Genomic DNA, 54,088 nt, shown 5'->3' with positions numbered 1-54,088 from the left:
CGGCTTCCTGCGCGCTGCCCCCGCCGACCCCGCCCCGCGCATGGCCGAGGTGATCACCGCCCGCCTCGCCGACCCGAACCTGCTGCCCGCGGAGGCACACAGGCTCAGGCGCCTCGCCCGCCGCACCCCGGGCGGCGACTGACCCGCAGACCCCGGGGCGGACACCCGCCCCACACCCCGAAACCCCGATGCCGCCCACCCGCCGGCCACACCCCACGCACGCCCGAAGCAGTCACCCCGCGCCTCGCCGACCCCAACCCGCTGCCCGCGGAGGCACACAGGCTCAGCCGCCTCGCCCACCGCACACCGGACGGCAATTGACCCGCACACCACGGTGCGGACACCCGCCCCACACCCCGAAACCCCGATGCCACCCACCCGCCGACCACACCCCACGCACGCCCGAAGCAGTCACCCCGCGCCTCGCCGACCCCAACCCGCTGCCCGCGGAGGCACACAGGCTCAGCCGCCTCGCCCACCGCACACCGGACGGCAATTGACCCGCACACCACGGTGCGGGCACCCGCCCCACACCCCGAAGCCCCGATGCCGGCCACACCACCCCCGGGCGGCAATTGACTCGCGTACCCGTGGGGCGGGCTCCTAGCCTGGCGCGATGGCGTACCAGGTGATCGTGCTCAACGGCGGCTCCAGTTCGGGCAAGTCGGGCATCGCGCGCTGCCTTCAGGCGGTGCTGCTGCCGGAGGCGTGGCTGACGTTCGGCACCGACACCCTCGTCGAGGGGATGCCCGCCGGGCTGCGGGACTCCGGGCCGGGCGCGGGCATCCGCTTCGGCGCGGACGGCGGCGTGTCGGTCGGCGAGGCATTCCGGGCCCTGGACGACGCCTGGGCGGTCGGCATCGCCGCCATGGCGCGGGCCGGGGCCCGGGTGATCGTCGACGAGGTGTTCCTCGGCGGCCCCGCCTCGCAGGACCGCTGGCGGCGGGCCCTGGACGGCCTGGAGGTGCTGTGGGTCGGCGTCCGCTGCGGGCCCGAGGTGGCGGCGGGCCGGGAGACCGCGCGGGGCGACCGGGTGGCGGGCATGGCGGCGGCGCAGGCGGAGGCGGTCCACCGGGGAGTCGGCTACGACCTCGAAGTGGACACGACACACACCGAGTCGATGGAGTGCGCGCGGATCATCGCCGCGCGTGTGTCGCCCATGTGACGGCTGCGACGGTGACCGCGACGGAACAGCCCGTCCTGTGCTTTCATGGCGGCATGCGCACGAACATCTGGAACCTGGGCCCCCTGTGGCCGGGACGCCGTGCGCACCACTTCGACCAGAGCTGTCGCCGGGGCTGACCTCCGTAGCCCCGACCACTCCATGACCTGCCCCCCGCCCAGGCGGGGCACGTCGTGTTCCCGCTCTGGAGCCCTTCCCATGGCCCTGCACGACCGGGCGAGCGGTCCCACCCCGCTCGTCCTCCCGCAACTGCGCGCGCTCGTTCTCGGCTACGCCGCCGCCGTCGAGGCCGGCGTCCACCTCCCCGTCCACCTGCCCGACCGCCGCTGGTACACCAGGCTGCACCAGGACCCGTACGTGGACGTCTGGCTGATCACCTGGCCCCGCGACACCTCCACCGAACTCCACGACCACGCGGGCTCGCTCGGTGCCCTGAGCGTCGTCGACGGCACCCTCACCGAGCACCGCTGGCTCCACGACGACCGGGGCCGCGGCCGCATCGCGACCCGCGAACTCGCCGCGGGCGGCGGCGCGGGCTTCCCCCTCGGGCACGTCCACGACGTCGTCAACGCCTCCGCCGCGCCCGCGGTGAGCGTGCACGCGTACTCGCCGCCCCTCACGGCGATGTCGTACTACGCGGTCGACGACGCGCGCTCCGTGCGGCGCACGCGTACCGTGCTGACGGACGAGCCGGAGCCCTCCGCGGTGCCCCGCGCCGTCCCCCTGTCACGTGCCCTGACCGTGACCGCGTCCGTGTCCTCGACCGCTCCGGAGGCCGTCCGATGAACCCGTCCACCACCGTCAGTTCCGGCATCGACCGGATGCTCGACCGCGCCCGGGCCCGGCTGCGGCGGGTCGGCCCCGAGGACGCGGCGGCGGAGATCGCCGCGGGTGAGGCGCTGCTGGTCGACATCCGCCCGGCCGCGCAGCGGGCCCGGGAGGGCGAGTTCCCGGACGCCCTGGTCATCGAGCGCAACGTCCTCGAATGGCGGCTGGACCCGCTGAGCGACGCCCGGATCCCGGAGGCCACCGGCCCCGGCGTGCGCTGGATCGTGGCGTGCTCCGAGGGCTACACCTCCAGCCTGGCCGCGGCCTCGCTGCTGGACGTCGGCCTGACCCGGGCCACCGACCTGGAGGGCGGTTTCCAGGCGTGGCTGCGGGCCGGGCTGCCGGTCAGGGACGGGGTGCCGGAAGGAAACCGCTGACCTCGGCGAGGAAGTCCGCCGGGCGTTCCCCGTGGACCAGGTGCCCCGCCTCCACCGTCACCAGCCGCGCCCCCGGCACGCGGGCGGCGATGGCCGCGATCCCGTCCTGGGGGACATGGCTGCCCGATCCGCCGGCCAGGACGAGGGTGGGGCAGTCGATCGTCGCCAGCAGTTCCCACCAGCCCGGGTCGGGGGCGTTGCGCCAGCGGTTGACGGCCGCGATGACCCGCCAGTCGCAGGTCTCGTCCCCTTCCGGGCCGGAGGGCACGGCCCGCGGCGGCACCTCCGGGTCCGGCGGCACGGGCTCCTCCAGCACGAGGGCGGTCAGCCGGGACGACCGCTCCGCCGCCACCAGGTAGGCGACGACCGCGCCCATCGAGTGCCCCGCCAGCACCACCGGCTCGGGGCCGAGGGCGTCCAGGAAGGCGAGGACGTCGTCGCGCATGGCCTCGAAGGCGTACTCGCCCGGCCGGTCGCTCGCGCCGTGGCCGCGCAGGTCGGGGGCGTACACCCGGTGGGTCGCGGCCAGGGCGGGCGCGACGGGCTGCCAGTCGGCGCCGTCCGAGCCGCGTCCGTGGAGGAGCACGAGCGGCGGCGCGTCCGGCTCGCCCCAGGTGCGGTAGGCCATCCGGATGCCGTTCACGTGCAGGGTGTGGAGATCGCTCACCCGGGCGACGCTACCCGCCGGCGGCGGACCGCACCCGTCCGGGCGACACCGTTCCGCTCAGGGCGGAGGCGGTCCGCGCGGGTTTCAGTGCGGGACGACGGCGACGGGGCAGGCCGCGTGGTGCAGCACAGCGTGCGCAACGGGGCCGAGGTACGGACCGACGCCCCCGGGCCGGTTCCGGCACCGTCCGACGACCAGCAGCGAGGCACCGGCCGCCGCGTCGACCAGGGGCTGCGCGGCGTTGCCCGCGGCGACCTCCTCCGTGATCTCCACGCCGGGCGCCTTCTCCCGCCACGGCGCGAGGGCGGCCTGCACCGCGTGCCGCTCCGCCGCGCAGATCTCCGCGCCGCAAGTGGGGTCCATGGCCGCGGGGACGTATCCGTACGTCGGGGGGTACGACCAGGCGTGGACGACCCGCAGCTGCGCCCCGCGCCGCCGCGCGTCCTCGAGCCCGAAGGCGATCACCTCGTCGGCGCCCTTCCGCAGGCTGAAGCCGAGCACCACGGGCCGCCGGTCGTCCCCGTTCTCCTCCTCCTGGCCGGTGCGGACGACCACGACGGGGCCCTCCGCGCGGGCCAGCGTCGCCTGCCCGACGGAACCGAGGAGGAAGCCGCCGAGCCCGCTCAGCCGCTGCGAGCCGAGGGCCAGCAGATCGCTGCGTCCCGCCTCCGCGACCAGCAGTTCGGCCGGCGGGGCGTCGGCCACGTCGGTCGTCACGGGCAGGTCCGGATGGCGCTCGGCGAGCTCCTGTACGGCGTCGCGCACCAGCGCGTCGCCGTACGGGTGCCCCCCGGCGTGCACCAGGCGCAGCTGCACCGATCGCCGCAGCGCCTCCCCCGCCGCCCAGTGCATGGCGGCGCGGCTTTCCGGCGAGCCGTCCAGGCCCACGGTGACGGGTCGGGTCATCGGATGTGCCTCCCTCGCCTCCACAGTAGGCGCCGCCGCCCCGCCCGGCGCCCCGGCGGGGCCGGGCGGTCCCGCCGTTCACACGGGCCGTGCGCGGCCCTCCCAGTACGGGTCGCGGAGCCGGCGCTTGTAGAGCTTGCCGTTGGGGTCGCGGGGCATCTCGGCGACGAAGTCCACCGACCGCGGGCGCTTGTAGCCCGCCAGGCGCTCCTCGCAGTGCGCCAGGACGGAGGCGGCCAGTTCCGTCCCCGGCTCGTGGCCGGGGGCGGGCTCGACGACGGCCTTGACCTGCTCGCCCCAGTCGTCGTGGGGGATGCCGAAGGCGGCGGCGTCGGCGACCGCGGGGTGGCTGAGCAGGGCGGCCTCGATCTCGGCGGGGTAGACGTTGACCCCGCCGGAGATGATCATGTCGATCTTGCGGTCGCGGAGGTAGAGGTAGCCGTCCTCGTCCAGGTAGCCCAGGTCCCCGACGGTGAAGAAGTCGCCGATGCGGCTCGCCCGGGTCTTGGCCTCGTCCTTGTGGTAGCGGAAGCCGGGGGTGTTCATCCTGATGTACACGGTGCCGAGTTCGCCGGGCGGCAGCCGGTTGCCGTCGTCGTCGTGGACGGCGATCTCGCTGATCGGCCACGCCTTGCCGACCGTGCCGGGCCGCTTCAGCCACTCGGCGGCGGAGGCGAAGGTGCCGCCGCCCTCGCTGGCCGCGTAGTACTCCTCGACGCACGGCCCCCACCACTCCAGCATGGCCCGCTTGATGTGCTCGGGGCAGGGCGCGGCGCCGTGGATGGCGTGCCGCATCGAGGAGACGTCGTGGCGGCTCCTGACCTCCTGGGGGAGGGCCAGCAGCCGGTGGAACTGCGTGGGCACCATGTGGGTGTGCGTGCAGCGGTGGACGTCGATCAGCCGCAGCATCTCCTCGGGCGTCCACTTGTCCATCAGGACGACCGGGTGGCCGATGTGCAGGGCGGCGCCGGCGAACTGCAGCACGGCCGTGTGGTAGAGCGGCGAGCAGACGAGGTGGACGTTCCCGTCGAAGGGGCGGATGCCGAAGATGCCGAGGAAGCCGCCGAGGTACGTCTCCTCGGGGGGCCTGCCGGACAGGGCGCGCCGGATGCCGCGGGGGCGGCCGGTGGTGCCGGAGGTGTAGTTCATGACCCAGCCGGTGGTGCGCTCGTCCGGCGGGGTGCCGGGCATGCCGGCCGACAGCTCCGCGTAGCGGCGGAAGCCCTCGATGCCCGTGGCGCCGACGGCGTAGCGGGCTTCGCCGGGCAGTCCCGCCTCGTCGGCGGCGGCGCGTGCCTGGTCGGCGAAGCGCTCGTGGGCGACGAGCACCTTGGCACCGGAGTCGGCGACGATCCAGGCGATCTCGGGCCCCACCAGGTGGTGGTTGACCGGGACGAGGTAGAACCCGGCCTGGAAGGCGGCGAGGTACGCCGTGAAGAACTCGGCGCCGTTCGGCAGCACGACCGCGAAGGCGTCGCCGGTTCGCAGGCCCGCGGCGCGCAGTCCGTGGACGAGGCGGTTGCACTCCTCGTGCAGCCGCCGGGCGCTCCACCGTTCGCCGTCGGGAGCGGTGAGCACGATGCGTTCCGGGTCGGCGTCGGCCTGGCCCCAGAATCCGTTGGGGGCGCCCGCGGTGGTCGATGTCATGGCTGCCGCCTCCTCAGGTGCGTCCGGCGATGCGGTTCATGCGGGTCAGGGCCCGTTCGAAGCCACGGGTGAGGTCGTCGAAGACCGCCTGGACGCTGCGGACTTCACGCATCTGGCCGACGATCTGGCCGACCGGGGTGCCGAGCAGCGGCTCCACCTCGTACTTCTGGATGCGGGTGATCGCGTCGGCGACCAGCAGGCCCTGCAGCGGCATGGGCAGCGTTCCGGGGCCGTCCGGGGCCTCCCAGGCGTCGGTCCACTCGGTACGCAGCTGGCGGGCCGGTTTGCCGGTCAGGGCGCGCGAGCGCACGGTGTCGCCGGAGCCGGCCGCGAGGAGCTTGCGGACCAGGGCGGAGGAGGGGAGTTCGGCCTCCGTGGTGGTCAGCCACACCGAGCCGAGCCACACGCCCTGGGCGCCCAGCGCCAGCCCGGCGGCGACCTGTTCACCGGTGCCGATGCCCCCGGCGGCCAGCACGGGCAGCGGGTCGACGGCACGGACGACCTCGGGCACGAGCACCATGCCGCCGATCTCGCCGGTGTGCCCGCCGGCCTCGTAGCCCTGCGCCACCACGATGTCGATGCCCGCCTCCTGGTGGTGGCGCGCGTGCCGGGCGCTGCCGGCGAGGGCGGCGACGGGGACGCCCAGCTCGTGGGCGCGCTGCACGACGTCCGCGGGCGGGGAGCCCAGGGCGTTGGCGAGCAGGCCGATCGGGAACTCGAAGGCGACGTCGAGCTGGGAGCGGGCCACCTGCTCCATCCAGCCCGTGATGCGCCAGCCCGTGGGATCGCCCGGCTCCAGCTCGGGCACCCCGTACTTGGCCAGCACGTCCCGGACGTAGTGCCGGTGTCCCTCGGGGATCATCGCCTCGACGTCCGCCTCGGTGACGCCCTCGACCTTCTTGGCGGGCATGACGACGTCCAGCCCGTAGGGCCGGCCGTCCGTGTGCGCCTCCATCCACTCCAGGCTCCGGGCCAGCTCGTCGGGCGCGGTGTAGCGCACCGCGCCGAGGACGCCCATGCCCCCGGCCCGGCTGATCGCGGCCGCGACGGCGGGGAACGGCGTGAAGCCGAAGATGGCGTGCTCGATGCCCAGCCTCTTGCTCAGCTCCGTCTCCATGGGGGCAGGATGCCCGAGCGGGCCGGCCGGGGGAAGAGATTTTCTGATGCAGCGTCAGATTTTAGCCACGCGTGTCCCTGAAAGCCACGCGGCCGGGCCCCGCGGGCCCCGCGCAGTCCGGCCCGCACGGATCGAGCAGGCCCTGCTGCCCGGCGAGGGCGGCGCCCGGCCCGAAGTACCCGGCGTCCAGGGCGAATTCCCAGCGTGTCCCGCTGCCGGCGGCGGGCGCCGCCCGCTCACGGGGCGGCGCCGCGGGCCGCAGTCCCGTCAGTACCTGCCGGAAGCCGCGGCCGCCGCACCACATCTGCACCACCGTGCGCGTGGTCAGCGCCGCGGCAGCGGCGGGAAGGAACCACTCGGGGCCGAGGAGGGAGCCGAAGTACCCGGCAGAGGGCCCTTCTTGCCCTTCCCAGGTGTGCGGCTCGTCGAGGGTCACGGCGAAGGCGAGGTTCCCGGTGATCTCGACGAGCGCGCTCAGGGAATGCGCCGGGGCGACCGCTGCCGCCGGGTGCAGGACGTGCCCGGCGACGGCGGACAGGACGGCGGTCGGCAGCCGCGGGTCGCCCTGCCCGTACCGGAAGTACATCCCCGGCCGGGCGCGCACCCCGGCGTCGAACTCCAGGAGGGTGATGCGCGCCGTGTCGTACGGGTTCCCGCTCATGGCCGCAGGCTACCCGCGGGGCCGCCCCGCCCCGGGTCAGGCGCCGGAGCGGCCGAAGTAGTGGCCCGCCGCCAGGTCCGGGAGCAGGGCGGGGTGCTCCGGGCGCCATCCCAGGAGTTCCGTGGTGCGCGCGCTCGACGTCGGGTTGTCGAGCGTCACGAAGCCGGACAGGAAACCGAAGTGCTCCTGCGCCGCCTCGCGCGGCACGCTCTTCACCGGGACGTCCAGGCCGCGGCCGATCGCCTCGGCGATCTCCCGGAAGGGGACGCCCTCGTCGGCGGCCCCGTGCAGTCGCGAGCCCGCCGGCGCCGCCTCCAGCGCCAGCCGGAACAGGCGCGCCGCGTCCAGGGTGTGGACGGCGGGCCAGCGGGTGGCGCCGTCCTCCACGTACGCCGAGACGCCCTGCTCCCGCGCGAAGCCGATCAGCTGCGGGACGAACCCGTGCAGGTCGCTGGGGCCGTGCACGGACGGGGCGAGCCGCACGACCGACGAGCGGACCCCACGCGCGGCGAGCGCGACCGCCGCGTTCTCCGCCTCGCCGCGCGGCACCGGGGGCGAGGCGGGGGCGATCGCGTCGTCCTCCGTCCCGAGGCGTCCCGGTGCGGCGAGCGCGAGCATCAGCGTGCCGGACGTGATCACGAAGGGGCGGCCGGTGCCCTCGAGCGCCTCCCCCATCGCCTCGACGGCCCGCAGGTCGGTGGCGAGCGCGCCCGCGTAGTCGGAGAAGTCGTGGCCGAAGGCCAGGTGGATGACGCCGTCGGCCGCCGCGGCCCCGCGGCGCAGGCCGTCGGTGTCCTCCAGGCTGCCGCGGTGGACCCCGGCGCCCGCAGCCGACAAGGCGGCGGCGGAACGGTCCGAGCGGGCGAGGCCGACGACCTCGTGCCCGGCGCCGAGGAGTTCGGCGACGACGGCGGTCCCGATGTGACCGGTGGCGCCGGTGACGAATACACGCATGCTGCGATCCTTCGATGAGGTGGTGTGGTGCCGCCCCTCGCGCGCTGCCGGCGGCGCGGTGCGGGGCGGCTTCCATCGTGCGGGCCGGGAGCTCCCGCGGTCCAAGGCCCGTTCTGCACGGCGCAATGCGTTCCGGGCATCACCGCAGGTCGCAAGGGTCGGAGCAGGCTAGGCTGGAGTCATGTCCGAGTCGTCCTCCGCCGCGCCGCCGGACCTCGACCTGCGGCTCGTGCGCTACTTCACGGCCGTCGCCGAGCACCGGCACTTCGGCCGCGCCGCCGAGGCGCTGCACGTCACGCAGCCGTCCCTGAGCCGGCAGGTCCGGCGCCTGGAGCAGCAGCTCGGCGCGCGCCTGCTGGACCGCACCCCGCGGGGCACCGTCCTCACCGAGGCCGGGGAGGTGTTCCTGCCCCGGGCCAGGGCGCTGCTGCGCTCGGCCGCGAGCGCGGCGGCCGAGACCCGTGCCGCCGCCCGGCCCAGCCGGATCACCGTGGGCTACACCGCGGGCCTCATCGTCACCCCCGCGGTGCGGGAGCTGCGCCGCCGGCATCCGGACGCCGACGTGCGCACCCAGCACGTGCCCTGGAACGAGGCGAGCGCGGCGCTGCTGGACCACCGGGTGGACGCGCTGGTGACCCGGCTGCCGTTCCCCACCGGCGGGCTGCAGGTGACCGTGCTGTACGACGAACCCCGGGTGCTGGTGGTGCCGTTGGACCACCGCCTGGCGGGCAAGGAGTCCGTCACCCTCGACGACATCGCCGGCGAACCCCTGCCGCGGGTCCGGGAGTCCGACCCGTCGTGGAGCGCGTTCTGGCTCATCGATCCCCGGCCGGACGGCAGCCGGGCACCGGACGGCCCCGTGATCGACGCCGTCGAGGACAAGTTCGAGGTGGTCGCCGCCGGGGAGGCCGTGGCCATCTCGGCGGGCGTCCGCGGCAGCCTGCGCCCCGACCTCACCGCGATCCCCCTCGAGGGTGTCGAGCCCAGCCACGTCGTGCTGGCGACCCGCGCCGACGACGGCAACCGGCTCGTGGCGGCGTTCCGCAAGGCGGCCCGGGCACAGCTCACCGGTCGTCCCTGAACCGGGTCAGTCGCGCAGGCCCAGCTGCTCGCGGCACAGGGCCCGGTCCTGCCGGCTGGCGACCGTGTCCGGATGGTCCGGGCCGAGGACGCGCTCACGGGCCTCCCCCACGGACTCGTGGAGGGCCAGGGCCTCGCGCCAGTCGCCGAGCCAGCCGAGGGCGACGGCGGCCTCGCGGCGGCTGACGAGTGTGTCCGGGTGCTCCGCGCCGAGGACCCGGGTGCGGACCGCCGTGACGTCGCGGGCCTCGGCGAGGGCGTCCCGCCAGCGGCCCAGGCGCCCGAGGTTGACCCCGAGGCCGTGCCGGGCGCGGAGGGTGTCGGGGTGGGCCGGCCCCGAGACGCGGGTGCGGAGGGCCACGAGGTCGGTGTAGAGCTCGTGGGCCTCGGCGCCGAGGCCCATCCGCCCCAGGCAGATGCCCAGTTCATGGCGGGTGGCGAGGGTCTCCGGGTGGTCGGCGCCCAGCAGTCCGGACCGGATCGCGGCGACGTGGGCATAGGTGGCACGCGCCTCCGGCCAGCGGCCGAGCAGCCCGAGCAGATGGCCGACCTCGCAGCGGGTGGTGAGCGTGTCGGGATGGGAGGGGCCCAGAACGCGGGTGCGGGAGTCCGCGACCTGGGCTGCCGAGGCGTACGCCTCCTGCGTACGGCCGAGCCGCCCGAGCGTGACGGCGAGGTTGTGCCGGCAGTGCAGGGTGTCGGGGTGGTCGGTGCCCTGCCGCAGTTCCCGGGCGGCGAGCACCGCGGCGTACCCCTGGCGGGCCTCCTCGTGACGGCCGAGGCGCCCGAGCACATAGGCGGCCTCCTGGCCGGCGGCGAGCGTGCCGGGGTGATCGGGCCCCAGCGCGCGCGCCCGGGCCGCCGCCACGTCGTCGTACATGCGCAGCGCCTCGGCGTGCCGGCCGCCGCGGCTGAGGCACAGGGCGAGTTCGTAGCGGCTGGTCAGCGTGTCGGGGTGGGCGGCGCCGAGCAGCCGCTCGCGCTCCTCGGCGACGGCGCGGTGCGTCCGCTCGGCCTCGGACCAGCGGCCCAGCCGGGCGAGACCGACGGCCGCGGTGTGCCGGCTCGCCAGGACCCCGGTGCCGTGCGCGCTGGGCGCCCCCGACTGCAGTTCCAGACGGCGCGCCCAGGACGGCAGCCCGGACGCGGGGCGGGTGCCGCCGTGCCCGCCGTGCCCGCCGTGCCCGCCGTGCCCGCCGTCGCGGAGCGTCTTGAGCCGGCCCGCCACGTCCGCCGCGCTCTGCGGGCGCTCCTCCGGGCTCTTGGCGAGCAGGTCGAGGACGAGCTGCTCCAGTTCGCCCGGCAGGTCGGGCCGGTGTTCGCGCGGCGGGCGGGGCGGGGTGTCGCGGTGGCCGACCAGGACGGCCCAGGTGTCGTCGAGGTCGAAGGGCGGCGCTCCGGTGGCGATCTCGTAGAGCACGCAGCCCAGCGAGTAGAGGTCGCTGCGGTGGTCGATCCCGTCCTCGCCGCCGATCTGTTCCGGCGACATGTAGTGGGGGCTGCCCATGGCGACCCCGGTGCCGGTCAGCCGCGAGGTGAAGCCGATGTCGTGACCGAGGCGGGCGATGCCGAAGTCGCAGATCTTGACGTCCCCGTCGGCGAGCCGCATGACGTTCGCCGGCTTCAGGTCGCGGTGCACGATGCCCCGGGCGTGGGTGTACGCGAGGGCCGCCGCGATCTGCGCGGCGATGTCGGTGACGTCGGGCAGGGGCAGCGGGCGGCCCTCGTTGTCACCGAGCAGCTGCTTCAGGTTGCGGCCGTCCAGCAGTTCCATGACGAGGAAGAGCACGCCGTCGCTCTCGCCGAAGTCGTGGACGACGGTGACGCCCCGGTGCTGGAGCGCCGCCGCGACCCGTGCCTCCCTGCGGAACCGCTCCCGCAGCACCCGGTGCACGGACGGGTCGAGCGAAGGGCTCGTCGGCTTCAGGCACTTGACCGCGACCTCCCGGCCCAGCGACTCGTCCAGCGCCTTCCACACCTCGCCCATGCCGCCGCGCCCGATCCGCTCCCGCAGCCGGTAGCGCTCGCGCAGCAGTGTTCCCCCGTCGTACTGAGCTGCCGTCATGGTGTACGCCGCCCCCGGTCGTCCGCCTCTCCCCGCACCCCAGTATGGACGCGGGGGACGCGCTTGGGGACCCGCCGTTACCCCGGGGAACGCTCCTGTTCGCGCAGCCGGTGGGCGGACGGGTGGGTGCCGGGGCCGAGACGTCCGACCGCCTTGAGGATGTGCCCGGGCGGCAGTTGCCAGCGCACGTAGGAGGGGATCGTGCGCAGCAGCAGCCCCGTACCGCGCAGCCGCCGCCCGGTGACGGGGACGGCCGGGGCGGGCCGCCCGTACAGCTCGTGGGCGAAGGGCGGCAGCGCGGCGTAGGCCAGTGCGGTGGCGCGGCCCCACACGGCGAGCCGCAGCGGCAGCAGCGCCCGGGGCACGGGCGGCCCCTGCAGGAAGGCGAAGACCTCCAGCGCCTCGGGGGTGGCGGCCAGTTCGGGCCGCACCTTCTCGAAGTACGCGGCGAGCGACCCGGTGTCGTCGGGTACCTCGGCCGGGTCCAGGCCCACCAGCCGTGCGGCCTCGCACTGTTCGGCGACGTAGGCGTCGGCCTGCGCGTCGGAGAGGGGGAAGCCGGAGCGCCGCGCCACCTCCAGGTAGGAGTCGATCTCCGCGCAGTGCACCCACAGCAGCAGTGCGGGATCGTCGACGGGGAAGCGCTCCCCGGTGTCCGGATCGGTCGCGGACAGCCTGCGGTGGATGCCGCGCACCTTGGCCCCGGCCCGCTCGGCCTGCAGCGTGGTGCCGTAGGTGATCGTGCCGACGAAGTCCGCGGTGCGCAGCAGCCGGCCCCACGCGTCCCGGCGGAAGTCCGAGTTCTGCGTGACGCCGCGCACCGCGCGCGGGTGCAGCGCCTGCAGGTACAGCGCCCGTACACCGGCGATCCACATCATGGGGTCGCCGTGCATCTGCCAGGTGACCGAGGCGGGCCCGAAGAGCCCGGGGTCGGCGTCGCGCATCGCAGCCTCCTGTCGCCGTGCGACCACGGCCGGCCCCACCCGTGACCGGGACGGCGACGCACGGCCTGGTGCCCGCAGCGCCGAGCATAGGGCCGCGCGGGGCGCCGGGTCTGCCCCGCGCGGCCTTCCCGAGCGGGCGCGTCAGCGGGCGGGCGCGGCGTCCGCCCGCGGGCGGGGACGCCGTCGCTCGATCAGCGCGAGGCTCACCGCGCCGAGGACCATCAGGACCGCACCCGTGACGATCTGGTTGAGGGGCGCGAGCCCGGCTCCCGGATCGCCGAAGTAGCCGAAGACGAACGGCGAGACGATCAGGCAGGCACCGCTCACGATGGTGATGACGTCGCTGCCCGGCCCGCGGGTCCGGGCGACGCGCGCGATCGCGTTGAGCAGGATGATGGTCGCGAAGACGAGGTCGACGTTGCGTACGTTGTTCCCGATGTGCGTGTTGGGGTACGCCAGCGCCCAGCCGCCGGCGAACAGCCACCCGCCGATCAGCAGCAGGGGCGCCGTGAACAGCGAGTCGCGGATGTCGGCCGGTGGGGTCTGGGCGTGGCCCGCCGTCTGGATCCGGGTGCCGGGACGCTGGGTCAGGGACATGGAGTCCTCCCGCGGTGGGAGCCGCGTCGCCCGGGCGCGGCGCACTCCTCGCGGCGCCTGTCGGCGGGGAGCACACCCGCGTCCGCTCCGGGCGACAGGCCGGAGTGTGGACCTCTTCATTTTAGGTGGGTTGCGCGGAACGTCCTGTTCGGAGGCTTTCCGGTACCGGGTACCGCTCAGGCCCAGATCGCCTGGGCCAGCGCGGCACCGGTGAACGCCGCGCCGATGCCGGCGACCACGCTCGCGACGACGTTGGCGACGGCGAAGAACCGCGCCCCGGTCTCGGCCAGCCGCAGGGTCTCGTACGAGAAGGTCGAGTAGGTGGTGAGCGCCCCGCAGAAACCCGTGCCGACCAGGAGCTGGACCGAGTGGGAGGCCGCGCCGTAGGTGACCGCGCCGGCCAGCAGCCCCAGGACGAGGCAGCCGACCACGTTGACGGTGAAGGTGCCCCACGGGAACACGGTGTCGTGCCGGGCCTGGACGGCACGGTCGGTGAGGTACCGCAGCGGCGCACCGACCACGGCCCCGGCGATGACGAGCATCCAGTTCACCCGTGGTTCCCCCGTCCGACGTAGCGGATGACCTCGACCTCGTCGAGGGTGACCAGCCCCTCGGTGACCAGTTCGTCGAGTTGCGGCAGGAACGCGCGGATGCGCTCCTCGTGGTCGACGATGACGACGGCCACCGGAAGGTTGTCGCTCAGCGAGAGCAGCCGGCTGGTGTGGATCAGCGAGGAGGCGCCGAAGCCCTCGACCCCGTGGAAGACGCTGGCCCCGGCCAGGCCGGCTTCGTGCGCGCGGCGGGTGATCTCGGAGCACAGCGGCTTGTGGTGCCAGGTGTCGTTGTCGCCGATCAGGATCGTCAGCCGCAGCGCGGTGCCGTTCAGGCGTGTCATGTCTGCCTCCATCCGATCAGGCGGCGGGCCGTGTGCGCCGCGCCCCACACCGCCGCCAGGGCGATCAGCGGGGTCGCGGCGAGGTAGGCGAGTCCCGCCTCGGCGTGACCGCCCTCGACCAGGCCGTGGATGTCGACGGCGTACGTGGAGAAGGTGGTGAAGCCGCCGAGCACGCCGGTGCCGAAGAACGGGCGGACGAGCCGGTGCGCGGACCACATCTCGGTGATGACGACCATGAACACGCCGATCACGGCGCAGCCGAGCGCGTTGACGCCGAGGGTGGTCCACGGGAAGGCGCCCGGCGCGGTGGGCCACAGCAGGCCCGCGCCGTAGCGCGCGCACGCCCCCAGGGCACCGCCGACCGCGACCACGCCGACGGCGGGCGCCTGCTCCCGTATCCGCGCGGATCGCGGCAGGGGCGGCGGGGGCTCGGCGTCGGGCGATGCGGGCTCGGTCATCGGGGGGAGGGGGGCCGGCGAGGTCATGCGTCTCCTACTCGTGGGGCGCCCCTGCGCAGGGCGCGTTCCGTCACAAGTAGGGACCGTTGGCGGCATCCTCACCGCGGTTCGGGTACGGCGGGCCCCACCGCCGCGCGGCGGTCACGAGGGACCACCGCTGGTTCCACGATACTCCGGAGTTCCGGGCCCAGTGATCCGGCCCAGTGATCCGGCCCCGTGATCCGGCCCCGTGATCCGGCCCCGTGATCCGGCCCGGGTGGCACCCTGGGACTTCGACCCGGGCGAGGGAGGGGACGTGCCGATGATGACCGGACGGGACGTGGTGGAGATCCTGGGCCTGCTGCGCGGGGCCGGCGCCGAGGTCTGGGTCGGCGGGGGCTGGGGGATCGACGCCCTGCTGGGCAGGCAGACCCGGGACCACCGGGACCTGGACCTCATGCACCGCCACGAGCAGGAGGAGGCCGTCGTCGCGGCGCTGGCGGCGGCCGGTTTCGCCGAGTCGCTCGACGGGCGGCCGGTGCGCTTCGTCGTCACCGACGCCCGGGGCCGCGAGATCGACCTGCACCCCCTGACCTTCGCCGCCGACGGGAGCGCCGAGCAGGCGTCGCCGGAGCCGGGGCGCCCCTTCGGCTACCCGGCCGCGTGCTTCGTCACCGGCGAGGTGGAGCGGACCGCCGTCCCCTGCCTGTCGGCCGAGCAGCAGGTCTCCTTCCACCAGGGGTACGAGCCGGCCGAACGGGACCGCCACGACATGCGCCGGCTCCGCGAGGCCTTCGGGATCGCCACCCACTTCTGATCAGCCGTCGAGGGGCGTCAGAAGGATCCAGACGTGCCCGAAGGGGTCGCGGAGCATCGACTGCCGTGCGCCGTAGGGCATGTCGGCCGGGGCCGTGAGCAGTTCGGCGCCGGCGGCCACGGCCCGGCCGGTCAGCGCGTCCACGTCCGGCACGTAGACGTGCAGGACGACGGAGGGCCCGGCCGCGGCGGGCGGACGCCCCGGGGCCTCGGCGTCACCGAGCATGAGGGTGGAGCGGTGGATCGTGATCTCGGCGTGCACGATCCGCCCGTCGTCGCCTTCGAGCCGGAAGGACTCCGTCGCTCCGAACGCGGCGGCGCAGAACCTGATCGCCTCGGCGGCCCCGTCGACCAACGCGTGCGGGATGACGGCGTACTTGTACTGCTCGGGGATCTCCATGCGCCGCACGCCAGGCCGTGTCCGGGGGCCGGGCATCGAGCGGAGGTCCCGTCGTGCGTTACGCCGGTGGACGTAGGACCTGCGGGGGCCGCCCGCTCACCGGCGGACGCGCGGCATGCCCAGACCGATCCAGGAGATGATCTCGCGCTGGATCTCGTTGTTGCCGCCGCCGAAGGTGAAGATGACGGCGCTGCGGTAGCCGCGTTCCAGCTCGCCGTGGAGGACGGCGCCCGCGGAGCCCTCCTTCATGGGGCCGACGGCGGCGGTGATCTCCATCAGCCAGGCGTACGCGTCACGACGGGCCTCGGAGCCGTAGACCTTGACGGCCGAGGCGTCGTGCGGGGTCAGGCTGCCGCGGTGGAGGGCGTCGACCATCTGCCAGTTGAGCAGTTTCATGGCGTCCAGCCGGACGTGGACGCGGGCGAGGCGGCCGCGGACCCAGGCGAGGTCGATGACGCGGCGGCCGTCGGCCAGTTTGGTGTCGGCGGCCCAGCGGCGCACGTCGTGGAAGGCGCGGATCGCCATCGTGCCGTGGGCGGCGAGGGTGACGCGTTCGTGGTTGAGCTGGGTGGTGATCAGCCGCCAGCCCTGGTTCTCCTCTCCGACGCGGCGGTCGACGGGGACGCGGATGTCCTCGTAGTAGCTCGCGGTGGTGTCGTGGGAGGCGAGGGTGTTGATGATCGTGCAGGAGTAGCCGGGCGCGGTGGTCGGCACCAGGAGGATCGAGATGCCCTTGTGGGGCGGCGCGCCGGGGTCGGTGCGGACGGCGAGCCAGACCCAGTCGGCGGTGTCGCCGTTGGTGGTCCAGATCTTCTGGCCGTTGACGACATACGCATCGCCCTCGCGTACGGCGCGGGTGCGCAGTGCGGCCAGGTCGGTGCCCGCGTCGGGCTCGGAGTAGCCGATGGCGAAGTCGATCTCCCCGGAGAGGATGCGCGGCAGGAAGTACGCCTTCTGCTCCTCGGTGCCGAACTGCATGATCGTGGGCCCGACGGTGTTGAGCGCCATCAGCGGCAGCGGGACGCCCGCCTGGGCTGCCTCGTCGAAGAAGATGAACTGTTCCATCGGGGTCATGCCGCGGCCGCCGTACTCCTCGGGCCAGCCGACGCCGAGCCATCCGTCGCGGCCGAGCCGTCGGACGGTCTCGCGGTAGAAGCGCTTGGCGGCGGTCCGGTCGAAGTGCCGGGCGTAGGCGTTGTCGGGCACCAGTCCGGCGAAGTACGACCTGAGTTCGGCGCGCAGCCGCTGCTGCTCCGGTGTGTGGTCCAGGTGCACGGCCCCTCCCGAGGTCCGGTCGCGTCCCTGAGCGACGACGGCGCCAGAGTAGAACGCGTTGCAGAAATCCGGAAGGGCCGTGACCGGTCTCAGCGTTGGGGAACGAAGCGCACCGGCAGCCCCGGGGCGGCCTGCGCGGCCGCGGCCAGGCCTCGTTCGGGGACCACGCCGACGACCGGGTAGCCGCCGGTGGTGGGCGAATCGGCGAGGAAGACCACCGGCCGGCCGTCGGGCGGCACTTGGACGGCTCCCACGACCATGCCCTCGCTCGGCAGCTCCCGGTGGACGGCCCGTTCCAGCACGGGCCCCGTGGTGCGCAGCGCGATGCGGTTGCTGCGCTCCGACACGTGGAAGCGGCCGGCCGCCAGGGTGCGGACGGCGGCCGCGGTGAACCAGTCGTCGCGCGGCCCGAGCCGCAGCGGCAGCACCAGTTCCCGCGGCGGACCGGCGTGCGGGGCCAGGTCGGCGTGGACGGGGAGCCCGGTCCCCGCGCCCAGCGGCAGCACGTCGCCGTCCCTGAGCGGCGCGGGCCCCAGCCCGGACAGCAGGTCGGTGGAACGGCTGCCGAGCACCGCGGGCACGTCGACGCCGCCGCCGACCGCCAGGTAGCTGCGCACACCCCGCGTGGCGGGCCCCACCTCGATCACGGCCCCGGCCGGCAGCCGCACGGCGGCGCCCCAGGGGGCGGGGCGGCCGTCGAGCAGGACCGGTGCGGGTGCCCCGGTGACCGCGACGACGGCCGCGCGGACGACCCGCACGGCCACCCCGGTCAGCGTGGTCTCCAGGGTCGCGGCCCGGTCGGCGTTGCCCACCAGGCGGTTGGCCAGCCGGTGCGCCGGCCGGTCCAGGGCCCCGGAGCGGGCGACGCCGAGCGCGGCGTGACCGTACCGCCCGAGGTCCTGGACGGTGGTCAGCGCACCGGCCCTGACGATCCGCAGCTCGCCCCCGCTCACGCTCCCGCCCCCTCGGGCGCGGGGACGAAGCGCACTCGGGTACCGGGCGCGAGCAGCGCGGCAGGCTCGCGGGCCAGGTCCCACAGGCGGACGGAAGTGGTCCCGATCAGCTGCCAGCCGCCCGGTGAACTCCTCGGGTAGATGCCGGTGTAGGGGCCCGCGACGGCCACCGAGCCGGCGGGCACCGAGGTGCGCGGCTCGGCCCGGCGCGGCACGCCGTACCGCTCGCCGAGCCCGGTCATGTAGGCGAAGCCCGGGGCGAACCCGCAGAAGGCCACGCGGTGTTCGGTGCCGCTGTGCACCCCGGCCACGTCCTGCGGCCGCACGCCCCACCGCTCGGCCACCACCGCGAGGTCGGGCCCGTCGTAGCGGACCGGTATCTCCACGAGCGGCCCGCCGGCCGCCGCCCGCGCCGTGACGGACCAGCCGCGCAACTCCGCGCGGAGCGCGGCCGCGTCCGGCACCCCGTACAGCAGCACGGTCCGCTCGCCGGGGACGATCTCGCGCACCGGCCCGAGACCGCCCTCGCCGCGGCGGCGCAGGAGTTCGGCGTGCCAGGACCGCGCCTCGTCGGGGGTGGCCAGATCGATCAGGAGGGCGTCCTCCCCGACGTCAAGGACCCTCATGCGAACGCCTCCAGCCGCACGCCCGCGTCCTCGAGCGCGGCCCGCACGCGCAGGGCCGTGGCCACCGCGTCCGGGGAGTCGCCGTGCAGGCACAGCGACCTCGCCCGTACGCTCACCGGTTCGCCGGTCAGGGCGGTGGTGACGCCGTCCCGGGCCAGGCCGACCGCCTGCCGGGTGACCTCGTGGGGGTCGGCGATGAGCGCGCCCGAGGTGCCGCGCGGCACGAGCGTGCCGGCGGCGGTGTAGGCGCGGTCGGCGAAGGCCTCCCCCACCACGCCCAGCCCGGCCTGCCGGGCCGCGCGGTCCATGGCCGAGCCGGGCAGGCAGAGCACCGGCAGGGCCGGATCGGCCCGCCGGGTGCCCGCGGCGACGGCGGCGGCCTGCTCGTCGTCGACGGCGACCCTGTTGTAGAGGGCCCCGTGCGGTTTGACGTACGCCACCTGGGCGCCCGCGGCGCGGGCGAAGACCTCCAGCGCGCCGATCTGGTAGGTGATCTCGTCGGCCAGTTCGTCCGCGGGCACCTCCATGGCCCGCCGCCCGAACCCCGCGAGGTCCCGGTACGAGACCTGGGCGCCGATGCGCACCCCGCGCGCCGCCGCGGTGTCGCACACCCGGCGCATGATGCCGGGGTCGCCCGCGTGGAAGCCGCAGGCGACGTTGGCGCTGGTGACCACGGACAGCAGGGCGTCGTCGTCGGTGAGGACCCACCGTCCGTAGCCCTCCCCCAGGTCCGCGTTGAGGTCGATCACGAGGTCTGTCATCGGTACGGCGAACTCCTCGGGAAGGGCCGCGTCCGGTCGGGCGACGTGAGCGGCGGTGTCCGGCGGGCCGGGCGCGAACCATTCCCGGCGTCCGATCACCGTAGGTTCTTGTTGAACAATCCGACAAGAGTCCCGTTGTCTTCTCCTCCGCTCTCGGATTGACTGGGCCCCGCGCCGCGGGCCCGCGGCCGGGCACGGAGCGAGAGGGGCCGGGACGATGGCGGCAGAGGTGGATCCCGCGGTCCTCGCCGGCGACCGGGCGCTACTGGCGCGCTCCAGCACCGCGGACCGGGTCGCCGCGGTGCTGCGCACCAGGATCTCCGAGGGCCACCTGCCGCCGGGCGGCAAGCTCGCCGAGGACGTCGTCGCCGGGGCGCTGGGTGTCTCCCGCAACACCCTCCGCGAGGCGTTCCGGCTGCTGACGCACGAGAAGCTGCTGGTGCACGAGCTGAACCGCGGGGTCTTCGTCCGGGTGCTGACGGCCGCGGACGTCGCCGACATCTACCGGGTGCGGCGCCTGGTCGAGTGCTCGGTGATCCGCGGCCTCGGGGCGGCGCCGTACGACCTGACCGGCGCCGCGGACGCCGTGGCGGAGGGCGGGCGGGCCGCCGCCGGGGAGCGGTGGGGAGAACTGGGAACGGCCGACATCCACTTCCACCAGGCGCTGGCCGACCTGGCGGGCAGCGCCCGGCTGACCGGGCTCATGACGGGCGTGCTCGCCGAACTCCGCCTGGCCTTCCACGCGATGGACGACCCACGGGCGTTCCACGAGCCCTACCTCGACGGCAACCGGGAGATCCTCTCCGCCCTGGAGGCGGCCGACCCGGCGAAGGCGGAGCTGCTGCTGGCGTCCTACCTCGACCACGCCGAGGCGCAGCTCCTGCGCCGGTACGGGCTGCCCGCCGCGGACGGGGACGGGCTCCGGTAGACCCTGTGCACGGTGCACATGAGACTCATGCGTCATCGGGACTGCCCCTGGCCCTGCGGATTTGTAGGCTGATGTGACAGCGCAGCACCGCCAGACCCAGCCTTTGGACGGAGCCGTTCCATGAAGATGCTGATCAATGTCCCGGAAACCGTGGTCGCCGACGCGCTGCGGGGGTTCGCGGCAGCGCATCCGGAGCTGACCGTGGACGTGGAGAACCGGGTGATCGTACGCCGGGACGCGCCGGTCGCGGGCAAGGTCGCACTGCTCTCGGGGGGCGGGTCGGGGCACGAGCCACTGCACGGGGGGTTCGTGGGACGCGGGATGCTCGACGCGGCGTGCCCGGGCGAGGTGTTCACCTCCCCCGTGCCGGACCAGATGGTACGGGCGGCCGCGGCGGTCGACAGCGGGGCCGGGGTGCTGTTCATCGTGAAGAACTACACCGGCGACGTGCTGAACTTCGACATGGCCGCCGAGCTGGCCGAGGACGAGGGGATCATGGTCGGCAAGGTCCTGGTCAACGACGACGTCGCCGTGACCGACAGCCTCTTCACGGCGGGACGGCGCGGCACCGGCGCCACGCTCTTCGTGGAGAAGATCGCGGGCGCGCTGGCCGAGGAGGGGGCGCCGCTGGAGCGCGTCCAGGCCGTCGCGCGACGCGTCAACGAGGTCTCGCGGAGCTTCGGCGTCGCGCTGACCGCGGTCAGCACACCGGCCAAGGGCGCGCCCACCTTCGACCTCCCGGCGGGGGAACTGGAGCTGGGCATCGGCATCCACGGCGAGCCGGGCCGGGAACGCCGGGCGATGATGACCTCGGGCGAGATCGCGGAGTTCGCCGTCGACGCCGTCCTGGACGACCTCCGCCCGGACGGTCCGGTGCTGCTCCTGGTGAACGGCATGGGCGGCACGCCGCTGCTGGAGCTGTACGGGTTCAACGCCGAGGTGCACCGGGTACTCGGGGCGCGCGGCGTGACGGTGGCCCGCACACTGGTCGGCAACTACGTGACGTCGCTGGACATGGCGGGCGCGTCGGTGTCGCTGTGCCGGGTGGACGAGGAAATGCTGCGGCTGTGGGACGCGCCGGTGAGCACACCGGCCCTGTGCTGGGGCGCCTGAGCGAGGTTGAGGAGAGCGGGAGAGATGAGCGAGGCATCGTCCACCGGAGCGGGCCAGGTGATCGACACGGCCTTCCTCCGCCGCTGGTTCATCGCCGCGGCCTCGGTGATCGAGCGCGAGGCGGATCGGCTGACGGAACTGGACTCCCCCATCGGGGACGCCGACCACGGGGCGAACATGCGGCGCGGCTTCATCGCGGCGCGCACGGCGGTGGAGAAGGAGCCGCCGGACACCCCGGGCGGTGTGCTGGTGCTGGTCGGGCGGCAGCTGATCAGCACGGTCGGCGGGGCCTCGGGCCCGTTGTACGGGACGCTGCTGCGCAAGGCGGGCAAGGCCCTGGGCGATGCCCGGCAGGTGGCGCCGGAGCAGTTGGCGCAGGCCCTGCGCGAAGGGGTGGACGGCGTCGCACAGCTGGGCGGCGCGGCACAGGGCGACAAGACGATGCTGGACGCGCTGGCACCGGCCGTGGAGGCGCTGACCTTCGCCCTCGACAAGGGCGCCGGGCTCGCGGAGGCGCTGTCGGCGGCCGCGATCGCCGCCGACGAGGGGGCGCTGGCCACCGTTCCCATGCAGGCCCGCAAGGGGCGGGCGAGCTATCTCGGGGAGCGCAGCATCGGGCACCAGGACCCCGGGGCGGCGTCCTCGGCGCTCCTGGTGGGCGCCCTGGCCGGCGCGGCCCGGGAGGGCACCGTATGACGGTCGGGCTGGTGCTGGTGTCGCACAGCGCCCAGGTCGCCGAGTCGGTCGCGCGGATGGCGACCGGCCTGAGCGGCGGCGGCACCGAAGTGCCGGTGGCCGCCGCCGGCGGAGCGCCGGACGGCGGGCTCGGCACGGATGCCGGGAAGATCACCGCCGCCGCGCACTCGGTGGACCGGGGCGACGGTGTCGCCGTCCTCGCCGACCTGGGCAGCGCCGTCCTGACGGTGAAGGCGCTGATCGCCGAAGGGGACGAGCTGCCGCCCGGTACCCGGCTGGTCGACGCGCCGTTCGTGGAGGGCGCGGTGGCCGCGGTGGTCACCGCCTCGACCGGTGCGGACCTCGACGCCGTGGCCGCGGCGGCTCAGGACGCGTACACGTACCGCAAGACCTGAGCGGCGCCGCGGCCTGCGGCGATCAGCCCCGGCGGGGGCCGGTGCCGTACCGGCGCTCGAAGCGCTCGACGCGTCCGGCGGTGTCCATGACGCGGGCGTTGCCGGTGTAGAACGGGTGGCTCGCGGAGGAGATCTCCACGTCGACCACCGGGTAGGTGTTCCCGTCCTCCCAGACGACGGTCTTCTCGGCGGTCATCGTGGAGCGGGTGAGGAAGGCGAGGTCCGCGCTGCGGTCACGGAAGACGACCGGACGGTAGGCGGGGTGGATCGTGTGCTGCACGGTGTGCTCCAGTCTGCGGCGGGACGGGGGACGGCTGCGTTCGCCGGTGTCAGCGCTCCTCGCGGAACGGGACGTGGCGGCCGACGGCCGGGTCGTACTTGCTCAGGACCATCCGGTCCGGGTCGTTGCGCCGGTTCTTGCGGGTCACGTAGGCCGTGCCGGTGCCGGCGGTCGACCGGAGCGTGATCACCGGGCGCTGCTCGCTGCGTGCCATGCGGGGTCCTCTCCACGTCCATAATGGTTTTCATTTTCTTCGGACGTGGGGTTCAACACGGGGGCCGTCGCGTCCATTCCCGCCGTCGCAGGCCCGGTGCGGCGAAGATGGAGAAGGGGTGTCCCGCACCGGCGACAGGAGGGCTGGCACCCATGGCCCGCGGCCCGCACACGCACACCGGCGCGCCCCCGCTCGCACTGCCCCGCGGGGCGCTCTGCTTCCTGGTGCTGGCCTACCTGCTGATCGCCGGCTGCGTGGTCCTGGACCTGACCAGCGGCCCGGGTACGACCCTCGCCCCCGTACTGGCGGCGCTCCCGGTGCTCGCCGGCGCGCACTCGCGCCGCGCCCGCGGTCCGCTGGCGGCGGGAGCGCTTGCGATCGGCCTGGTCTTCGCGCTCGCGGCGGCGAACCACGGGGTCCCGGCGCTGGTCCACGTGGCCTCCGCGATCACCGTGCTCGCGGTGACCTTCACCAGCACCGGCGCCGTCGTGCTGATCACCGGGCGGGAGCGGGAGCTGGCCCGGGTGCGCGGAGTCGCCGAGGCGGCGCAGAGCGCCCTGCTGCGTCCGCCGCCGCCCCGGATCGGCCCGCTGCGTGTCGCGGTGCGCTATGTGGCGGCGGAGGCGCAGGCCCGCATCGGCGGGGACCTGTACGAGGTGGTGCCGACCGACCACGGGGTGCGGGTGCTGCTCGGCGACGTACGCGGCAAGGGGCTGGCCGCCGTGGAGACCGCTGCCGACGTCCTCGGCGTCTTCCGGGACGCCGCCCGCTCGGAACCGGACCTGGACGCGGTCGCGGCCCGGCTGGACAGCGCGCTCGCCCGCAGCGGCGGCGGCAGCGAGGACTTCGTCACCGCCGTCCTGCTGACCGTCCCGGAGGAGGGCGACGACGCCGTGCTCGTCAACTGCGGCCACCCCGCGCCCCTGCTGCGGCGCCACGGCGCCGTGACCGAGCTGGCGCCCGAGGTCCCCGCGCCGCCGCTCGGGCTCCTCGCCCTGACCGGCGACCGCTACCGCCCGCAGACGGTCGCCTTCCACCGCGGCGACCTGCTGCTGTTCTGCACCGACGGCGTGGTCGAGGCCCGCGACCGGCAGGGCCGCTTCTACCCGCTCGCCGAACGGGTGCGGGAGATGCCCGAGCAGGATCCGGACGACCTGCTCGACCGGGTGCTGGCCGATCTGCGCGCCTGGAGCGGCGGCGGCCTCGGCGACGACGCGGCACTGCTGGCGCTGCGCCGTACACGGTGACGGACGCGGGAGTGACGCGGCGCCGGACGCGCGCGTCTTGACTTCCCCGGGCACCGGCCGCACATTTCTGACGCAACGTCAGATTCCTTCGCCGGAGGCCCGCCATGACCGTGTCCGCCTTGGCCGACGACCAAAGATCGTCCCCGGGGACCTCGGCACCAAGGGCGGCATGCGCACCGACGCCCGTGCGCGGGTGCTGCGCCCCGACGGGACGGCCATCAGGGGCCTGTACGCCGCGGGCAACGCGAGCGCGGCCGTGATGGGCCACAGCTACGCGGGGGCGGGTTCGGCCATCGGCCCCGCGATGACCTTCGGCTACGTCGCCGCCAACGACATCGCCGACCACTGACCCCAGTGGCCGGTCACGACCGCCCCATCTCCTCGACCTCGGCGACCGCCTCGCCGAGCCACTGCGCCCAGAAGGTCTCCAGCTCGATGCCCGCACGCAGCACCAGGTGCCGCAGCCGGTCCTCGTCGGCGCCGCGCCCCGGCGGGAAGTCACGCCGCTCGATCTCGGCGTACTGTGCCAACTGCCGCTCGTGCAGCTCCAGATGACGGCGCAGCTCGGCCGCGAGCCCGTCGGTCCCGACGACCGCCGCCGCGCGCAGGCGCAGCAGCAGCGGGTCGCGGATGGGCTTGGGGTCCTCGGTGGCGGCCACCCAGGCGACGAGTTCGGCGCGGCCCGCGGGCAGTACCTCGTACTCCTTGCGCTGCCCGCGGGCGGGCTGGGCCGCGGGCAGGGCCCGGATCAGGCCCGCGTCCTCCAGCCGGCCCAGCTCGCGGTAGATCTGCTGGTGGGTCGCGGACCAGAAGTAGCGGATGGAACGGTCGAAGCGGCGTGCCAGCTCAAGCCCCGACGACGGCTTCTCCAGCAGGGCGGTGAGGATGGCGTGCGGCAACGACATGTCCGCATCCTACGGACGGGCCGGGTTCACAGCGTCGCGGCCACTTCGGTGCCCTGGCGGATGGCCCGCTTGGCGTCCAGCTCCGCCGCGACGTCGGCGCCGCCGATGAGGTGCACCGGGTGCCCGGCCGCGCGCAGCGCCTCGTACAGGTCGCGCCGCGGCTCCTGACCGGCGCACAGGACGACGGTGTCGGCGGGCACGGTCCGCCGCTCGCCGTCCACGGTGACGTGCAGGCCCTCGTCGTCGATGCGCTCGTAGACGGCGCCCGCGACCATGGTGACGCCGCGGTGCTTGAGTTCGGTGCGGTGGATCCAGCCGGTGGTCTTGCCCAGTCCCGCACCGACCTTGGTGGCCTTGCGCTGCAGCAGGTACACGGTGCGCGGCGGCTTCGGCCGCTCGGGCGCGCGCAGCCCGCCGGGCCCGCGGTACTCGGTGTCGACACCCCACTGGCGGAAGTACGTCTGCGGGTCCCGGCTCGCGCCCTCGCCGCCGTCGGTGAGGAACCCGGCGACGTCGAAGCCGATGCCTCCCGCGCCGACGACGGCGACGCGCTCGCCGACCGGGGCTCCGTCGCGCAGCACGTCGAGGTAGCTCAGCACGCTCGGGTGGTCGACGCCGGGGATGTCAGGCGTGCGCGGGGTGACGCCGGTGGCCAGGACGATCTCGTCGAAGCCCCCGTCCGCCAGGAACTCCGCCGTGACGTGCGTGTCCAGGCGCAGCTCCACCTCCTCCTCGGCGAGGCGGGTGCGGAAGTACCGCAGCGTCTCGTCGAACTCCTCCTTGCCCGGCACCTTGCGGGCGATGTTCAGCTGGCCGCCGATCCGGCCGGCGGCGTCGAAGAGGGTGACGGCGTGGCCCCGTTCGGCCGCGGAGACGGCGCAGGCGAGTCCGGCGGGACCGGCGCCGACGACGGCGACGCGCTTGCGCAGCCGGGTGGGGAGGAGGACGAGCTCGGTCTCGTGGCAGGCCCGGGGGTTGACCAGGCAGGAGGTGAGCCGGCCGCTGAAGGTGTGGTCCAGGCACGCCTGGTTGCAGCCGATGCAGGTGTTGATGGCGTCCGCGCGGTCCTCGCGGGCCTTCGCCACGAAGTCCGGGTCGGCGAGCATCGGACGGGCCATCGACACCATGTCGGCGGCCCCCTCGGCGAGCAACCGCTCGGCCACCTCGGGGGTGTTGATCCGGTTGCTGGTGACCAGCGGCACCGACACCGCGCCCATCAGCCGCTTCGTCACCCAGGTGTACGCCCCGCGCGGGACGGAGGTGGCGATGGTGGGGATGCGCGCCTCGTGCCAGCCGATGCCGGTGTTGATGATCGTCGCCCCGGCCGCCTCGATCTCCTTGGCGAGGGAGACGACCTCCTCCAGGGTCGAGCCGCCGGGCACCAGGTCCAGCATGGACAGCCGGTAGACGATGATGAAGTCCGGGCCGACCCGTTCGCGGGTGCGGCGGACGATCTCCAGCGGGAAGCGGGTCCGGTTCTCGTAGGATCCGCCCCAGCGGTCGTCGCGGTGGTTGGTGGCGGAGGCGATGAACTCGTTGATCAGGTAGCCCTCGGAGCCCATGATCTCGACGCCGTCGTACCCGGCTTGCCGCGCGAGCGCGGCCGCCCGCACGAAGTCCTCGACGGTCTCCTCGACCTCCTCGCCGGTGAGGGCGTGCGGGACGTAGGGGCTGATCGGTGCCTGCAGCGCGCTCGGGGCGACCAGCTCCGGGTGGTACGCGTACCGGCCGAAGTGCAGGATCTGCAGGGCGATGCGGCCGCCGGCGCGGTGCACGGCGTCGGTGACGACGGCGTGCTGCGCCGCCTCGGCCTCGGTGGTCATCCGGGCCCCGCCGGGGTAGGGGCGGCCCCGGTCGTTGGGGGCGATGCCGCCCGTGACGATGAGGCCGACGCCGCCCCGGGCCCGGGCGGCGTAGAACGCGGCCATCCGCTCGAAGCCGCCCTCGGCCTCCTCCAGCCCGACGTGCATCGAGCCCATGAGCACCCGGTTCGGCAGTGTGGTGAAGCCGAGGTCGAGCGGGTTCAGCAGGTGCGGGTAGGGGCTCATCGCGGGGTCTCCTCGGGCGGCGGCGCGCGGTGTCGTCACGACGTTTGTAGACCACCCGGACCCGATTGTGCAACCAGTTGCAAAAGTGTTCCGCGCTACGCCTCCGGGCGGCTCCAGCGCGGATCGCGGCCCGTACCCGCCAGCAGGGCCTCGAAGGCGGAGGCCCCGGCGGGCATGGGTGCCGGCTCGCCGAAGACCCCCATCTTCCGGGCGGTCGGCCCCATCGCGGCCACCAGTTCCTCCAGCGCCCGCAGCCCCTCGGCGTCCGGTGTGTAGGGCAGCCCGGTGGCACGGGCGAGGTCCCAGGGGTGCACCGTCAGGTCGAGCAGCGCCATGGCACCGACGGTGCGCGCGGGCAGGTTCATCGACCCGGCCACGCCCTCGTCGGCGCCCGGTACCGCCCAGGCGCTCACCAGCAGTTCCGTCTCCTCCTCGAAGCGCGCCCGCCAGCCGTCGCCGTACTCGGCGAGACGGTCCGGGGTGACGGAGAAGTCGGCCTCCTCACGCGCCGCGAGCGCCTGGAAGCCGACGACCACGTGGAAGAGGTGGTTGAGCAGGTTCCGCACGTCGTACTCGGCGCAGGGCGTCGGCGCCTCCAGGGCCTCGTCGGGCAGCGCGTGCACCAGCGGCAGGGCCCGGTCGCGGGCCGCAGCGAGCAGTTCACCGGTTCTCGTCGTCATGGGTCCGACGCTAGGACCGGCAGGGCACCGGCGGCTTGAAGAAATGCGACAGGGCGCCCCCGTAGGATCGCCGGTATGGCAGGTCCGGACAGCCCGCGCCGCGACACCCGGGGCATCGTCGACGCACCGGAGCTCTTCGCCCGCGTCCGCTTCCGGCGCCGGGCGCCCGCTCCGGCGCTGCGGCCGTACCTGGAGCACTACTGGCTGATCGACTGGGACCTCACCGAGCCGTACGCCTCGCACGTCGTGCCGCATCCCTCGGTCAACATCGTCTTCCAGCGCCACGGGACCGCCCCGGGCTTCGGCGAGGTCTCGGGCATCGGGCTGGAGCTGTTCACGCAGAAGCTGGAGGCCACCGGACGCGTCTGCGGCATCCAGTTCCGGCCGGGCGGATTCCGGCCCTTCGCCCCCGCGGTGCCGGTGTCGCACTGGACGGGCCGGCGCGTCCTGCTCGACGACGCGCTGCCCGGCAACGAGGCCGCACCGGAAGCGGTGCTCGGCCCACGGGACGAGGACGCCCGCGTCGCCGCCCTCGACGCGTTCCTGCTGTCGCTCGCCCCCGCGCCCGACCCGCAGGCGGCCCGCGCGGCGGCCCTGGCCGACCGTATCCGGCACGACCGCTCCATCCTGAGGGTCGAGGACTTCGCCCGCGCCGAGGGCATGTCGGCCCGCTCCCTGCAGCGGCTGTTCGCGGCGTACGTCGGCGTCAGCCCGAAGTGGGTCATCCTGCGCTACCGCATCCACGAGGCCCTGGAGCGCGCGGAGTCCGAGGCGTCCGTCGACTGGTCCGCCCTCGCCGCGGAACTCGGCTACAGCGACCAGGCCCATCTGGTCCGGGACTTCACCGCGACGGTCGGCGTGCCGCCCACCGCGTACGCGAGCTGACCTGCGGCGCGGGCCGCCACCCATGCCCGGCACCCCCCAGGCGCGCCGCACGACAGGCCGGGCCCCACCCGGGCCTCGTGACCAGCCGGACGGCGCAGCAACCACCGGGCCCGCCCGGTCGGTCCCCGGCCTCGGGGCCCGCGTTCAGCACGGCCCGCAGCTCCGCGAAACGCCGGACCTGCGACGTGCCCGCGGCCGGCTCGCCGAGCGCGTACGCCGTGGTCTTGAAGCCGTCCCCGTGATGGAACTCCGCACCCCAGGCGCCGAGCCGCACCGAAGCCGCCTCGTCCCGTCGCAGACGATGGGTGCCCCACGGGTCGACCGCCACGATCCCGTCCGGGCCGACCTCGAGCCGCACCCTGTGAACCGACCACCGGAAGAACAGCCGAACACCGACGGCGAGTCCCGAGCCCAGCCCGGCCGACCGGGTCGTCGCCACCGCCGGAGAGGCGACCCACCCGGCCCAGCCGGCGAGCGCCTTCACGCAACCGCGCCTCCTGAAAGTGCCGTCGCGGCGGCACCGTCAGGGGGCGGGCGTCGAAGGGCGGGCGTCAAAGGCGGTCAGTCGGTCAGGACGCGCCCGCCAGGGACTTCGCGTCGGCGGCGATCAGGGCGGCCCGTCCGGCGTCGAGGCCCTTGCCCGACTGCACCCGCGCCCAGGTGGCGAGGGTGGAGTACTGCTTCTGGCCGAGCAGGGTGGCCATGGTGCCGATCGAGGCGTCCTTGGCGCCCGAGGTGAGGATGAGGTGCGCCAGGCCGGTCGCGTCGGCCCGGACGGTGAAGACCGACGTGGCGACCTCGGTCCCGCCCGGCCCCGACGCCTCGGCGCGCAGGGTGTGTTCCCCGGTGGCGAGTCCGGTCAGGTCCAGCGGGGCGCCCGCCGCCACGGGGCGGCCGTCGAGGGTGAGTGCCACCTTCTCCGCGTCCTGGGTCTGCACCGCCGGTACGGGCGCCTGGGCCCGGCCGAGGGCCGCCCCGGGCGCCGGGGAGATGACGGTCACCGCTGGCTTCGCGGGGGCCTGCCGGTTCTGCAGGAAGGCCCGGTTCCAGCCGGTCAGCTCCGCCGGGCGGTTGGTGATGACGCCGTCGACGCCCAGGGCCTCCAGGGCCTTCCAGCGGTCGGCGCCGTCCACGGTCCACGCCATCACGGCCACGCCGGCCCGGTGCAGGTCGGCGACGACCGAGGGATTCTTGGCGAGGGCGCCGTCCTCGGGGTTGTACGCCGCCAGGTGCAGTTCCCCGGCGAGTGCCACCGGGTCCGCGTCCAGGGTGCTGCGCAGCAGCCCCAGCGGTATCTCCGGGGCGAGTTCGCGGGTGTAGCGCAGGGCGTCGACCTCGAAGCTCTGCACGAATACCCGGCCGGTCATGCCGTGCGACCGGACGGTGTCGACGATGGTCGCCACCTCGCTCCTGGTGTGCTGCCCCTTGATCTCCAGCAGGAGGTTGCCGCCGCGCGTGCGCAGGTCGTCGAGCTGTGCGGCGAGGGTGGGGACGCGCGCCCCGGCGTAGTGCGGGGCGAACCAGGACCCGGCGTCGAGCGCGCCGATCTGCTGGGCCGTGAGCGAGCGGATGGCGCCGGTGCCGTCGGTGGTGCGGTCGACGGTGGAGTCGTGGAGGACGTAGGGGATGCCGTCCTTGTTGGGCTGGACGTCGTTCTCGACGAAGTCGGTGCCGCCCCTGCGGGCGATCTCCTGGGCGACCAGGGTGTTCTCCGGCGCGACGGACGAGGCGCCGCGGTGGGCGATCACGGTGAGCGGGGTGCCCTCGGGGCGGATCCAGCTCCGCGGCGGGAGTTCGGTGACCTCGAGGTCGTCGTACGAGACCGAGGCGCCGTTCACCAGGAGGCCCTGGACGCCGCCGGTCGAGCGCGCGACGCGGCTGGTGCGCATGACCTCCTTGCCGTCGAAGTACCAGACGGCGTTGGCCCCGTGGACCTCGGCGGCGATCCTGACGTCCTTGCCGGTGCCCGCGGCGGTGGGCGCGGCGTGGGTGTCGGTGACGTTCCAGGCGTTGGCCGCGGTGCGCTGGGCGAACTCCAGGCCGTTGGACGCGGTGGTGCCGGTGCGCATCGTGGCGATGGACCACGGCACGGCACCGTCGGCCGCGAGGTCGAGGCCCATGGCCGTCCAGCGGGCGGCGTCGGCCGCGGTCTCGAAGCGGGCCGTCACCTCGATGCGGAAGTCGTCGAGGTGCTCGCCGAAGGTGATGCGGCTCTGCTGGGCCGAGTTGGCCGACGTGCCCCACAGGCGGCCGTCCCTGACCTTCCAGTCGCCCTCCACCGCCCGGAAGCCCTGGGGCAGGGCGGCACCGGAGAAGTCGGCGGAGACGACGACCCGGCCGGCCTCGGCCGTCGCGGCGTTCGCCGCCTTCGTGGTCGTGGTGGTCGTCGCAGGCGTCACCGGGTCGGCGGAGGCGGAACCGGCGACGGTCACGGTGGCGGCGACCAGCGCGGACGCGAGCAGCAGGGTCCTCGCGCGGAATGATGTATGCGGCATGCGGGCGAGCCTGACGGTGCACCATCAACGGACCCGTGCCGTTCGAGGAACGGCGAGGAACGAGTACGCCACAACTTGCGGCCGCCGCCCGCCCCGGACCCCCTCGGTTACCAACTCCTGACCTCCGCGCATGCGTCGGAGGCCGCCATGACGGGGCATACCGACATCGAGTGCGCACAAGCGGCCCATCACCCCACACGCACACAGGTCGCGTCGCGTCGCGTCGCGCGGCAGAGGAGGCCTGCCCATGACCGGTCCCATCACGCCCCGGCTCACCCCGATACCCGTCGACGGCACGACACCGTGCGGCCGCGTCGCGCCCGACGCGGCGCGGCCGTGCGCGGAACCCGCACGGTGGCACATCCAATGGCTCCCCGGGCACGGCTCGTTCGCGTGCGCGGCACACATGGCGGAGGCGCGGCGGCTGTTCGCGTACGTCGACCGCCACCAGGTCGGCCCGGACTGCAACATGCCAGGGGCGCTGTGGTCGGCGGGACGGTGCGCCGTGCCCCGGGGCCAGGCGCGGGCGGCCTGACCCGGGACGGTCCGGCGCTCAGCCCGAGAAGGCGTCCAGAATGCGCGCGGCGGCCAGGGTGGGCGTCAGCGTGCCCTCGCGGACCTGCCGTTCGATCTCCGGGGTCAGCCTGCGCACCTCGGGGTGGCCCCGGAGGCGGCCCAGCAGCTCCTCGCGGACCATGCTCCAGGCCCACTCCGTCTGCTGGTCGCGCCGCTTGGCCGCCAGCCGGCCCGTGGACTCCAGCAGCGTGCGGTGCTGCTCCAGCCGCTCCCACAGGGTGTCGAGGCCGGAGCCCTCGCGGGCGCTGCAGGTGAGCACGGGCGGGGTCCAGGCGGTGTCCACCGGGGTCATCATCCGCAGGGCGCCGGACAGTTCGCGCGCGGCGGCGCGGGCGTCGCGCTCGTGCGGCCCGTCGGCCTTGTTGACGGTGATGACGTCGGCGAGCTCCAGGACGCCCTTCTTGATGCCCTGGAGCTGGTCGCCGGTCCGGGCCAGCGTCAGCAGCAGGAAGGTGTCGACCATGCCCGCGACCGCGGTCTCGGACTGGCCGACGCCCACGGTCTCGACGAGCACCACGTCGTAGCCCGCCGCCTCCACGACGACGACCGACTCCCGGGTCGCCTTGGCCACTCCGCCGAGCGTCCCGGCCGACGGCGAGGGCCGCACGAAGGCCGAGCGGTCCACCGCGAGCCGTTCCATCCGGGTCTTGTCGCCCAGGATTGAGCCGCCGGTCAGCGTGGACGACGGGTCGACGGCGAGCACCGCGACCCGGTGGCCGAGGCCGGTGAGCAGGGTGCCGAAGGCGTCGATGAAGGTGGACTTGCCCACCCCCGGCACCCCGCTGACGCCGATCCTGCGGGCCTTGCCCGCGTGCGGCAGCAGCTCGGTCAGAAGCCGCTGGGCGAGCTCCCGGTGATCGGGCCGCGACGACTCCACCAGGGTGATGGCGCGCGCGATCCAGGCCCGGGAGCCGTCCAGCACGCCTTTGACGTACGCGTCGAGGTCGATGGCGGGAGGCATGGGCTCACAGTTCGTGGCCGAGCGCGGCGGCCAGCCGCGTGACCAGGTCGTACGCCGAGTCGGGGATGACGGTGCCGGGCGGGAAGACCGCGGCCGCGCCCATGCCGAGCAGTTCGGGGACGTCCTGCGGCGGGATGACGCCGCCGACCACGATCATGATGTCCTCCCGGCCCTCGGCCGCCAGTTCCTCGCGCAGGGCGGGCACCAGCGTGAGGTGGCCGGCGGCGAGCGAGGAGACGCCGACGACGTGCACGTCGGCCTCCACCGCCTGCCGGGCGACCTCTGCGGGGGTCTGGAAGAGCGGCCCGACGTCCACCGTGAAGCCCAGGTCGGCGAAGGCGGTGGCGATCACCTTCTGGCCCCGGTCGTGGCCGTCCTGGCCCATCTTGGCGACGAGGATGCGCGGGCGGCGGCCCTCCGCCTCCTCGAAGCGGTCGACCAGCGCGCGGGTGCGGTCCACGGACGGCGACTCCCCTGCCTCGTTCCGGTACACACCGGAGATCGTACGGATCTGCCCGGCGTGCCGGCCGTACACCTTCTCCAGGGCGTCGGAGATCTCGCCCACGGTGGCCTTGGCGCGGGCCGCGTCCACCGCGAGCGCCAGCAGGTTGCCCTCCAGCCCCTGGCCGGCGCCTCGCTCGGCGGCGGCGGTCAGCGCGGTCAGCGCGTCCCGGCAGGCGGCCTCGTCGCGTTCCTCGCGCAGCCTGCGCAGCTTGGCGATCTGCCGGCCGCGCACGGAGGAGTTGTCGACCTTGAGGACCTCGATCTGCTGGTCGCTGTCCACCCGGTACTTGTTGACGCCGATGACGGGCTGGCGGCCGGAGTCGATACGCGCCTGGGTACGGGCCGCGGCCTCCTCGACGCGCATCTTGGGGATGCCCGCGTCGATCGCCTGCGCCATGCCGCCGGCCTTCTCGACCTCCTGGATGTGCTGCCAGGCGCGCCGGGCCAGGTCGTACGTCAGCTTCTCGACGTAGGCGGAACCGCCCCACGGGTCGATGACCCGGGTGGTGCCGGACTCCTGCTGCAGCAGCAGCTGGGTGTTGCGGGCGATGCGCGCGGAGAAGTCCGTGGGCAGCGCCAGGGCCTCGTCGAGGGCGTTGGTGTGCAGCGACTGGGTGTGACCCTGCGTGGCGGCCATCGCCTCCACGCAGGTGCGCGTGACGTTGTTGAACACGTCCTGCGCGGTGAGCGACCAGCCGGAGGTCTGGGAATGCGTGCGCAGGGAGAGCGACTTGTCGTTCCCCGGCTCGAACTGCCGGACCAGCCTGGCCCACAGCAGACGGGCCGCGCGCAGCTTGGCGACCTCCATGAAGAAGTTCATCCCGATCGCCCAGAAGAAGGACAGCCGCGGCGCGAAGGCGTCGACGTCCAGGCCCGCGCCGATCCCCGCGCGCAGGTACTCCACACCGTCGGCGAGGGTGTAGGCCAGCTCCAGGTCGGCCGTGGCCCCGGCCTCCTGGATGTGGTAGCCGGAGATGGAGATCGAGTTGTAGCGCGGCATCTTCTGCGAGGTGTACGCGAAGATGTCGGAGATGATCCGCATCGAGGGCTTGGGCGGGTAGATGTAGGTGTTGCGGACCATGAACTCCTTGAGGATGTCGTTCTGAATGGTCCCCGCGAGCTTCTCGGGCGGTACGCCCTGCTCCTCAGCCGCCACGATGTAGAGCGCGAGCACCGGCAGCACGGCGCCGTTCATCGTCATCGACACGGTCATCCGGTCCAGCGGGATGCCGTCGAAGAGCTGCCGCATGTCGTAGATGGAGTCGATGGCGACGCCCGCCATGCCGACGTCGCCGGTGACGCGCGGGTGGTCGCTGTCGTAGCCGCGGTGGGTCGGCAGGTCGAAGGCGACCGACAGGCCCTTCTGGCCGGCGGCGAGGTTGCGCCGGTAGAAGGCGTTGGACTCCTCGGCGGTGGAGAAGCCCGCGTACTGACGGATCGTCCAGGGCTGGTTGACGTACATCGTCGGGTAGGGGCCGCGCAGGTACGGCGCGACACCCGGACGGGTGTCGAGGAAGTCCAGGCCCTCCAGGTCGCGGCCGGTGTAGAGCGGCTTGACGCCGATGCCCTCGGGCGTCTCCCACACCAGGTCCTCCGCGCCGCGGCCGGTGGTCTCCTTCACCGCGGCGCGCCACTGCTCCTCGGTGGTGCCGTCTCCGGCGCCCGGTCCGAGCTCGATCTCCGAGAAGTCGGGGATCCGCATCACGCCACTCCCATCCGGTCGAGAACGGAGGTCAGGACGGCGACCGCGTCGCCGCCCGCGAAGACGAAGCCGTCGACACCGGCCGCCGCCCAGGCGGCCTCGCGCTCACCGGGGCGGCCGGCCAGGAGCACCCCGACCGCGCCCGCCTCCTTCAGGGCCGCGGCGACATCCGCGGCCTGCTCCTCGTAGAGCGCGTCGCTGGAGCACAGGCAGGCGACCTGCGCACCGCTGCGGACGAAGGCCTCGGCCACGGTCGCGGCGTCGACCGTCACCGGGTCGTGGACGGGCTCGACGCCGCCTGCCTGGAAGAGGTTGGCGGCGAAGCCGGCCCGGCCGGTGTGCGCGGCGGCGGGACCGAGTGCGGCCAGGAAGACCTTCGGGCGGGACCCGGTCGCGGCCAGGTGGGCGTCCGAGCGGGCGCGCAGGCCCTCGTAGGCCTCGTCGCGGCGGACCTTCGGCAGCCCGCCGGAAGGGGCGGCCGGGGCCGGGTCGCGTTCGACGGGCGCCTCGGACAGCAGCGGGAACTCGCTGACGCCGGTGATCGGCTCGCGGCGCCTGGCCAGTGCCCGTGTGCGCTTCGCCCAGGTAGCGGCAAGACGGTCGGCGACCAGGCCGGAGGCGAGGGCGGCGGCCTGTCCGCCGGCGCGCTCCAGCTCCTGGAACCAGGCCCAGGCGGCCCCGGCGAGTTCGTCGGTGAGCCGCTCCACGTACCAGGAGCCGCCCGCGGGGTCGACGACCCGCGCGAGGTGGGACTCCTCCATGAGGATGGTGGAGGTGTTGCGGGCGATACGGCGCGCGAAGGCGTCGGGCAGGCCCAGCGCGTGGTCGAAGGGCAGCACCGTGACGGAGTCCGCGCCGCCGACACCGGCGCCGAGCGTGGCGACGGTGGTGCGCAGCATGTTCACCCACGGGTCGCGGCGGGTCATCATCACCGGTGAGGTGACGACGTGCTGGCGCTGCCCCGCCGCGGTCGCGGTCGCGCCGCACACCTCGGCGACACGGGCCCACAGCCGGCGCGCGGCGCGCAGCTTGGCGATCGTCAGGAACTGGTCGGCGGTGGCGGCGTAGCGGAACTCCAGCTGTGCGCAGGCCGCGTCGACCGGCAGTCCGGCCTCGGTGAGCGCCCGCAGATAGGCCACGCCGGTGGCGAGGGAGGCGCCGAGTTCCTCGGCGGCCGAGCCGCCCGCCTCGTGGTACGGCAGGGCGTCCACGGTCAGCGCGCGCAGTCCCGGATACCCCTCGTGGACCCGGCGGGCGAGTCCCACGGCGGCGGCGGTGCGCTCCGCGAGGGCCTGCGCACCACCGGTACGGGCGGCGTGGCCGAGGGGGTCGGCGCCGAGGTTGCCGCGCGCGGCCCGGCGGGGCACGCCGCGCTCCTCGTACAGCGCGAGCAGCGCCTGCCCGGCCGCCTCGAAGTCCGCGCCGGGGTCGAGCACGACCGGGGCGAGGTCGAGGTAGACGCCGTCCAGGACCGTGCCGAGCGCGGACACCGGGAGCCCGGCGTCGCCCAGCACGAGCCAGAGGGAGGTAACGCCGTTCTCGAGATCGGCGAGCACGGCCTCGTTCGTGCGGGCCGCGTCGGGCCGCGTGTGGCGCTGGCGTACGTCCCAGCCGCCGAGGACGCCGCCCGCCGGGGCACCGCCCCGGGTGAAGGGCGCGAAGCCGGGGAGGCCGACGCCGTCGCCGAAGGCGTCGGGCGCGTCGGACGCGGTGTACAGCGGGCGCGTGGTGAGCCCGTCTTCGAGGCTGGTGGACAGTGCGTCCTCCGCCGCCTGACCCGAGACGTCCTTGCCCGCCTTGCGCAGGACGCCCTCTACGAGGCGCCGCCACTGCTCGTGGGTCGCATCCGGGAATTCGGCGGCCAGAGAAAGCCCGTCGTCAGGCAGGACCGTCATGCTCAGAGGTTAGTGCCCGTTAGCAGGTGAGCAGCAGGGGGCACACCTGTGACCTTGCCCATTCCGGTGTGCCCTTGATCCGTTCGGACGCGATGCCCTATCGGGTGGCGGCGCGCAGGCGCCGTGCGACGGCGCCGCCGGCGCTATTCGGCGGCCCGTCCGGACGCCCCGGCGCGGGCACCGGTCGTGGCCTCCGTGAGGTCGGCGACCTGTCGGCGCAGCTCACGGACCTCTCGCAGCAGTTCCTCGGTGACCTCCTGGACACGCCGGTTCTCCTCCTCGTCCTCCTGGAAGCGCGCGAGGAACCAGGCGGCGATGTTGGCGGTGACCACACCGAGCAGGGCGATGCCCGAGAGCATCAGCCCGACGGCGATGAGCCGGCCGACGCCCGTGGTGGGGGCGTGGTCCCCGTAGCCCACGGTCGTCATCGTGGTGAAGGACCACCACAGGGCGTCGCCGATGGTGCGGATGTTGCCGTGCGGGGAGTTGCGCTCGGCCTCCAGGACGGCGACCGACCCGAACGCCAGCAGCCCGAGCACGGCACCGACGACATACGTCGTCAGGCGTACCTGAGCCGCCGTCCGCACCCGCTGGCCGACCAGGAAGATGGCGGACACCAGCCGCAGCAGTCGCAGCGGCTGGAGCAGCGGGAGGACGACCACCGCCAGGCTGAGCGGCTGCCGCCTGACGAACTCCCAGCGTCGCTCGCTCAGGCCCAGGCGGACCGCGTAGTCGGCGGCGAACAGGGCCCAGACGGTGCGCTCGGTCCAGTGCGCGGTGGTGATGAGCGCGGAATCCGCCGCGGGCACGAGGATCGGCAGGGCGTACGCGGCACCGAACACCACGGCCAGGGCGAGCAGCGGCGCCCGGGTCTGCTGCTCCCAGCGTTCGAGACGGTTCATGGGCTCAGTGTGCACGCTCTCCCGGTATGCCCCGGCGGCACGGCAGGGCCCGACCACGGCGCCGCCGACCGTGGACCGGGTTGGGGCAGGTTTCCCGAACGGTTAGCGCACTGGCCCCTACTTGTTCGGACAAGTTGAGGAGACTGACGCGCCCGCACATCCGGCGGCCCCCGCAACTCCCGGGAGACAGACCCCTCATGAACGCCCTCGACCGCAGAAGGTTCATGCAACTGGCGGGCGGTACGGCCGCCCTGACCGCGCTGTCCACCAGCATCGCCCGCGCGGCGGAGATACCCGCGCACCGGAGCACCGGCTCCATCAAGGACGTCGACCACATCGTGGTGCTGATGCAGGAGAACCGCTCCTTCGACCACTACCTCGGCACCTTGCGCGGTGTCAGGGGGTTCGGGGACCCGCACCCCGTGACGCTGCCGAGCGGCAAACCGGTCTGGCACCAGTCGGACGGCACAAGGGAGGTGCTGCCCTTCCACCCGGACGCCGACGACCTCGGCCTGGCCTTCCTGGAGGACCTGCCGCACGGGTGGAAGGACACCCAGTCCGCCTTCAACAAGGGCCGGTACGACCGGTGGATCCCGGCCAAGTCCGCCACGACCATGGCGTACCTGACCCGTGAGGACATCCCGTTCCACCACGCGCTCGCCGACGCCTTCACGGTCTGCGACGCCTACCACTGCTCCTTCATGGGCTCCACCGACCCGAACCGCTACTACCTGTGGACGGGTCACACCGGCAACGACGGCAAGGGCGGCGGCCCGGTCCTCGGCAACGACGAGAAGGGCTACTCCTGGACGACCTACCCCGAGCGGCTGGAGAAGGCCGGGGTCTCCTGGAAGATCTACCAGGACGTCGGCGACGGCCTGGACGCCGCCGGCGGCTGGGGCTGGATCGACGACGCCTACCGCGGCAACTACGGCGACAACTCGCTGCTGTACTTCGACCAGTACCGCAACGCCAAGCCCGGCGACCCGCTGTACGACAAGGCCCGCACCGGCACCGACGCCCGCAAGGGCGAGGGCTTCTTCGACATCCTGCGCGCCGACGTCAAGGCCGGGAAGCTGCCGAAGATCTCCTGGGTCGTCGCCCCCGAGGCCTTCACCGAGCACCCGAACTGGCCCGCCAACTACGGCGCCTGGTACATCTCGCAGGTCCTCGACGCGCTCACCTCCGACCCCGAGGTGTGGAGCAGGACCGCGCTGTTCATCACCTACGACGAGAACGACGGGTTCTTCGACCACGTCGTGCCGCCGTTCCCGGCCGGCTCGTCCGCGCAGGGCGGGTCCACCGTCGACGTCGGCCTCGACCTCTACGCCGGCGACAGCGGGCGCCCGGCGGGCCCGTACGGCCTGGGCCAGCGCGTCCCGATGTTCGTCGTCTCGCCCTGGAGCAGGGGCGGATACGTCTGCTCGCAGACCTTCGACCACACCTCCGTCATCCGGTTCATGGAGCGCCGGTTCGGCGTGACCGAGCCCAACATCTCCCCCTGGCGCCGCGCCGTCTGCGGCGATCTGACGACGGCCTTCGACTTCCGGCACAAGGACAGCCGGCCCCCGCGGCTGCCCCGCACCGACGGCTACCTCCCGCCGGACGGCGACCGTCACCCCGACTACTCGCCGGTCCCTCCCGCCGAGGGCTCGCTGCCCCGTCAGGAGCGCGGTCTGCGCCCGGCGCGGCCCGTCCCGTACGACCTCGCCGCGGACGGCGGGATCAGCGCCGCGGGCACGCTGCGGATCGAGTTCGCCTCCCACGGCGAGGCCGGAGCCGGCTTCCTGGTCACCTCCACGACCGACACCTCCGGTCCGTGGACTTACACCGTCGGGTCGGGGCACTCGCTCACCGGCACCTGGGACGTCCCGGCGGGTGCCCACGGCGAATACGACATGACCGTGCACGGCCCCAACGGCTTCCTGCGCCGGTTCGCCGGCCGGGCCGCGGCGGCGGGTACCGAGGTCAGCGCCCGCCACGAGGGCAGGAGCGGTGCCGTGCGCCTGGTCCTGGCCAACCACGGCCACTCGACGGTCACGCTCACCGTCCGGGACGGCTACGGCGAGCACAAGGCGGCCTCCCACCGGCTGCGCCCGGGCGCCCGCGTGGTCCACGTCGCCGGGACCGAGCGCACCCACGGCTGGTACGACCTGACCGTCACCGACGGCCACGACGGCGGCTTCGAGCGCCGTCTCGCCGGCCACGTCGAGACGGGCCGGGACAGCACCAGCGACCCGGCGATCGGCGGCTGACGGGCACCGGCGAACGGCGCGCGCCCGCTACATCGGCTCGACGTAGCGGGCGCGCCACTCCGGACGGGGGTCGGAGCCGGGGCTCGTCCAGTACTCGCGGCCGGCGACGATCCGCCCGTCGCGGACGGTCCAGAACGACGCGGCGTGGAACAGGCCGAGGTCCACGTGCGGCACCTCGACCTCGGAGACGGCCTGGTCGCCCTCGCCCACGATCCTGAGCACGCGGACCGACCAGCCCTCCGGGTACTCGCTGTTGACGGCGAGGAAGTTCGCCCTGCCGACGATGCGCTCACCGCTCACGGGCCACTCCACCACGGCGTCCTCGGCGATCAGTTCACCGGCACCGGCCCAGTCGCGCGCCTGGATCCGCTGCCACAGCTCTTCGACGACCTTCGCAGACTCCACGCTCACAGCATGCCGGACGGAGCGCCGCCCGGTCCCCGGTACGGCAGGGTCTGCCGGTAGACCACGCTGGTCGTGACGCTCCCGAACCGCGCCAACTCGTCCATGACCTGCTCCAGGTGGACCATGGACGCGGCGGCGACCTTCAGCACGTAGCACTCCTCCCCCGTGGTGCGCAGGCACTCCAGGATCTCCGGACGCTCCCCGAGGAGCCGGTGCAGGGGTTCGTGCCGGCTGCCGGGGTACTTCAGGCGGACGACCGCGAGCACCGGGTATCCGGCCCTGCCGAGGTCGACCTCGGCGCGGTAGCCCGTGATGACGCCCAGGGTCTCCAGCCGGCGGACCCGCTCGGTGGTCGCGGAGGCGCCGAGGCGGACCCGGCGGGCCAGTTCGGTGAAGGGGATCCGGCCGTCGCGCTGCAGTTCGTCGAGGATCGCCCAGTCGGTCGCGTCGAGATTCTCGGCCATGCGGCGAAGATACCGGCGGATCCACGGCCGGACGGCGATCACACCGGGAGGAACGCCTTCCGGCCGGGGCGGCCGGCTGGATAGCCTGACGGGGTGCGAATCGGTGTGAACGTCCCGAATTTCGGGCCCGGAACCGACCCCGGCGTGCTGCGCGACTGGGCGCGGACGGTGGAGGGGCTGGGCTTCGACCTGCTGATGGTCTCCGACCACGTCGTGGTGACCCCCGACGTGGCGGAGCAGTACCCGGCGCCCTTCTACGAGCCCTTCACCACCCTGTCGTGGCTCGCCGGCGTCACCGACAGGATCCGGCTGGGGACGACGGTGCTGATCCTGCCGTACCGGCATCCGCTGCTGACGGCCCGGATGGCCGCGAACCTCAACATGCTCAGCGGCGGCCGGCTGGTGCTCGGCGTGGGAGTGGGCTGGGCGCGGCAGGAGTTCGCGGCGCTGGGCGTCCCGTTCGAGCGGCGCGGCGCGCTGACGGACGAGCACCTGACGGCCCTGCGCGAGGCATGGAAGGACGACGCCGACTACGCAGGCGGCCCCGTGCCGCTGTGGATCGGCGGCAACAGCGCGGCAGGGCGCCGGCGCGCGGTCCGCGTCGGCGACGCCTGGCATCCGCTGCGGTTCACCCTGCCCTGGCTGCACGAGGCCGTCGGCGAGCTCGCCTCCCAGGCACGCGAGCAGGGCCGGCCCGTACCCGCCCTCGCGCCCCGCATCGCCCTGCGGATCACGGCGGAACCGGTGACGGGTCCGGACCGGCTCGCGGGTGAGGGCACCCTCGAGCAGGTCACCGCCGACCTCGCGGAGCTGCGGGCGCTCGGTGCGGACACCGTCGTCCTCGACCCCTTCAACGGCGACCCCCGCGAGACGCTGCGCCCGCAGACGGCGTGGCAGGCGCTCGCGGCGGTCGCCGCCCACCGCTCACGAACGGAGTGACGATGACCGACGAGATGACGACCCGGCTGCTGCGCCGGGCGGTCGAACTGGCCGCCGAGGCCCGCGCCTCCGGCAATCCGCCCTTCGGCTCGCTGCTCGCCGGGCCGGACGGGTCCGTGCTCGCCGAGGACCGCAACAGCAGCCTCAGCGACGGCGACATCACCGCCCACCCCGAGCTGAAGCTGGCGCGGTGGGCGGCCCGGGAGCTCGATCCGGCCACCGCGGCCGCCACCACCATGTACACCAGCTGCCAGCCCTGCGGGATGTGCGCGGGCGCCATCGAGCGCTCGGGGCTGGGCCGCGTCGTCTACGCGCTGTCCACCGACCAGCTCACCGGACTCAAGTCGCCCGCGGCCAAGACCGGTTTCCCGCACGTGCCGCAGGACGGCCCGGCCCTGTACGACGAGGCCCGGGTCCCGGTCGAGGGCTACTACTGATCCCGCCGGCCCCGCCGATCCCGCCCCGGCCGCTCACTCCTGCTTCTCGCCCGAGGCGAAGCGGGAGATGATCAGGGCGACGATGATGATGGCCCCGTTGAGGAACTGGTTCCACAGCGGGGGCACGCCCGCCAGGGTCATCACGTTGACGACGAGCTGCAGGGTCAGGACGCCGGTGAGCGCCCCGAAGAGCGTGCCGCGGCCGCCGTTGAGGCTGACCCCGCCGATCACGGTCGCGGCGAAGACCTGGAAGATCCAGCCGCTGCCCTGGTCCGCGGAGATCGAGCCGTAGTGCCCGCTGTAGAGCACGCCCGCGAAGGCGGCGAGCACGCCGCCCACGATGAGCACCACCCAGGTGATCCGGTCCACCCGGATGCCGGCGGTGCGCGCGGCCTCGGGGTTGCCGCCGATCGCGTAGAGCGCCCGGCCGTGCCGCAGCCAGGCGAGCGCGCAGCCGCCGACCGCGAAGAGCAGGGCGCAGACCCAGATCGCGGCGGGCACCCCGGCCCAGGAGGCGTGCCCGAGGTAGGTGAACGAGGCGGGCAGCTCGACGATGGAACGGCCCTCGGAGATGGCGATCTGCAGCCCGCGCAGCATGGTGAGCGCGCCTAGGGTGACGATGAAGCCGTTCAGCCGCAGCTTGAGGATGAAGAAGCCGTTGACGGCGCCGATGACCGCGCCCACCAGCAGGCACACCGGTATCGCCGTCCAGACCGGCAGCAGTTCCAGGCCGGTGAAGCGGCCGCCCGCGGCGGGCAGCACGAGCCAGACGGCGATGACGGGCGCGACGCCGATGGTGGACTCCAGCGACAGGTCCATCCGTCCCGCGATGAGGATCAGCGCCTGGGCCAGTACGAGCAGGCTGAGTTCGGTGGACTGCTGGGCGACGCCGATGAGGTTGTCGGAGGTGAGGAAGGCCGGCGAGACGATGAAGCCGATGACGCCCAGCACCAGGATCGCGGGGACGAGGGACAGTTCGCGGAATCGGGCGAGCCCGCCCGGTACGCGGCGCGGCGTCCCGGCCGCGGCCGCCTCGGCGGCGGGCACCGGCTCGGTGACGTCAGTGGTGGTGGACATGGCTACCCTTCCTGTTCCTCTCCCTGCTCGGTGTCCCGCTCCTGCGCGGGACGGGCGGCCACGCCCTCCATGGCGGCGACCAGGTCCTCGTCGCGCCAGCCCCGGCCGAACTCCGCGACCACCCGGCCGTGGAACATGGCCACGATCCGGTCGCACGCCCTGAGGTCGTCCAGTTCGTCGGAGACGACCAGCGCCGCCCGCCCGTCGTCGGCGACCTTGCGGATCCTGCCCAGCAGGAACTCCTTGGAGCGCACGTCCACCCCGTTGGTGGGGCGCACGGCGACGAGTACGTGCGGGTCGGTGGCGAGGGCGCGGGCGACCACGACCTTCTGCTGGTTGCCGCCGGAGAGCGCGGAGACGGGGGTCCCCGCGCCCGGAGTCCTGATGTCCAGGTCCTTGATCATGCGCTCGGCGAACTCACGCGTCCGCGAGGGCAGTACGGTGCCGTACGGCCCGAGCTGGTCGGTGACGGTGAGGGTGGCGTTCTCGGCCACACTGCGCGAGCCGACCAGGCCCTGGTGGTGGCGGTCCTCGGGGACCAGGCCCACCCCGGCGGCCAGCGCGGCGGGGACCCCGGACGCGCGGACCTCCCGCCCGGCGACGGCGATCCGCCCGGTGTCGGCGCGGTGCAGCCCCGCGAGGGTCTCCGCCAGCCGGACGTTGCCGCTGGCGGTGGCCCCCGCGAGGCCGACGACCTCGCCCGCGCGGACCTCCAGGGAGACGTCGGCGTAGGCGTCGCGCAGGGTCAGGCCGGTCACGTCCAGCAGCGGCGCGCCCGTGGCGGCCGTTGCCCGGCCGGTCGCAGGGGCGGCGCCCGCCGCGGGCGCGGCGGCGCTCTCCCCGGTCATCGCCTCGACCAGGGCGTCGTGGTCCAGGTCGGCCACGGGCGCGGTGACGATGTGTCGGGCGTCCCGGTAGACGGTGACGGTGGTGCAGAGGTCGTAGACCTCCTGCAGGTGGTGCGAGATGAAGAGGAAGGCCACGCCCTGCCGCTGCAGGTCGCGGAGCTTGTCGAAGAGCCGGGCGATGCCGCGGGCGTCGAGCCGGGCGGTGGGCTCGTCGAGGATGATGAAGCGCGCGCCGAAGGAGAGGGCGCGCGCGATCTCGACGAACTGCCGCTGTTCCACGGTGAGGTCCCGGGCACGCGCGGCGGGGTCGATGTCGACCCCGTACTCGCCCAGCAGTTCCGACGCGCGGCGGCGCAGTGCCGTCCACCGGATGGGGCGCAGCGCGCCGGGGCTCTGCCGGTTGAGGAACAGGTTCTCGGCGACGGAGAGGTCGCCGATGACGGTGGAGCGCTGGTAGACACAGGCGACCCGGGAGCGCCAGGCGTCGGTGTCGCCGACGGAGGGCGCCGGCTCGCCCGAGAAGCGCAGGGTGCCGGTGTCGGGCTGCTGGAGGCCGGTGAGGATGCCGACGAGGGTGGACTTGCCGGCGCCGTTGCGGCCCACGAGGGCGTGCGACTCGCCCGGGGCGACCGAGATGCCCGCGTCGCGCAGCGCCACGGTGGCGCCGAAGCGCTTGCCGATCCCGGTCGCCTCGGCCACGGCCGGCGGCGCGGTGGCGGGGTCCGCCATGGTGGTCTTCCGTTCTTCGGTGCGGACGGGCGGTCAGCCGATGTTGTTGCCCCACAGGGCCTTGTCGTCGACGTTCTCCTTGGTCACCAGCGGCGCGGGGAGCTGGTCCTCCAGGCCGTTGGGGATGCTGATGATCGTCGAGTCGTGGTCGGTGGGACCCGCCTTGAAGGTCTTCCCCTCGGCGGCGGCCTTGGCGTAGTACAGCGCGTACTTCGCGTAGAGGTCGGCGGGCTGGGAGACGGTCGCGTCGATCTCGCCCTTGCGGATGGCGTCCAGCTCCTGCGGGATGCCGTCGTTGGAGACGATGCTGATGTGGCCCTTCTGCCCGGCCGGCTTGAGCAGGCCCTTCTGCTTGAGCAGGGCGAGCGTCGGCTGCAGGAAGACACCGCCGGCCTGCATGTAGATGCCGTTGAGGTCGGGGTGCTGGGCGAGCAGGCTCTGCAGCTTGGCGGAGGCGACGTCGCCCTTCCAGTCGGTGGGCAGCTCGAAGACCGTGATGCCGGGGAACTTCTCCTTCATGCACGCCGCGAACGCCTCGGAGCGGTCACGGCCGTTGATGGAGTCCAGAGCGCCCTGGAACTCGGCGACCTTGCCCTTGCCGCCCAGTTGCTCGCCCAGGAACTCGCAGGCCTTGGTGCCGTACGCCTTGTTGTCGGCGCGGACGACCATGTAGACGTCGCCCTTGTCGGGGCGGGTGTCCACGCTGACCACGGGGATCTTCTTGCCGGCGAGGGTGTCGAGGGTGGAGGCGATGGCGCCGGTGTCCTGCGGGGCCATGACGACGGCCTTGGCCCCGGTGTTCTGGAAGACCTGGACGTTGGCGACGAGCTTGGTGACGTCGTTCTGGGAGTTGCTCCGCGGCAGCGCGTTCAGGCCGTCGTCCTTGATGCCCTTCTCGAGGTACTGCGCGTAGGAGTTCCAGAAGTCGGAGTCGGAGCGCGGCAGGTCGATGCCGATGGCGGGCTTGTCGTCGCCGGAGCCGGCGGCGGTGCCGGTGCTGCCGCGGTTGCAGGCGGTGGCGAGGGCGGCCGTGACGAGAACGGCCGCGGCTATCGCGGCGGTGGAGCGCGTGCGGGCGGGCTTCATGCCGTGTTCTCCCTGTCCGGGTAAGCCGGGCGATTCATCCGAGGTATCCCGGACGAGAGGAAGGTAAGTCCGTCTCGCGTGCCTGACAACCCCTTATACGGACACGATCGAATGGAGTTCGACAGGCGAGACATCCGAGGAATGGATTGCCAGTCCCGTCCTGGGGCCCTAGAGTCACCGTGGCGCGAGACCTCCGATGTCTTGGCCAGGCCGAGCGTGAAAGGCAGCCACTTGTCCGCAACCTCCGCCCGCATCACCGCGATCGACACCAGCGACATCCGCTTCCCCACCTCGCGGGAACTCGACGGCTCGGACGCGATGAATCCGGATCCCGACTACTCCGCCGCGTACGTGGTGCTGCGCACCGACGCCGACGACGGCCATGAGGGTCACGGCTTCGTCTTCACCATCGGCCGGGGCAACGACGTCCAGGTCGCGGCGATCGAGGCACTCCGCCCCCACCTCGTCGGCCGGCCGGTCGACGAGCTGTGCGCCGACCCCGGCTCCGTGGCGCGCGACCTGACCGGCGACAGCCAGCTGCGCTGGCTGGGGCCCGAGAAGGGCGTGATGCACATGGCGATCGGGGCCGTCGTCAACGCCGTGTGGGACCTGGCCGCCAAGCGCCGGGGCCTGCCGCTGTGGCGGCTGCTGGCCGAGGGCGACCCCGAATGGCTCGTCTCCCAGGTCGACTTCCGCTACATCGAGGACGCCCTCACCCCCGAGCGCGCGCTCGAACTGCTGCGCGCGGGCCGCGAGGGCGCCGCCGCGCGCACCGCCGCGCTGCTGGAACACGGCTACCCCGGCTACACCACCTCTCCCGGCTGGCTCGGCTACTCCGACGAGAAGCTGACCCGGCTCGCCGAGCAGGCCGTGGCCGACGGCTTCACCCAGATCAAGCTGAAGGTCGGCGCCGACTTCGGCGACGACGTACGGCGCATGCGCGCGGCCCGCGCCGCCGTGGGCCCGGACGTGCGCATCGCGATCGACGCCAACCAGCGGTGGGGCGTCGCCGAGGCCGTCTCCTGGGTGACCGCGCTGGCCGAGTTCGACCCGTACTGGATCGAGGAACCCACCTCCCCCGACGACGTCCTCGGCCACGCCGCGATCCGCAAGGCGGTCGCCCCGGTCCGGGTCGCCACCGGCGAGCACGTGCAGAACCGCATCGTCTTCAAGCAGTTGCTGCAGGCCGGCGCGATCGACGTGCTGCAGATCGACGCGGCACGGGTCGGCGGGGTCAACGAGAACCTGGCGATCCTGCTGCTGGCCGCGGCCTTCGACGTCCCGGTGTGCCCGCACGCGGGCGGCGTCGGGCTGTGCGAACTGGTGCAGCACCTGTCGATGTTCGACTTCGTGGCGCTGGCCGGGACGACCGAGGACCGTGCCATCGAGTACGTGGACCACCTCCACGAGCACTTCACCACACCGGTCGTCATGCGCCGCGGCCACTACACCGCCCCGGTGGCACCCGGTTTCTCCGCGCAGATGCGACCGGAATCGATCGACGCGTACCGCTACCCCGACGGTACGTTCTGGGTGGCCGACCGGGCACGGCAGGAAGGTGGGACGGCATGAGCGAGGAGTTGCGCGACCTGGAGGGCCTCGGCGCCCTGGTCACGGGCGGCGCCTCCGGGATCGGCCTGGCGACCGCGCGGCTGCTGGCCGCGCGCGGCGCGCGGGTCGCCGTACTGGACCTGGCGCCGGACGGACTGCCCGGGCAGCTGACCGGTTTCAAGGCCGACGTGTCCGACGACGCCTCCACCCGCGCCGCCGTGGACGCCGCCGCGGAGGCGCTCGGCGGCCTCGACGTCCTCGTCAACAACGCGGGCATCGGGGCGGCGGGCACCGTCGAGGACAACCCCGACGAGCAGTGGCACCGCGTGCTCGACGTCAATGTGCTGGGCATGGTGCGCACCACCCGCGCGGCGCTCCCGTACCTGCGGCGCTCGGCCCGGCCCGCGATCGTCAACACCTGCTCCATCGCCGCCACCGCCGGGCTGCCGCAGCGCGCGCTGTACAGCGCCAGCAAGGGCGCCGTGCTCTCGCTGACCCTGGCGATGGCCGCTGACCACGTCCGCGAGGGAATCCGGGTCAACTGCGTCAACCCCGGTACCGCCGACACCCCGTGGGTGGCCCGGCTGCTGGACGCCGCGGACGACCCCGAGGCGGAACGCGCCGCCCTCGACGCCCGGCAGCCGATGGGCCGGCTGGTGACCGCCGACGAGGTCGCCGCCGCCATCGTCTACCTGGCGAGTCCCGCCGCGGCCTCCGTCACCGGCACCGCGCTCGCCGTGGACGGCGGCATGGCCGGGCTGCGGCTGCGCCCCGCCGGGCAGTGAGGGGCAGGACCGCGATGCGCACCTCCACCCTGGGCCGCAGCGGTGTCGCCGTCACCGAGCTGGGCTTCGGGGCCGCCCCGATCGGCAACCTGTTCACCCCGGTCGGCGACGACGCCGCCCGCGCGGCCGTGGACGCCGCGTGGGACGCCGGCGTCCGCTACTTCGACACCGCGCCCCACTACGGGCTCGGCCTGTCCGAGCGCCGGCTCGGCGCCGCCCTGCGCGACCGGCCGCGCGCCGGGTACACCGTCTCGACCAAGGTGGGGCGGCTGCTGGAGCCCGGCGGTCCCGGCGGGGACGACCTGGCGAACGGCTTCGCCGTGCCCGCCCGGCTGCGCCGGGTCTGGGACTTCAGCGCCGACGGCGTCCGGCGCTCCATCGAGGCCAGCCTGGAGCGCCTGGGCCTGGACCACGTCGACCTGGTCTACCTCCACGACCCCGACGACCACGCCGAGGAGGCCTTCGGCCAGGGGTACCCGGCGCTGGAGCGACTGCGCGCGGAGGGCGTCGTCCGCGCGATCGGCGCGGGCATGAACCAGACCGCCATGCTCGCCCGCTTCCTGCGCGACACCGACGTCGACGTGGTGCTGATGGCCGGCCGCTACACGCTGCTGGAGCAGGAGGGCCTGGCCGAGGTGCTGCCGCTGGCGGCGTCCCGCGGCGCGAGCGTGGTCGTGGGCGGCGCCTTCAACTCCGGCCTGCTGATCGACCCGGGCGAGGGCGCCACCTACGACTACGCCCCCGCCCCGGAGCCCGTGCTGGCCCGCGCCCGGCGCCTGCGGTCGGTGACGGGCCGGCACGGCGTGCCGCTGCGCGCGGCCGCGCTGCGCTTCCCCGCGGCCCATCCCGCCGTCGCGAGCACGCTGGTGGGACTGCGCTCCGCCGACGAGGCGCGGGACACCGCCGCACTGCTGCGGCTGCCGCTGCCGGCCCCGATGTGGGCCGATCTGCGCGCCGAGGGCCTGCTCGGCGCCGACGTGCCCGTACCGGACGAGGAGGTGTCATGAGGGTCGCCCTGCACACCACGGTGCGAGCGGACCGGATCGCCGCGTACGAGGCCGCGCACCGCGAGGTGCCCGCGGAACTGACCGCCGCCATCCGCGGCGCGGGCGTACGGGAGTGGACGATCTGGCGCAGCGGCGTCGACCTCTTCCATCTGCTGGACGTCGACGACTACCCGGCGATGCTCGCCGCGCTGGAGCGGCTGCCCGTCAACATCGCCTGGCAGGCGCGGATGGCGGAGCTGCTGGAGGTCGCCCACGACTACTCCGCCGAGGGCGCCGGCGCGCCGCTGCCGGTGGTGTGGGAGCTGTGACCGCGGTCGAGGGCATCGTCGACGCGCACCACCACCTGTGGGACCTGTCGGTGCGCGACCAGGACTGGATCACCGGGGAACGGCTGGCCCCGCTGCGCCGCGACTTCTCCCTCGCCGACCTGGAGCCGGAGGCCAAGGCAGCGGGCGTCACCGCGACCGTCCTCGTCCAGACCGTCACGGTGGCCGCGGAGACCCCGGAGTTCCTGGCGCTGGCCGCGGGCAGCGACCTGGTGGCCGGGGTGGTCGGCTGGACCGACCTGACGGACCCCGCGGTCGCCGACCGGCTGGCGGCCCTGCGCGAACTGCCAGGCGGGGAGCGCCTGGTGGGAATCCGCCACCAGGTACAGGGCGAACCCGACCCGCAGTGGCTGCTCCGTCCCGACGTACTGCGCGGACTGCGCGCGGTGGCCGACGCCGGGCTCGTCTACGACCTGGTGGTGCTCCCCCACCAGCTCCCGGCCGCCACCCGCGCCGCGGGCCTCGTGCCCGAGCTGGTGTTCGTCCTCGACCACCTGGGCAAGCCGCTCGTCGCCGAGGGCGCCACGCAGCCGTGGGGCGAGGACGTGCGGTCGCTGGCCGCGCGGCCCAACACCGTCTGCAAGCTCTCCGGCATGGTCACCGAGGCCGAGTGGGACACCTGGACGACGGCGGACCTCGCGCCCTACGCGGCCACCGTGCTCGACGCCTTCGGACCGAACCGCCTCATGTTCGGCTCCGACTGGCCGGTGTGCCGGCTCGCCGCCTCCTACGCCGAGGTGGTCGACACCGCCCGCGTGCTGACCGGCGAACTGGCCGAGGCCGAGCGGCGGGAGGTCTTCTCCGGCACGGCCCGGCGCGTCTACGGGCTCTGATCCCCCGCACGGACGGCCCCGGGCGGGGCAGGGGTGATTAGACTCCCACCCCTGGCGGCACGAGGGACGGGCGTGGGCGCGTGAGCGACGGCAGACCGGACACACCCCCGGCGAGCACGGCGGGGCGGCTCACCGTGCGCGACGTGCTCGATCTGGACCTCGTGACGCCCTGGGTGCCGGAGGTCGTGGCCGGTTCCGCCCATCTGCACCGCGCGGTGCGCTGGCTGCACGTGGCCGAGGCGCTGGACGTCGGGGTCATGCTCAGCGGCGGCGAGATGGTGCTGACCACCGGCCTGCTGCTGGCGGGCGACGAGCGGGCGCAGCGCGAGTACGTCGAGTCGATGCAGCGCGCCGACGTCGCGGCGGTCGTCCTGGGCCTCGGGCGGGCGTTCCGCACCACGCCCGAGCCGATGCGCCGGGCCGCCGAGCGCTGCGGGGTGCCGCTGGTCGTGCTGCACCGCCCGGCGCCGTTCGCCCGGCTCACCGAGGAGGTGCACGCCCGGCTGGTGCACGGCCGGTTCGCCGCGCTCGACCTCTCCGACCGGGTCCGCTCCTCGCTGACCGCCCTCAACCTCTCCGGCGCCAGCCTCCAGCAGGTGCTGGACGAGATCGCGGCGCACAGCGGATGTCCCGCCGTCGTCGTCAACCTCGCGCAGCGCGTGCTGGCCTCGGCCGGGGACAAGGGTTCGCTCAACGACCTGCTGCGCGACTGGGAGCGGGTCTCCGGCCAGGTCGCCGAACTGGCCGGCAGCGGCGCGGTGACGGTCGGCCCGGACGGCTGGATCGTCGCGCCGCTGGAGGCCCGGGGCAGGCAGTGGGGGCGCCTGGTGCTCTTCGGCCACCACGGCCCGGAGGAGTTCGGCCGGGTGCTGGGCGCCCGTGCATCCGAGGCGCTGGCCATGCACCGCCTCCTCGGCGACCAGGACCGGGGCTGGGAGGACCAGGCCGCCGAGTCGCTGCTGCACGACCTGGCGACGGGCACGGCCCGCCCCGAGCAGTTGGTCACCCGGGTGCGGGCCGCGGGCCTCCCGGTCAACCGGCGCGTCTTCGTCCCCGTCGTCGTCCGCCCCCTCGGCGCGGCGCCGCAGGGCCGGGACGACATGCCGGAGCTGATCGAGCACGCGCTGGCCGAACACCCCGGCGTCGCCGGGCTGGTGGCCCGGATCGGCGCCGCCGGTACGGCGGTCCTGCTGAGCATCCCCGCCGGTCAGGACGCCGACGCCGCCGTACACAAGGTGGCGGTGCGGGTGCGTGGGGAACTGGCCGGGCGGGGCCGTACGGTGGTGGTCGGCGCGGGCTTCGGCTGCCGGGAACTGGACGAGGTGCGCCGCTCCTTCGTCGAGGCGGTGCACGTGGCGGACGCGGCGGTCGCCGGCCCGCCGGACGCGCCGGTGGCCCGGCTGCGCGACGTACGGCTGCGCGGCCTGGTGCGCCTGCTGCGCGACGAGCCGGAGCTTCAGGCCTTCATCGGGCGGGAGCTGGGCCCCCTGCTGGGGAACCCGGCGCTGCTGGAGGTGCTGCGCACCTATCTGGCGACGGGCCGCAACAAGTCGGCGGCCGCCCAGGTGCACCACGTCAGCCGGCCCGCCCTGTACCGGCGACTGCAGAGCATCGAGTCGCTGCTCGGCATCGACCTGGACGACTGGGAACAGCTCACCTCGCTCTATGTGGCGCTGCTCGCGCACGAGGCGCAGCGCGCCGCGGGGCCCGGGCCCGGCCGCTGAGGGCGGCGGACCCGGGCCCGGGACGCGCGGTCAGCTCCTGCGGTCCGGCGCGAGCCGGCTGAGCAGGACGTAGACGAGGAGGGATGCGGCGAGGCCGACGGCCCATCCGTAGTCCGCGAGCGGCTTCAGGAAGGGGATCAGTCCGTCGACCGGGAACGGCCCCTGCTTGACGCCCTTGGCGTCGAGTCCGGAGTGCGAGCCGCCGATGGCGAGGACGCCGCCGACCACGAAGGCGGCCAGCGCCCGCCAGTTCCAGCCGCCGTCGTACCAGTAGCGGCCCTCGGACCTGTAGAGGTCGGCGAGTTCCAGCCGTGTGCGGCGAAGGATCCAGTAGTCGGCGATCAGGATGCCGGCCACGGTGCCCAGCAGGCCGCCGACGGTGCCGAGCCAGGTGAAGATGTACGCCTGCGGGCTGGCCAGCAGCTTCCACGGGAAGATGACGACGCCGACGACCGAGGTGATCAGCGCGCCGGTGCGGAAGCTGATCCTGCGCGGCGCGATATTGGACAGGTCGAAGGCGGGCGAGACCACGTTCGCGGCGATGTTCACCGACAGGGTCGCCACCAGGACCGTGATCAGCGCGAAGAGCACCGCGGCCCAGTTGTCGAGCTTCGCGGCCAGGGCCACCGGGTCCCAGATCGGCTCGCCGTAGACCGCCTGCGAGCCGGAGGTCACGAGCACCGACAGCAGCGCGAAGAGCGTCATCGTGGTGGGCAGGCCGAGGGACTGCCCCCACAGCTGGGCGCGCTGCCCGGCCGCGTAGCGGGTGAAGTCGGGGATGTTGAGGGAGAGCGTCGACCAGAAGCCGATCATGCCCATGAGGGCGGGGAAGAAGACCTTCCAGAAGTCGCCGCCCCAGCCGAGTGCGGAGGGCTGGTCGAGCAGCGGGCCGAGGCCGCCCGCCTTGTCCGTCATCCAGATCAGCAGCGCGATGGCGCCGACGATGACGAAGGGAGCCGCCCAGTTCTCGAACCGCCGCACCATCTCCATGCCGCGCACGATGATCGCGACCTGGATGATCCAGAAGACGACGAAGGACAGCCACTGCGTCCACGGGTACCCGCCGATCGTCCCGGCGGTGGCCCACGAGTCACCGAAGAGCTTCCCGGCGAGCAGGAAGATGCCGGAGCCGCCGATCCAGGTCTGGATGCCGAACCACACGCAGGCGACGGCCGCCCGGACCAGGGCGGGCAGGTTGGCCCCGCGCACCCCGAACGACGCGCGGGCGAACACCGGGAACGGGATGCCGTACTTGGGGCCGGCGTGGCCGGTGAGCAGCATCGGCACCAGCACGATGACGTTGGCGAGGGCGATGGTGAGCACCGCCTGCTTCCAGTCCATGCCGAGGGCGACCAGGCCCGAGGCGAGGGTCCAGGAGGCGACGTTGTGGGCCATCCCGACCCACAGCGCGGTGAAGTTGTAGGTGGTCCACTTCCGCTGGGCGAGCGGAACGGGCAGCAGGTCCTCGTTGGCGTACGGGCCGGACGGGACGGCGTCGGGCGAGAGCTCGACGCGGCCGTCGGCCCCGGCTCTTCCGGCAGGGGGTGGAGCGGTGGCTGTCATGGCAGCCCCCTTCGTTCGAGGGGTACGGGGATCGAACGTGCCGTGCGGGGGGATGGCGGACCCGGGATCAGGCGCGGAGCGCGGGGATGACGGTGGAGCCGTAGACGTCGATCACGGACTCCTTGGCGTCCTGCATGTCGTACAGGGCGAACTGGTCGACACCGAGGGCCTCGAGGGCGCGCAGCTTCTCGACGTGCTGCTCGGCGGTGCCGATGAGGCAGAAGCGGTCGACGATCTCGTCGGGGACGAACGCGGTGTCGGGGTTGCCGGTGCGGCCGTGGTGCGAGTAGTCGTACCCCTCGCGGGCCCGGATGTAATCCGTGAGCTCCTGGGGGACGGCGCTGGATCCCTCGCCGTACTTGGAGACGAGGTCGGCGACGTGGTTGCCGACCATGCCGCCGAACCAGCGGCACTGCTCGCGGGCGTGGGCCAGCGCCTGCGGGG

General features: G+C 74.0%; 57 protein-coding genes and 1 pseudogene (1 of these 58 cut by a window edge). 23 read left to right on the top strand and 35 right to left on the bottom strand.

What is annotated here, in order from left to right:
- From CHF15_RS28780 to CHF15_RS28765, 4 genes are all read left to right on the top strand, one after another.
- Nucleotides 1–142, top strand: partial view of a phosphotransferase gene (locus CHF15_RS28780; RefSeq protein WP_089226807.1) — the final stretch only. Its footprint begins 524 nt before the window's first position; the window shows 142 of its 666 coding nt (coding positions 525–666); the start codon falls outside the window, past its left edge; it ends in the stop codon at nucleotides 140–142.
- A gap of 474 nt (nucleotides 143–616) precedes the next feature.
- On the top strand, nucleotides 617–1,165 hold the full coding sequence (cpt, locus tag CHF15_RS28775; protein ID WP_089226806.1) for a chloramphenicol phosphotransferase CPT: 549 nt from the start codon (nucleotides 617–619) through the stop codon (nucleotides 1,163–1,165).
- Nucleotides 1,166–1,381: 216 nt separating this feature from the next.
- On the top strand, nucleotides 1,382–1,969 hold the full coding sequence (locus CHF15_RS28770; RefSeq protein WP_089226805.1) for a cysteine dioxygenase: 588 nt from the start codon (nucleotides 1,382–1,384) through the stop codon (nucleotides 1,967–1,969).
- Complete coding sequence (locus CHF15_RS28765; RefSeq protein ID WP_089226804.1) at nucleotides 1,966–2,388, top strand: rhodanese-like domain-containing protein; 423 nt, start codon at nucleotides 1,966–1,968, stop codon at nucleotides 2,386–2,388. The genes CHF15_RS28770 and CHF15_RS28765 overlap by 4 nt, the downstream gene beginning before the upstream one ends.
- On the opposite strand, the gene CHF15_RS28760 is transcribed toward CHF15_RS28765, so the two are convergent.
- From CHF15_RS28760 to CHF15_RS28735, 6 genes are all read right to left on the bottom strand, one after another.
- Nucleotides 2,357–3,055 (bottom strand): alpha/beta fold hydrolase, encoded by a 699-nt coding sequence (locus CHF15_RS28760; RefSeq protein WP_245939084.1) that lies wholly within the window; start codon nucleotides 3,053–3,055, stop codon nucleotides 2,357–2,359. The genes CHF15_RS28765 and CHF15_RS28760 overlap by 32 nt on opposite strands.
- Nucleotides 3,056–3,139: 84 nt before the next feature.
- Complete coding sequence (locus CHF15_RS28755) at nucleotides 3,140–3,961, bottom strand: universal stress protein (RefSeq protein ID WP_089226803.1); 822 nt, start codon at nucleotides 3,959–3,961, stop codon at nucleotides 3,140–3,142.
- Between the two features lie 78 nt (nucleotides 3,962–4,039).
- Complete coding sequence (locus CHF15_RS28750; protein ID WP_089226802.1) at nucleotides 4,040–5,608, bottom strand: acyl-CoA synthetase; 1,569 nt, start codon at nucleotides 5,606–5,608, stop codon at nucleotides 4,040–4,042.
- A 13-nt stretch (nucleotides 5,609–5,621) separates the two neighbouring features.
- Nucleotides 5,622–6,725 carry an NAD(P)H-dependent flavin oxidoreductase gene (locus CHF15_RS28745; RefSeq protein ID WP_089226801.1) on the bottom strand — a complete coding sequence of 368 codons (1,104 nt, stop codon included), beginning with the start codon at nucleotides 6,723–6,725 and terminating at the stop codon, nucleotides 5,622–5,624.
- Between the two features lie 61 nt (nucleotides 6,726–6,786).
- On the bottom strand, nucleotides 6,787–7,386 hold the full coding sequence (locus tag CHF15_RS28740; RefSeq protein ID WP_089226800.1) for a hypothetical protein: 600 nt from the start codon (nucleotides 7,384–7,386) through the stop codon (nucleotides 6,787–6,789).
- Between the two features lie 36 nt (nucleotides 7,387–7,422).
- Entirely contained in the window at nucleotides 7,423–8,340 is a 918-nt protein-coding gene (locus CHF15_RS28735) for an SDR family oxidoreductase (protein WP_089226799.1), read from the bottom strand.
- 181 nt (nucleotides 8,341–8,521) lie between these two features.
- On the opposite strand from CHF15_RS28735, the gene CHF15_RS28730 reads away from it, so the two are divergent.
- Entirely contained in the window at nucleotides 8,522–9,421 is a 900-nt protein-coding gene (locus CHF15_RS28730; RefSeq protein WP_089226798.1) for a LysR family transcriptional regulator, read from the top strand.
- Between the two features lie 6 nt (nucleotides 9,422–9,427).
- Here CHF15_RS28730 and CHF15_RS28725 read toward each other — a convergent pair whose 3' ends face one another.
- The 6 genes from CHF15_RS28725 to CHF15_RS28700 form a co-directional block, all read right to left on the bottom strand.
- Complete coding sequence (locus CHF15_RS28725) at nucleotides 9,428–11,485, bottom strand: serine/threonine-protein kinase (RefSeq protein WP_089226797.1); 2,058 nt, start codon at nucleotides 11,483–11,485, stop codon at nucleotides 9,428–9,430.
- Between the two features lie 77 nt (nucleotides 11,486–11,562).
- Nucleotides 11,563–12,429, bottom strand: a complete 867-nt coding sequence (locus CHF15_RS28720; RefSeq protein WP_089226796.1) for an oxygenase MpaB family protein — start codon at nucleotides 12,427–12,429, stop codon at nucleotides 11,563–11,565.
- 141 nt (nucleotides 12,430–12,570) lie between these two features.
- Complete coding sequence (locus tag CHF15_RS28715; protein WP_089226795.1) at nucleotides 12,571–13,026, bottom strand: SPW repeat domain-containing protein; 456 nt, start codon at nucleotides 13,024–13,026, stop codon at nucleotides 12,571–12,573.
- Between the two features lie 176 nt (nucleotides 13,027–13,202).
- Nucleotides 13,203–13,577, bottom strand: a complete 375-nt coding sequence (crcB, locus tag CHF15_RS28710; protein ID WP_089226794.1) for a fluoride efflux transporter CrcB — start codon at nucleotides 13,575–13,577, stop codon at nucleotides 13,203–13,205.
- Entirely contained in the window at nucleotides 13,574–13,921 is a 348-nt protein-coding gene (locus CHF15_RS28705; RefSeq protein WP_089226793.1) for a DUF190 domain-containing protein, read from the bottom strand. The genes crcB and CHF15_RS28705 overlap by 4 nt, the downstream gene beginning before the upstream one ends.
- Complete coding sequence (locus CHF15_RS28700) at nucleotides 13,918–14,379, bottom strand: fluoride efflux transporter FluC (RefSeq protein WP_179280003.1); 462 nt, start codon at nucleotides 14,377–14,379, stop codon at nucleotides 13,918–13,920. The genes CHF15_RS28705 and CHF15_RS28700 overlap by 4 nt, the downstream gene beginning before the upstream one ends.
- A 304-nt stretch (nucleotides 14,380–14,683) precedes the next feature.
- Here CHF15_RS28700 and CHF15_RS28695 point away from each other — a divergent pair, with 304 nt between their 5' ends.
- On the top strand, nucleotides 14,684–15,175 hold the full coding sequence (locus CHF15_RS28695) for a nucleotidyltransferase domain-containing protein (protein ID WP_179280007.1): 492 nt from the start codon (nucleotides 14,684–14,686) through the stop codon (nucleotides 15,173–15,175).
- Here the strand turns inward: CHF15_RS28695 and CHF15_RS28690 are convergent, their stop codons facing one another.
- The 5 genes from CHF15_RS28690 to CHF15_RS28670 all read right to left on the bottom strand — a co-directional run bounded on the left by CHF15_RS28690 (nucleotide 15,176) and on the right by CHF15_RS28670 (nucleotide 19,189).
- Nucleotides 15,176–15,574: a VOC family protein gene (locus CHF15_RS28690; protein WP_089226792.1), complete on the bottom strand. Its 399-nt coding sequence runs from the start codon at nucleotides 15,572–15,574 to the stop codon at nucleotides 15,176–15,178.
- A 96-nt stretch (nucleotides 15,575–15,670) separates the two neighbouring features.
- On the bottom strand, nucleotides 15,671–16,849 hold the full coding sequence (locus CHF15_RS28685) for an acyl-CoA dehydrogenase family protein (RefSeq protein ID WP_089226791.1): 1,179 nt from the start codon (nucleotides 16,847–16,849) through the stop codon (nucleotides 15,671–15,673).
- Between the two features lie 89 nt (nucleotides 16,850–16,938).
- Nucleotides 16,939–17,802: a 5-oxoprolinase subunit C family protein gene (locus tag CHF15_RS28680; RefSeq protein ID WP_089226790.1), complete on the bottom strand. Its 864-nt coding sequence runs from the start codon at nucleotides 17,800–17,802 to the stop codon at nucleotides 16,939–16,941.
- Nucleotides 17,799–18,428 carry a 5-oxoprolinase subunit B family protein gene (locus CHF15_RS28675; RefSeq protein WP_089226789.1) on the bottom strand — a complete coding sequence of 210 codons (630 nt, stop codon included), beginning with the start codon at nucleotides 18,426–18,428 and terminating at the stop codon, nucleotides 17,799–17,801. Before CHF15_RS28675 ends, CHF15_RS28680 begins: the two co-directional genes overlap by 4 nt.
- On the bottom strand, nucleotides 18,425–19,189 hold the full coding sequence (locus tag CHF15_RS28670; RefSeq protein ID WP_089226858.1) for a LamB/YcsF family protein: 765 nt from the start codon (nucleotides 19,187–19,189) through the stop codon (nucleotides 18,425–18,427). Before CHF15_RS28670 ends, CHF15_RS28675 begins: the two co-directional genes overlap by 4 nt.
- A gap of 217 nt (nucleotides 19,190–19,406) precedes the next feature.
- Here CHF15_RS28670 and CHF15_RS28665 point away from each other — a divergent pair, with 217 nt between their 5' ends.
- From CHF15_RS28665 to dhaM, 4 genes are all read left to right on the top strand, one after another.
- The gene (locus CHF15_RS28665) at nucleotides 19,407–20,117 is read left to right on the top strand and encodes a GntR family transcriptional regulator (RefSeq protein WP_089226788.1); all 711 of its coding nucleotides are present in this window, start codon (nucleotides 19,407–19,409) and stop codon (nucleotides 20,115–20,117) included.
- Between the two features lie 120 nt (nucleotides 20,118–20,237).
- Nucleotides 20,238–21,230 (top strand): dihydroxyacetone kinase subunit DhaK, encoded by a 993-nt coding sequence (gene dhaK, locus CHF15_RS28660; protein WP_089226787.1) that lies wholly within the window; start codon nucleotides 20,238–20,240, stop codon nucleotides 21,228–21,230.
- Nucleotides 21,231–21,254: 24 nt separating this feature from the next.
- Nucleotides 21,255–21,926, top strand: a complete 672-nt coding sequence (gene dhaL, locus CHF15_RS28655) for a dihydroxyacetone kinase subunit DhaL (RefSeq protein ID WP_089226786.1) — start codon at nucleotides 21,255–21,257, stop codon at nucleotides 21,924–21,926.
- Nucleotides 21,923–22,321, top strand: coding sequence for a dihydroxyacetone kinase phosphoryl donor subunit DhaM (gene dhaM / locus CHF15_RS28650; RefSeq protein ID WP_089226785.1), 399 nt, complete (start codon nucleotides 21,923–21,925; stop codon nucleotides 22,319–22,321). Before dhaL ends, dhaM begins: the two co-directional genes overlap by 4 nt.
- A 22-nt stretch (nucleotides 22,322–22,343) precedes the next feature.
- Here the strand turns inward: dhaM and CHF15_RS28645 are convergent, their stop codons facing one another.
- Together CHF15_RS28645 and rpmG are read right to left on the bottom strand one after the other, a co-directional pair.
- Nucleotides 22,344–22,601: a type B 50S ribosomal protein L31 gene (locus tag CHF15_RS28645; protein ID WP_089226784.1), complete on the bottom strand. Its 258-nt coding sequence runs from the start codon at nucleotides 22,599–22,601 to the stop codon at nucleotides 22,344–22,346.
- 49 nt (nucleotides 22,602–22,650) lie between these two features.
- Nucleotides 22,651–22,815: a 50S ribosomal protein L33 gene (gene rpmG, locus CHF15_RS28640; protein WP_018561168.1), complete on the bottom strand. Its 165-nt coding sequence runs from the start codon at nucleotides 22,813–22,815 to the stop codon at nucleotides 22,651–22,653.
- Between the two features lie 152 nt (nucleotides 22,816–22,967).
- Here rpmG and CHF15_RS28635 point away from each other — a divergent pair, with 152 nt between their 5' ends.
- Both CHF15_RS28635 and CHF15_RS28630 read left to right on the top strand, forming a co-directional pair.
- The gene (locus tag CHF15_RS28635) at nucleotides 22,968–24,062 is read left to right on the top strand and encodes a PP2C family protein-serine/threonine phosphatase (RefSeq protein ID WP_089226783.1); all 1,095 of its coding nucleotides are present in this window, start codon (nucleotides 22,968–22,970) and stop codon (nucleotides 24,060–24,062) included.
- 133 nt (nucleotides 24,063–24,195) lie between these two features.
- Nucleotides 24,196–24,411, top strand: a pseudogene (locus tag CHF15_RS28630) (FAD-binding protein); the annotation flags it as partial.
- 13 nt (nucleotides 24,412–24,424) lie between these two features.
- Here CHF15_RS28630 and CHF15_RS28625 read toward each other — a convergent pair.
- From CHF15_RS28625 to CHF15_RS28615, 3 genes are all read right to left on the bottom strand, one after another.
- The gene (locus CHF15_RS28625; protein ID WP_089226782.1) at nucleotides 24,425–24,967 is read right to left on the bottom strand and encodes a PadR family transcriptional regulator; all 543 of its coding nucleotides are present in this window, start codon (nucleotides 24,965–24,967) and stop codon (nucleotides 24,425–24,427) included.
- Nucleotides 24,968–24,993: 26 nt separating this feature from the next.
- Entirely contained in the window at nucleotides 24,994–27,015 is a 2,022-nt protein-coding gene (locus tag CHF15_RS28620; RefSeq protein ID WP_089226781.1) for an NADPH-dependent 2,4-dienoyl-CoA reductase, read from the bottom strand.
- A gap of 95 nt (nucleotides 27,016–27,110) precedes the next feature.
- Nucleotides 27,111–27,695 (bottom strand): TIGR03086 family metal-binding protein, encoded by a 585-nt coding sequence (locus CHF15_RS28615; RefSeq protein ID WP_089226780.1) that lies wholly within the window; start codon nucleotides 27,693–27,695, stop codon nucleotides 27,111–27,113.
- Between the two features lie 75 nt (nucleotides 27,696–27,770).
- Here CHF15_RS28615 and CHF15_RS28610 point away from each other — a divergent pair, with 75 nt between their 5' ends.
- A complete protein-coding gene (locus CHF15_RS28610; protein ID WP_089226779.1) occupies nucleotides 27,771–28,580 on the top strand; it encodes a helix-turn-helix transcriptional regulator in 810 nt (269 codons plus the stop codon).
- Here the strand turns inward: CHF15_RS28610 and CHF15_RS45935 are convergent.
- On the bottom strand, nucleotides 28,537–29,064 hold the full coding sequence (locus tag CHF15_RS45935) for a hypothetical protein (RefSeq protein WP_245939083.1): 528 nt from the start codon (nucleotides 29,062–29,064) through the stop codon (nucleotides 28,537–28,539). The two genes, CHF15_RS28610 and CHF15_RS45935, sit on opposite strands and share 44 nt — an antisense overlap.
- A gap of 85 nt (nucleotides 29,065–29,149) precedes the next feature.
- Entirely contained in the window at nucleotides 29,150–31,075 is a 1,926-nt protein-coding gene (locus CHF15_RS28600) for a glycerophosphodiester phosphodiesterase (RefSeq protein WP_089226778.1), read from the bottom strand.
- 247 nt (nucleotides 31,076–31,322) lie between these two features.
- Between CHF15_RS28600 and CHF15_RS28595 the strand changes: the two genes are divergently transcribed.
- Nucleotides 31,323–31,610, top strand: coding sequence for a hypothetical protein (locus tag CHF15_RS28595; protein ID WP_089226777.1), 288 nt, complete (start codon nucleotides 31,323–31,325; stop codon nucleotides 31,608–31,610).
- A gap of 18 nt (nucleotides 31,611–31,628) precedes the next feature.
- On the opposite strand, the gene meaB is transcribed toward CHF15_RS28595, so the two are convergent.
- The 4 genes from meaB to CHF15_RS28575 all read right to left on the bottom strand — a co-directional run bounded on the left by meaB (nucleotide 31,629) and on the right by CHF15_RS28575 (nucleotide 37,615).
- A complete protein-coding gene (gene meaB / locus CHF15_RS28590) occupies nucleotides 31,629–32,612 on the bottom strand; it encodes a methylmalonyl Co-A mutase-associated GTPase MeaB (RefSeq protein WP_089226776.1) in 984 nt (327 codons plus the stop codon).
- Nucleotides 32,613–32,616: 4 nt separating this feature from the next.
- Nucleotides 32,617–34,818 carry a methylmalonyl-CoA mutase gene (scpA, locus tag CHF15_RS28585; protein ID WP_089226775.1) on the bottom strand — a complete coding sequence of 734 codons (2,202 nt, stop codon included), beginning with the start codon at nucleotides 34,816–34,818 and terminating at the stop codon, nucleotides 32,617–32,619.
- Nucleotides 34,818–36,713: a methylmalonyl-CoA mutase small subunit gene (gene mutA, locus CHF15_RS28580; protein WP_089226774.1), complete on the bottom strand. Its 1,896-nt coding sequence runs from the start codon at nucleotides 36,711–36,713 to the stop codon at nucleotides 34,818–34,820. Before mutA ends, scpA begins: the two co-directional genes overlap by 1 nt.
- Nucleotides 36,714–36,856: 143 nt before the next feature.
- Nucleotides 36,857–37,615 carry a potassium channel family protein gene (locus tag CHF15_RS28575; protein WP_089226773.1) on the bottom strand — a complete coding sequence of 253 codons (759 nt, stop codon included), beginning with the start codon at nucleotides 37,613–37,615 and terminating at the stop codon, nucleotides 36,857–36,859.
- A 197-nt stretch (nucleotides 37,616–37,812) separates the two neighbouring features.
- Here CHF15_RS28575 and CHF15_RS28570 point away from each other — a divergent pair, with 197 nt between their 5' ends.
- The gene (locus CHF15_RS28570; protein ID WP_089226772.1) at nucleotides 37,813–39,870 is read left to right on the top strand and encodes a phosphocholine-specific phospholipase C; all 2,058 of its coding nucleotides are present in this window, start codon (nucleotides 37,813–37,815) and stop codon (nucleotides 39,868–39,870) included.
- Between the two features lie 27 nt (nucleotides 39,871–39,897).
- On the opposite strand, the gene CHF15_RS28565 is transcribed toward CHF15_RS28570, so the two are convergent.
- Complete coding sequence (locus CHF15_RS28565; RefSeq protein ID WP_089226771.1) at nucleotides 39,898–40,275, bottom strand: nuclear transport factor 2 family protein; 378 nt, start codon at nucleotides 40,273–40,275, stop codon at nucleotides 39,898–39,900.
- A gap of 2 nt (nucleotides 40,276–40,277) precedes the next feature.
- Nucleotides 40,278–40,739, bottom strand: coding sequence for an Lrp/AsnC family transcriptional regulator (locus CHF15_RS28560; protein ID WP_089226857.1), 462 nt, complete (start codon nucleotides 40,737–40,739; stop codon nucleotides 40,278–40,280).
- A 93-nt stretch (nucleotides 40,740–40,832) separates the two neighbouring features.
- On the opposite strand from CHF15_RS28560, the gene CHF15_RS28555 reads away from it, so the two are divergent.
- Entirely contained in the window at nucleotides 40,833–41,678 is an 846-nt protein-coding gene (locus CHF15_RS28555) for a TIGR03619 family F420-dependent LLM class oxidoreductase (RefSeq protein ID WP_089226770.1), read from the top strand.
- Nucleotides 41,679–41,680: 2 nt separating this feature from the next.
- Complete coding sequence (locus CHF15_RS28550) at nucleotides 41,681–42,115, top strand: nucleoside deaminase (RefSeq protein WP_089226769.1); 435 nt, start codon at nucleotides 41,681–41,683, stop codon at nucleotides 42,113–42,115.
- 33 nt (nucleotides 42,116–42,148) lie between these two features.
- Here CHF15_RS28550 and CHF15_RS28545 read toward each other — a convergent pair whose 3' ends face one another.
- From CHF15_RS28545 to CHF15_RS28535, 3 genes are read right to left on the bottom strand one after another with little or no spacing between them, the layout of a single operon-like run.
- Complete coding sequence (locus CHF15_RS28545) at nucleotides 42,149–43,192, bottom strand: ABC transporter permease (RefSeq protein WP_089226768.1); 1,044 nt, start codon at nucleotides 43,190–43,192, stop codon at nucleotides 42,149–42,151.
- Nucleotides 43,193–43,194: 2 nt separating this feature from the next.
- Nucleotides 43,195–44,769, bottom strand: coding sequence for a sugar ABC transporter ATP-binding protein (locus CHF15_RS28540; protein ID WP_089226767.1), 1,575 nt, complete (start codon nucleotides 44,767–44,769; stop codon nucleotides 43,195–43,197).
- 33 nt (nucleotides 44,770–44,802) lie between these two features.
- Nucleotides 44,803–45,855 carry a sugar ABC transporter substrate-binding protein gene (locus CHF15_RS28535; RefSeq protein ID WP_089226766.1) on the bottom strand — a complete coding sequence of 351 codons (1,053 nt, stop codon included), beginning with the start codon at nucleotides 45,853–45,855 and terminating at the stop codon, nucleotides 44,803–44,805.
- A gap of 231 nt (nucleotides 45,856–46,086) precedes the next feature.
- On the opposite strand from CHF15_RS28535, the gene CHF15_RS28530 reads away from it, so the two are divergent.
- The 6 genes from CHF15_RS28530 to CHF15_RS28505 all read left to right on the top strand — a co-directional run bounded on the left by CHF15_RS28530 (nucleotide 46,087) and on the right by CHF15_RS28505 (nucleotide 52,081).
- Nucleotides 46,087–47,427, top strand: coding sequence for an enolase C-terminal domain-like protein (locus CHF15_RS28530; protein ID WP_089226765.1), 1,341 nt, complete (start codon nucleotides 46,087–46,089; stop codon nucleotides 47,425–47,427).
- Complete coding sequence (locus CHF15_RS28525; protein ID WP_089226764.1) at nucleotides 47,424–48,191, top strand: SDR family NAD(P)-dependent oxidoreductase; 768 nt, start codon at nucleotides 47,424–47,426, stop codon at nucleotides 48,189–48,191. The genes CHF15_RS28530 and CHF15_RS28525 overlap by 4 nt, the downstream gene beginning before the upstream one ends.
- A gap of 14 nt (nucleotides 48,192–48,205) precedes the next feature.
- Nucleotides 48,206–49,198: an aldo/keto reductase gene (locus CHF15_RS28520; RefSeq protein WP_089226763.1), complete on the top strand. Its 993-nt coding sequence runs from the start codon at nucleotides 48,206–48,208 to the stop codon at nucleotides 49,196–49,198.
- A complete protein-coding gene (locus tag CHF15_RS28515; RefSeq protein WP_089226762.1) occupies nucleotides 49,195–49,506 on the top strand; it encodes an L-rhamnose mutarotase in 312 nt (103 codons plus the stop codon). The genes CHF15_RS28520 and CHF15_RS28515 overlap by 4 nt, the downstream gene beginning before the upstream one ends.
- Nucleotides 49,494–50,357 (top strand): amidohydrolase family protein, encoded by an 864-nt coding sequence (locus CHF15_RS28510; RefSeq protein ID WP_410169665.1) that lies wholly within the window; start codon nucleotides 49,494–49,496, stop codon nucleotides 50,355–50,357. The genes CHF15_RS28515 and CHF15_RS28510 overlap by 13 nt, the downstream gene beginning before the upstream one ends.
- An 80-nt stretch (nucleotides 50,358–50,437) precedes the next feature.
- Nucleotides 50,438–52,081: a PucR family transcriptional regulator gene (locus tag CHF15_RS28505; RefSeq protein ID WP_089226760.1), complete on the top strand. Its 1,644-nt coding sequence runs from the start codon at nucleotides 50,438–50,440 to the stop codon at nucleotides 52,079–52,081.
- 30 nt (nucleotides 52,082–52,111) lie between these two features.
- On the opposite strand, the gene CHF15_RS28500 is transcribed toward CHF15_RS28505, so the two are convergent.
- On the bottom strand, nucleotides 52,112–53,644 hold the full coding sequence (locus CHF15_RS28500) for an NCS1 family nucleobase:cation symporter-1 (protein WP_089226759.1): 1,533 nt from the start codon (nucleotides 53,642–53,644) through the stop codon (nucleotides 52,112–52,114).
- Between the two features lie 67 nt (nucleotides 53,645–53,711).
- Nucleotides 53,712–54,088 (bottom strand): LLM class flavin-dependent oxidoreductase (locus tag CHF15_RS28495; RefSeq protein ID WP_179280001.1); only part of this gene is annotated, 377 nt, incomplete at its 5' end.

Origin of the sequence: Actinacidiphila glaucinigra, assembly GCF_900188405.1 — a bacterium.
In the GTDB taxonomy this organism is placed as follows: domain Bacteria; phylum Actinomycetota; class Actinomycetes; order Streptomycetales; family Streptomycetaceae; genus Actinacidiphila; species Actinacidiphila glaucinigra.
The sequence above is the reverse complement of the archived record's forward strand: the minus strand, read 5'-3'. Positions and strand labels throughout refer to the sequence as shown.

Coding starts and splice junctions, on each gene's coding strand:
- cpt (WP_089226806.1), top strand. CDS start 617: ATGGCGTACCAGGTGATCGTGCTCAACGGCGGCTCCAGTTCGGGCAAG.
- CHF15_RS28770 (WP_089226805.1), top strand. CDS start 1,382: ATGGCCCTGCACGACCGGGCGAGCGGTCCCACCCCGCTCGTCCTCCCG.
- CHF15_RS28765 (WP_089226804.1), top strand. CDS start 1,966: ATGAACCCGTCCACCACCGTCAGTTCCGGCATCGACCGGATGCTCGAC.
- CHF15_RS28755 (WP_089226803.1), bottom strand. CDS start 3,961: ATGACCCGACCCGTCACCGTGGGCCTGGACGGCTCGCCGGAAAGCCGC.
- CHF15_RS28750 (WP_089226802.1), bottom strand. CDS start 5,608: ATGACATCGACCACCGCGGGCGCCCCCAACGGATTCTGGGGCCAGGCC.
- CHF15_RS28745 (WP_089226801.1), bottom strand. CDS start 6,725: ATGGAGACGGAGCTGAGCAAGAGGCTGGGCATCGAGCACGCCATCTTC.
- CHF15_RS28740 (WP_089226800.1), bottom strand. CDS start 7,386: ATGAGCGGGAACCCGTACGACACGGCGCGCATCACCCTCCTGGAGTTC.
- CHF15_RS28735 (WP_089226799.1), bottom strand. CDS start 8,340: ATGCGTGTATTCGTCACCGGCGCCACCGGTCACATCGGGACCGCCGTC.
- CHF15_RS28730 (WP_089226798.1), top strand. CDS start 8,522: ATGTCCGAGTCGTCCTCCGCCGCGCCGCCGGACCTCGACCTGCGGCTC.
- CHF15_RS28725 (WP_089226797.1), bottom strand. CDS start 11,485: ATGACGGCAGCTCAGTACGACGGGGGAACACTGCTGCGCGAGCGCTAC.
- CHF15_RS28720 (WP_089226796.1), bottom strand. CDS start 12,429: ATGCGCGACGCCGACCCCGGGCTCTTCGGGCCCGCCTCGGTCACCTGG.
- CHF15_RS28715 (WP_089226795.1), bottom strand. CDS start 13,026: ATGTCCCTGACCCAGCGTCCCGGCACCCGGATCCAGACGGCGGGCCAC.
- CHF15_RS28705 (WP_089226793.1), bottom strand. CDS start 13,921: ATGACACGCCTGAACGGCACCGCGCTGCGGCTGACGATCCTGATCGGC.
- CHF15_RS28700 (WP_179280003.1), bottom strand. CDS start 14,379: ATGACCGAGCCCGCATCGCCCGACGCCGAGCCCCCGCCGCCCCTGCCG.
- CHF15_RS28695 (WP_179280007.1), top strand. CDS start 14,684: ATGACCGGACGGGACGTGGTGGAGATCCTGGGCCTGCTGCGCGGGGCC.
- CHF15_RS28690 (WP_089226792.1), bottom strand. CDS start 15,574: ATGGAGATCCCCGAGCAGTACAAGTACGCCGTCATCCCGCACGCGTTG.
- CHF15_RS28675 (WP_089226789.1), bottom strand. CDS start 18,428: ATGAGGGTCCTTGACGTCGGGGAGGACGCCCTCCTGATCGATCTGGCC.
- CHF15_RS28670 (WP_089226858.1), bottom strand. CDS start 19,189: ATGACAGACCTCGTGATCGACCTCAACGCGGACCTGGGGGAGGGCTAC.
- CHF15_RS28665 (WP_089226788.1), top strand. CDS start 19,407: ATGGCGGCAGAGGTGGATCCCGCGGTCCTCGCCGGCGACCGGGCGCTA.
- dhaK (WP_089226787.1), top strand. CDS start 20,238: ATGAAGATGCTGATCAATGTCCCGGAAACCGTGGTCGCCGACGCGCTG.
- dhaL (WP_089226786.1), top strand. CDS start 21,255: ATGAGCGAGGCATCGTCCACCGGAGCGGGCCAGGTGATCGACACGGCC.
- dhaM (WP_089226785.1), top strand. CDS start 21,923: ATGACGGTCGGGCTGGTGCTGGTGTCGCACAGCGCCCAGGTCGCCGAG.
- rpmG (WP_018561168.1), bottom strand. CDS start 22,815: ATGGCACGCAGCGAGCAGCGCCCGGTGATCACGCTCCGGTCGACCGCC.
- CHF15_RS28635 (WP_089226783.1), top strand. CDS start 22,968: ATGGCCCGCGGCCCGCACACGCACACCGGCGCGCCCCCGCTCGCACTG.
- CHF15_RS28625 (WP_089226782.1), bottom strand. CDS start 24,967: ATGTCGTTGCCGCACGCCATCCTCACCGCCCTGCTGGAGAAGCCGTCG.
- CHF15_RS28620 (WP_089226781.1), bottom strand. CDS start 27,015: ATGAGCCCCTACCCGCACCTGCTGAACCCGCTCGACCTCGGCTTCACC.
- CHF15_RS28615 (WP_089226780.1), bottom strand. CDS start 27,695: ATGACGACGAGAACCGGTGAACTGCTCGCTGCGGCCCGCGACCGGGCC.
- CHF15_RS28610 (WP_089226779.1), top strand. CDS start 27,771: ATGGCAGGTCCGGACAGCCCGCGCCGCGACACCCGGGGCATCGTCGAC.
- CHF15_RS28600 (WP_089226778.1), bottom strand. CDS start 31,075: ATGCCGCATACATCATTCCGCGCGAGGACCCTGCTGCTCGCGTCCGCG.
- CHF15_RS28595 (WP_089226777.1), top strand. CDS start 31,323: ATGACCGGTCCCATCACGCCCCGGCTCACCCCGATACCCGTCGACGGC.
- meaB (WP_089226776.1), bottom strand. CDS start 32,612: ATGCCTCCCGCCATCGACCTCGACGCGTACGTCAAAGGCGTGCTGGAC.
- scpA (WP_089226775.1), bottom strand. CDS start 34,818: ATGCGGATCCCCGACTTCTCGGAGATCGAGCTCGGACCGGGCGCCGGA.
- mutA (WP_089226774.1), bottom strand. CDS start 36,713: ATGACGGTCCTGCCTGACGACGGGCTTTCTCTGGCCGCCGAATTCCCG.
- CHF15_RS28575 (WP_089226773.1), bottom strand. CDS start 37,615: ATGAACCGTCTCGAACGCTGGGAGCAGCAGACCCGGGCGCCGCTGCTC.
- CHF15_RS28570 (WP_089226772.1), top strand. CDS start 37,813: ATGAACGCCCTCGACCGCAGAAGGTTCATGCAACTGGCGGGCGGTACG.
- CHF15_RS28560 (WP_089226857.1), bottom strand. CDS start 40,739: ATGGCCGAGAATCTCGACGCGACCGACTGGGCGATCCTCGACGAACTG.
- CHF15_RS28550 (WP_089226769.1), top strand. CDS start 41,681: ATGACCGACGAGATGACGACCCGGCTGCTGCGCCGGGCGGTCGAACTG.
- CHF15_RS28545 (WP_089226768.1), bottom strand. CDS start 43,192: ATGTCCACCACCACTGACGTCACCGAGCCGGTGCCCGCCGCCGAGGCG.
- CHF15_RS28540 (WP_089226767.1), bottom strand. CDS start 44,769: ATGGCGGACCCCGCCACCGCGCCGCCGGCCGTGGCCGAGGCGACCGGG.
- CHF15_RS28535 (WP_089226766.1), bottom strand. CDS start 45,855: ATGAAGCCCGCCCGCACGCGCTCCACCGCCGCGATAGCCGCGGCCGTT.
- CHF15_RS28525 (WP_089226764.1), top strand. CDS start 47,424: ATGAGCGAGGAGTTGCGCGACCTGGAGGGCCTCGGCGCCCTGGTCACG.
- CHF15_RS28520 (WP_089226763.1), top strand. CDS start 48,206: ATGCGCACCTCCACCCTGGGCCGCAGCGGTGTCGCCGTCACCGAGCTG.
- CHF15_RS28515 (WP_089226762.1), top strand. CDS start 49,195: ATGAGGGTCGCCCTGCACACCACGGTGCGAGCGGACCGGATCGCCGCG.
- CHF15_RS28500 (WP_089226759.1), bottom strand. CDS start 53,644: ATGACAGCCACCGCTCCACCCCCTGCCGGAAGAGCCGGGGCCGACGGC.